At 64.6% G+C, this 43,582-nt stretch carries 41 protein-coding genes and 1 tRNA gene; 16 read left to right on the top strand and 26 right to left on the bottom strand.

Annotated elements, in window-relative coordinates; all coding sequences use genetic code 11:
• Positions 1-87: 87 nt before the first annotated feature.
• The 4 genes from panD to ACYVOC_RS16780 all read right to left on the bottom strand — a co-directional run bounded on the left by panD (position 88) and on the right by ACYVOC_RS16780 (position 3,405).
• Positions 88-468 carry an aspartate 1-decarboxylase gene (gene panD, locus ACYVOC_RS16795; protein WP_116006119.1) on the bottom strand — a complete coding sequence of 127 codons (381 nt, stop codon included), beginning with the start codon at positions 466-468 and terminating at the stop codon, positions 88-90.
• A 117-nt stretch (positions 469-585) separates the two neighbouring features.
• Positions 586-2,166: an L-aspartate oxidase gene (gene nadB / locus ACYVOC_RS16790; protein ID WP_461162535.1), complete on the bottom strand. Its 1,581-nt coding sequence runs from the start codon at positions 2,164-2,166 to the stop codon at positions 586-588.
• 76 nt (positions 2,167-2,242) lie between these two features.
• Positions 2,243-3,070 carry a segregation and condensation protein A gene (locus ACYVOC_RS16785; protein ID WP_116004633.1) on the bottom strand — a complete coding sequence of 276 codons (828 nt, stop codon included), beginning with the start codon at positions 3,068-3,070 and terminating at the stop codon, positions 2,243-2,245.
• 122 nt (positions 3,071-3,192) lie between these two features.
• On the bottom strand, positions 3,193-3,405 hold the full coding sequence (locus ACYVOC_RS16780) for a DUF3460 family protein (RefSeq protein ID WP_116004632.1): 213 nt from the start codon (positions 3,403-3,405) through the stop codon (positions 3,193-3,195).
• Positions 3,406-3,451: 46 nt separating this feature from the next.
• Here ACYVOC_RS16780 and bamE point away from each other — a divergent pair, with 46 nt between their 5' ends.
• Positions 3,452-3,964, top strand: a complete 513-nt coding sequence (gene bamE, locus ACYVOC_RS16775) for an outer membrane protein assembly factor BamE domain-containing protein (protein ID WP_461162534.1) — start codon at positions 3,452-3,454, stop codon at positions 3,962-3,964.
• 111 nt (positions 3,965-4,075) lie between these two features.
• Here the strand turns inward: bamE and ACYVOC_RS16770 are convergent, their stop codons facing one another.
• Positions 4,076-5,734 carry an acetolactate synthase large subunit gene (locus ACYVOC_RS16770; RefSeq protein WP_461162533.1) on the bottom strand — a complete coding sequence of 553 codons (1,659 nt, stop codon included), beginning with the start codon at positions 5,732-5,734 and terminating at the stop codon, positions 4,076-4,078.
• 22 nt (positions 5,735-5,756) lie between these two features.
• Positions 5,757-7,385 carry an FAD-dependent oxidoreductase gene (locus tag ACYVOC_RS16765; protein WP_461162532.1) on the bottom strand — a complete coding sequence of 543 codons (1,629 nt, stop codon included), beginning with the start codon at positions 7,383-7,385 and terminating at the stop codon, positions 5,757-5,759.
• A 72-nt stretch (positions 7,386-7,457) separates the two neighbouring features.
• Between ACYVOC_RS16765 and ACYVOC_RS16760 the strand changes: the two genes are divergently transcribed.
• Entirely contained in the window at positions 7,458-8,498 is a 1,041-nt protein-coding gene (locus ACYVOC_RS16760; protein WP_461162531.1) for an AraC family transcriptional regulator, read from the top strand.
• Here the strand turns inward: ACYVOC_RS16760 and ACYVOC_RS16755 are convergent.
• From ACYVOC_RS16755 to ACYVOC_RS16740, 4 genes are all read right to left on the bottom strand, one after another.
• Positions 8,401-10,107 (bottom strand): SulP family inorganic anion transporter, encoded by a 1,707-nt coding sequence (locus tag ACYVOC_RS16755; RefSeq protein WP_461162530.1) that lies wholly within the window; start codon positions 10,105-10,107, stop codon positions 8,401-8,403. The two genes, ACYVOC_RS16760 and ACYVOC_RS16755, sit on opposite strands and share 98 nt — an antisense overlap.
• Positions 10,108-10,317: 210 nt before the next feature.
• Complete coding sequence (metG, locus tag ACYVOC_RS16750) at positions 10,318-12,399, bottom strand: methionine--tRNA ligase (protein WP_461162529.1); 2,082 nt, start codon at positions 12,397-12,399, stop codon at positions 10,318-10,320.
• 31 nt (positions 12,400-12,430) lie between these two features.
• Positions 12,431-13,687 carry a patatin-like phospholipase family protein gene (locus ACYVOC_RS16745; RefSeq protein WP_461162528.1) on the bottom strand — a complete coding sequence of 419 codons (1,257 nt, stop codon included), beginning with the start codon at positions 13,685-13,687 and terminating at the stop codon, positions 12,431-12,433.
• Between the two features lie 62 nt (positions 13,688-13,749).
• Positions 13,750-14,310, bottom strand: a complete 561-nt coding sequence (locus ACYVOC_RS16740; protein ID WP_461162527.1) for a restriction endonuclease — start codon at positions 14,308-14,310, stop codon at positions 13,750-13,752.
• Positions 14,311-14,412: 102 nt separating this feature from the next.
• Between ACYVOC_RS16740 and apbC the strand changes: the two genes are divergently transcribed.
• Entirely contained in the window at positions 14,413-15,504 is a 1,092-nt protein-coding gene (apbC, locus tag ACYVOC_RS16735; protein WP_461162526.1) for an iron-sulfur cluster carrier protein ApbC, read from the top strand.
• Positions 15,505-15,518: 14 nt separating this feature from the next.
• On the opposite strand, the gene ACYVOC_RS16730 is transcribed toward apbC, so the two are convergent.
• Positions 15,519-17,564: a sensor domain-containing diguanylate cyclase gene (locus ACYVOC_RS16730; protein ID WP_461162525.1), complete on the bottom strand. Its 2,046-nt coding sequence runs from the start codon at positions 17,562-17,564 to the stop codon at positions 15,519-15,521.
• A 214-nt stretch (positions 17,565-17,778) separates the two neighbouring features.
• Here ACYVOC_RS16730 and ACYVOC_RS16725 point away from each other — a divergent pair, with 214 nt between their 5' ends.
• The 5 genes from ACYVOC_RS16725 (at position 17,779) to ACYVOC_RS16705 (ending at position 24,298) form a co-directional block, all read left to right on the top strand.
• Positions 17,779-19,239, top strand: coding sequence for an ABC transporter substrate-binding protein (locus ACYVOC_RS16725; RefSeq protein WP_461162524.1), 1,461 nt, complete (start codon positions 17,779-17,781; stop codon positions 19,237-19,239).
• A 90-nt stretch (positions 19,240-19,329) separates the two neighbouring features.
• Positions 19,330-21,849: an ABC transporter permease gene (locus ACYVOC_RS16720; RefSeq protein ID WP_116004617.1), complete on the top strand. Its 2,520-nt coding sequence runs from the start codon at positions 19,330-19,332 to the stop codon at positions 21,847-21,849.
• A 59-nt stretch (positions 21,850-21,908) separates the two neighbouring features.
• Complete coding sequence (locus ACYVOC_RS16715; protein WP_116004616.1) at positions 21,909-22,313, top strand: group II truncated hemoglobin; 405 nt, start codon at positions 21,909-21,911, stop codon at positions 22,311-22,313.
• A gap of 139 nt (positions 22,314-22,452) precedes the next feature.
• Positions 22,453-23,046 carry a LemA family protein gene (locus ACYVOC_RS16710; protein WP_461162523.1) on the top strand — a complete coding sequence of 198 codons (594 nt, stop codon included), beginning with the start codon at positions 22,453-22,455 and terminating at the stop codon, positions 23,044-23,046.
• Positions 23,047-23,179: 133 nt separating this feature from the next.
• Complete coding sequence (locus ACYVOC_RS16705; protein WP_461162522.1) at positions 23,180-24,298, top strand: M48 family metalloprotease; 1,119 nt, start codon at positions 23,180-23,182, stop codon at positions 24,296-24,298.
• Between the two features lie 189 nt (positions 24,299-24,487).
• Here the strand turns inward: ACYVOC_RS16705 and ACYVOC_RS16700 are convergent, their stop codons facing one another.
• From ACYVOC_RS16700 to ACYVOC_RS16685, 4 genes are read right to left on the bottom strand one after another with little or no spacing between them, the layout of a single operon-like run.
• Positions 24,488-25,225: a succinate dehydrogenase iron-sulfur subunit gene (locus tag ACYVOC_RS16700; RefSeq protein ID WP_116004613.1), complete on the bottom strand. Its 738-nt coding sequence runs from the start codon at positions 25,223-25,225 to the stop codon at positions 24,488-24,490.
• Positions 25,226-25,258: 33 nt separating this feature from the next.
• Positions 25,259-25,606: a succinate dehydrogenase, hydrophobic membrane anchor protein gene (gene sdhD, locus ACYVOC_RS16695; protein ID WP_116004612.1), complete on the bottom strand. Its 348-nt coding sequence runs from the start codon at positions 25,604-25,606 to the stop codon at positions 25,259-25,261.
• Positions 25,603-25,995: a succinate dehydrogenase, cytochrome b556 subunit gene (sdhC, locus tag ACYVOC_RS16690; RefSeq protein WP_461162521.1), complete on the bottom strand. Its 393-nt coding sequence runs from the start codon at positions 25,993-25,995 to the stop codon at positions 25,603-25,605. The genes sdhD and sdhC overlap by 4 nt, the downstream gene beginning before the upstream one ends.
• 39 nt (positions 25,996-26,034) lie before the next feature.
• The gene (locus tag ACYVOC_RS16685; RefSeq protein WP_461162520.1) at positions 26,035-26,487 is read right to left on the bottom strand and encodes a CBS domain-containing protein; all 453 of its coding nucleotides are present in this window, start codon (positions 26,485-26,487) and stop codon (positions 26,035-26,037) included.
• 218 nt (positions 26,488-26,705) lie between these two features.
• On the opposite strand from ACYVOC_RS16685, the gene ACYVOC_RS16680 reads away from it, so the two are divergent.
• Positions 26,706-27,044, top strand: a complete 339-nt coding sequence (locus tag ACYVOC_RS16680; protein WP_461162519.1) for a hypothetical protein — start codon at positions 26,706-26,708, stop codon at positions 27,042-27,044.
• A gap of 158 nt (positions 27,045-27,202) precedes the next feature.
• Here ACYVOC_RS16680 and ACYVOC_RS16675 read toward each other — a convergent pair whose 3' ends face one another.
• Positions 27,203-27,853 (bottom strand): Smr/MutS family protein, encoded by a 651-nt coding sequence (locus tag ACYVOC_RS16675; RefSeq protein ID WP_461162536.1) that lies wholly within the window; start codon positions 27,851-27,853, stop codon positions 27,203-27,205.
• 281 nt (positions 27,854-28,134) lie between these two features.
• Positions 28,135-28,836, bottom strand: coding sequence for a RadC family protein (radC, locus tag ACYVOC_RS16670; protein WP_461162518.1), 702 nt, complete (start codon positions 28,834-28,836; stop codon positions 28,135-28,137).
• A gap of 57 nt (positions 28,837-28,893) precedes the next feature.
• On the opposite strand from radC, the gene ACYVOC_RS16665 reads away from it, so the two are divergent.
• Positions 28,894-29,346, top strand: coding sequence for an FKBP-type peptidyl-prolyl cis-trans isomerase (locus tag ACYVOC_RS16665; RefSeq protein ID WP_116004608.1), 453 nt, complete (start codon positions 28,894-28,896; stop codon positions 29,344-29,346).
• Positions 29,347-29,512: 166 nt separating this feature from the next.
• On the top strand, positions 29,513-30,484 hold the full coding sequence (ispH, locus tag ACYVOC_RS16660) for a 4-hydroxy-3-methylbut-2-enyl diphosphate reductase (RefSeq protein WP_461162517.1): 972 nt from the start codon (positions 29,513-29,515) through the stop codon (positions 30,482-30,484).
• A 94-nt stretch (positions 30,485-30,578) separates the two neighbouring features.
• Here ispH and ACYVOC_RS16655 read toward each other — a convergent pair whose 3' ends face one another.
• Positions 30,579-31,256 carry a CBS domain-containing protein gene (locus tag ACYVOC_RS16655; RefSeq protein WP_461162516.1) on the bottom strand — a complete coding sequence of 226 codons (678 nt, stop codon included), beginning with the start codon at positions 31,254-31,256 and terminating at the stop codon, positions 30,579-30,581.
• Positions 31,257-31,426: 170 nt separating this feature from the next.
• Here ACYVOC_RS16655 and ACYVOC_RS16650 point away from each other — a divergent pair, with 170 nt between their 5' ends.
• Together ACYVOC_RS16650 and serS are read left to right on the top strand one after the other, a co-directional pair.
• Positions 31,427-32,368 (top strand): threonine/serine dehydratase, encoded by a 942-nt coding sequence (locus ACYVOC_RS16650; RefSeq protein WP_461162515.1) that lies wholly within the window; start codon positions 31,427-31,429, stop codon positions 32,366-32,368.
• 141 nt (positions 32,369-32,509) lie between these two features.
• The gene (gene serS, locus ACYVOC_RS16645; RefSeq protein ID WP_461162514.1) at positions 32,510-33,871 is read left to right on the top strand and encodes a serine--tRNA ligase; all 1,362 of its coding nucleotides are present in this window, start codon (positions 32,510-32,512) and stop codon (positions 33,869-33,871) included.
• 214 nt (positions 33,872-34,085) lie between these two features.
• Here the strand turns inward: serS and ACYVOC_RS16640 are convergent, their stop codons facing one another.
• From ACYVOC_RS16640 to ACYVOC_RS16630, 3 genes are all read right to left on the bottom strand, one after another.
• On the bottom strand, positions 34,086-35,528 hold the full coding sequence (locus tag ACYVOC_RS16640; RefSeq protein ID WP_461162513.1) for a tetratricopeptide repeat protein: 1,443 nt from the start codon (positions 35,526-35,528) through the stop codon (positions 34,086-34,088).
• Positions 35,525-35,953, bottom strand: coding sequence for a tripartite tricarboxylate transporter substrate-binding protein (locus tag ACYVOC_RS16635; protein ID WP_461162512.1), 429 nt, complete (start codon positions 35,951-35,953; stop codon positions 35,525-35,527). The genes ACYVOC_RS16640 and ACYVOC_RS16635 overlap by 4 nt, the downstream gene beginning before the upstream one ends.
• Positions 35,954-36,019: 66 nt before the next feature.
• Positions 36,020-37,387, bottom strand: coding sequence for a hypothetical protein (locus ACYVOC_RS16630; protein WP_461162511.1), 1,368 nt, complete (start codon positions 37,385-37,387; stop codon positions 36,020-36,022).
• 201 nt (positions 37,388-37,588) lie between these two features.
• Between ACYVOC_RS16630 and ACYVOC_RS16625 the strand changes: the two genes are divergently transcribed.
• Positions 37,589-37,673, top strand: a tRNA-Ser gene (locus ACYVOC_RS16625).
• A gap of 91 nt (positions 37,674-37,764) precedes the next feature.
• Here the strand turns inward: ACYVOC_RS16625 and ACYVOC_RS16620 are convergent.
• From ACYVOC_RS16620 to ACYVOC_RS16600, 5 genes are all read right to left on the bottom strand, one after another.
• Positions 37,765-38,055 (bottom strand): hypothetical protein, encoded by a 291-nt coding sequence (locus tag ACYVOC_RS16620; RefSeq protein WP_461162510.1) that lies wholly within the window; start codon positions 38,053-38,055, stop codon positions 37,765-37,767.
• On the bottom strand, positions 38,052-38,678 hold the full coding sequence (locus ACYVOC_RS16615) for a hypothetical protein (protein ID WP_291478350.1): 627 nt from the start codon (positions 38,676-38,678) through the stop codon (positions 38,052-38,054). The genes ACYVOC_RS16620 and ACYVOC_RS16615 overlap by 4 nt, the downstream gene beginning before the upstream one ends.
• A 12-nt stretch (positions 38,679-38,690) precedes the next feature.
• The gene (locus ACYVOC_RS16610; protein WP_461162509.1) at positions 38,691-39,992 is read right to left on the bottom strand and encodes a tyrosine-type recombinase/integrase; all 1,302 of its coding nucleotides are present in this window, start codon (positions 39,990-39,992) and stop codon (positions 38,691-38,693) included.
• Positions 39,989-40,246, bottom strand: a complete 258-nt coding sequence (locus ACYVOC_RS16605; protein WP_461162508.1) for a hypothetical protein — start codon at positions 40,244-40,246, stop codon at positions 39,989-39,991. Before ACYVOC_RS16605 ends, ACYVOC_RS16610 begins: the two co-directional genes overlap by 4 nt.
• 329 nt (positions 40,247-40,575) lie before the next feature.
• Entirely contained in the window at positions 40,576-41,073 is a 498-nt protein-coding gene (locus tag ACYVOC_RS16600) for a DUF1643 domain-containing protein (protein ID WP_461162507.1), read from the bottom strand.
• 121 nt (positions 41,074-41,194) lie between these two features.
• Here ACYVOC_RS16600 and ACYVOC_RS16595 point away from each other — a divergent pair, with 121 nt between their 5' ends.
• Entirely contained in the window at positions 41,195-41,440 is a 246-nt protein-coding gene (locus tag ACYVOC_RS16595; RefSeq protein ID WP_047349820.1) for a helix-turn-helix domain-containing protein, read from the top strand.
• 1,104 nt (positions 41,441-42,544) lie between these two features.
• The gene (locus ACYVOC_RS16590; RefSeq protein ID WP_461162506.1) at positions 42,545-43,516 is read left to right on the top strand and encodes a ParB N-terminal domain-containing protein; all 972 of its coding nucleotides are present in this window, start codon (positions 42,545-42,547) and stop codon (positions 43,514-43,516) included.
• Positions 43,517-43,582: the final 66 nt, after the last annotated feature.

Here is a 43,582-nt window from a genome sequence, read left to right as displayed (position 1 = left end):
ATGAAAAACCAGTATTGCTCGCCTGCCCAGCATCGTCAAGACCCTGCCTGAGACTCATTGCTAATCAAGTGTTTTTGATTTCTCTATTTACAGCGGCTGGGTTGGAACGTGGTCGCGCAGTTCGGTCTGGCGGTTGTTCGCGTCTACGAACACCAGCTGTGGGCGGTGCGTGGCGACCTTGTCTTCGGGAATCTGGGCAAAGGCGGCAATGATGAGCAGGTCGCCCACGCTGGCGCGGCGTGCCGCCGAGCCGTTGACCGAAATCATGCCGCTGCCGCGCTCGCCTTTGATGGCGTAGGTGATGAAGCGTTCGCCGTTGTTGATGTTCCAGATATGCACTTGCTCGTTCTCCACCATGTTGGCGGCTTCGAGCAGGTCTTCGTCGATGGCGCAGGAGCCTTCGTAGTGCAGTTCGCAGTGCGTGGCGGTGGCGCGGTGGATCTTGGATTTGAGCAGGGTGCGGTACATGGCGGTTTCCAGGGGGATCTTATTCTGTTTCCAAATCATTCGTGTCTAGGCGCGAAACCTACGATCAGTGCTGTGGCAAGGCGAAGCAACAACGACACGGATGGTTGAGAAATGGAATCAATGGGTGACGGGGGGAACGAGGATGGTGGGCGCGGCGGGCGCGGCCAACTGCGGGTAGTCGCGGCTGTAGTGCAGGCCCCGGCTTTCGCGCCGCAGCTGGGCTGATCGTACGATGAGTTCGGCCACCTGCACCAGGTTGCGCAGCTCCAGCAGGTCGCGCGTGATATGGAAGTGGGCGTAAAACTCATCGATCTCGGCCCAGAGCAGCGAGATGCGGTGCGCGGCGCGCTCCAGGCGCTTGTTGGTACGCACGATGCCCACGTAGTCCCACATGAAGCGGCGCAGCTCGTCCCAGTTGTGCGAAATCACCACCGACTCGTCGGCGTCGGTGACGCGGCTGTCGTCCCAGCGGGGCAATGCCGGAATCTGTACGCGCGGCGCGGCCGCGATGGTCTGCGCCGCCGCACGGGCGAACACCATGCATTCGAGCAGCGAATTGCTGGCCAGGCGGTTGGCGCCGTGCAGGCCGGTGCAGGCCACCTCGCCCACGGCGTACAGACCGGGCAGGTCGGTGCGGCCCGAAAGATCCGTTAGCACACCGCCGCAGGTGAAGTGGGCCGTGGGCACCACGGGAATCGGTTCTTGGGTGATATCGATGCCCAGATCGGCGCAGTGCGCCAGGATGTTGGGGAAATGTTCCTTCAGGAACTCCGGGCTCTGGTGCGAGATATCCAGGTGCACGCAATCCAGACCGTGTTTTTTCATCTCGTAGTCGATAGCGCGCGCCACCACGTCGCGCGGGGCCAGTTCGGCGCGGGGGTCATGCTCGGGCATGAAGCGTGTGCCATCGGGCAGCAGCAAGCGCCCGCCTTCACCGCGCACGGCCTCGCTGATGAGGAAGGACTTGGCGTGCGGGTGGTACAGCCCCGTGGGGTGGAACTGGATGAACTCCATGTTGCCCACGCGGCAACCGGCGCGCCAGGCCGCCGCTATGCCGTCGCCGGTGGCGGTGTCGGGGTTGGTGGTGTAGAGGTACACCTTGCCCGCGCCGCCCGTGGCCAGAATGGTTTGTGGTGCGCGGAAGGTCACGACTTCGTCGGTGGCCTTGTCCAGCGCATACAGGCCCAGGCAGCGCTGGCCGGCCAGGCCCAGCTTGCGGCTGGTGATCACGTCGACCAGTGTGTGGTGCTCGAACAGCGTGATGCCAGGCGTGGCGCGCACCACGTCGATCAGCGTTTTTTGCACAGCAGCGCCCGTGGCGTCGGTCACGTGGGCAATGCGGCGTGCACTGTGGCCGCCTTCGCGCGTGAGGTGCAGTTGCTCGCCCTCCTGCGTAAAGGGCACGCCGAGCTGGCGCAGCCAGCCGATGGCCTCGGGGGCGTTCTCCACCACAAAGCGCGTGGTGGCCAGGTCGCACAGCCCGGCGCCTGCGACCAGGGTGTCCTGGATGTGGGCCTCGAAAGTGTCGTCGTTGGCCAGCACGGCGGCAATGCCGCCCTGCGCCCAGCCGCTCGAACCATCCTGCATTTCTCGTTTGGTAATCACCGCGACGCGGTGCGTGGGCGCCAGGTGCAGCGCAGCCGACAGACCGGCCAGGCCGCTGCCCACAATCAGAACGTCAAAATCATGCGATGCCATGGTGTGTGGTGGGTTGGTGCATGGCGCTCGTCACCGGCCTTCGTGGTGGCCTGCTGCCATGCGGGCGTGGATCGGATCAGACGGGGGTATAGGCCAGTCTGACGTAAATGGGGGCAAAGGCCTCGGCCTGGGTGATCTCGATCAGCGTTTCCTTGGCCAGTTCCAGCAGGGCAATGAAGGTGACCACCAGCACGGTGCTGCCCTTGGCGGGGTCGAACAGGTGCTCGAACTCGACAAAGCGCCGCCCTTGCAATGCCTTGAGGACCTGGCTCATGTACTCGCGCACGCTCAGTTCCTCGCGGGTGATTTTGTGGTGCTGCACCAGCTTGGCACGTTTGAGAATGTCGCGCCAGGCGTCCTGCAGATCGACCAGGTCCACATCGGGGAAACGCGGCTGCAGGCTTTGCTCAATGTAGACCTGGGCCTTGAGAAAGTCGCGTCCGTACTGCGGCAGCTGGCCCAGTTGCTGGGCGGCCATTTTCATTTGCTCGTATTCAAGCAGGCGGCGCACCAGCTCGGCGCGCGGGTCTTCGGCTTCTTCGGCGCCCGCTTGCTTCTTGGGCGGGAGCAGCATGCGCGACTTGATCTCGATGAGCATGGCCGCCATCAGCAGGTACTCGGCCGCCAGTTCCAGATTGCGGTTGCGGATTTCGTCCACATACACCAGGTACTGGCGCGTCAGTCCGGCCATGGGGATGTCGAGAATATTGAAGTTCTGCTTGCGGATCAGGTAGAGCAGCAGGTCCAGCGGCCCTTCGAAGGCTTCGAGAAAAACCTCCAGCGCGTCGGGCGGGATGTACAGGTCGGTGGGCAAGGCGAACAGGGGTTCGCCGTACAGGCGCGCCAGCGCCACCTGGTCCACCACATCGGGCATGGCACTGGAAGGGGCCTCGATGCTATCCATGGATGCTTCTGAAATGATAGCTGTAGGCGCTTGATGGTAAAGCGCTAGGAGTTTTTTTGGCTGGGGTCGATTTGCAGCCGACGATTCCCAAGTCCGACAGGCTCCTAGAGGCCATTTTTGCCTTAAGGGTGTTTGGTTTCTGTCTGGTAGACGTAGGGTTGTTGCTGCACTTGGCCGGCGCGGTAGTCCTGCCACAGGGTGCGGTCGACCTTCTTGTCCCAGAGCAGTGCACGGCCGGCCTGCTGCTGGGCATCGAGCGCAGGCTTTTGCTGCTTGAGCTGCTCGATGAACTGGGTGGCGTCGGAGGTGTAGTGGGGGCGGGCAAAGATGGACATGGTATTGGGCTAAGCTGTATCCATGGATTTTACCGGGACTGTCACGATGCACCTCAAACACCTTGCCGCCACTGCTGCCATGGCACTGGCCTTGCTGGCCACCAGCGGTTGCGACCCGCAGCGCATCAGCGAACTGGAGCCGGGGCGCTCGACCGAGGTGGACGTGCGCGACCGCTTTGGCGTGCCCGACAACATCTGGGACGCAGGCGGTGGCTTGCGCACCTTTGAATACAACCGCCAGCCCGCCGGGCAGCGCAACTACATGATCGATATCGGTGCCGATGGCCGCCTGGTCGCCGTGCGCCAGGTGCTCACGCCCGAGAACTTTGCCCGCATCCAGCCCGGCATGGACATGGCAGAAGTGCGCCGCCTGCTGGGCAAACCGGCCAAGGTGACGCCTTTCGATCTGAAGAACGAAACCCACCATGACTGGCGCTACCTCGAAGCCCCGAACACGGCCATGCTGTTCACCGTGGTGACAGACCGCAGCCTGCGCGTGCTGCGCACCCAGTCGGGGCCTGATATGACGGCGCCCGAGAATGCGGGTGGAGGGCGTTGAGTTTTTGACGTTTTCGGGGGAGGGGGCTCCGCCCTCAGCCAAGGCACAGCGCAAACTATCAAAACAATAGCTGTCAGCGCATGCTAGATAAGCGCAAAGCCCCAAAAATACTCAAGGCGCAATCTTGCGCTTGAGCGCCCGTGCCACCGCCGGTGGCAAATGCGGCAGCGAGCGCAGCAACCAGGGCAGCACCTTGCGCTTGGCACCGCTAAGCGACTCGGGCACCAGCGCCTCGATCAAATGCGGCCCCGGTGTCGCCAGTGCGTATTCCAGCGCCTTGTTGAACCCCTCGGCCGTATCGGTACGCACGGCGTGCACGCCCATGCCTTGGGCCAGCAGCGCGAAGTTGAGTGTGGGCCCGCTCAGGTCGAGCTGCGATTGGGCCTTGGGGCCCACCTCGTCGGCGCCCACGCGTTCCAGCTCCACGTTGAGCACCGAGTACGACGCGTTGTTGAACACGATGGACACCACATGCAGCTTCTCGCGCGCCATGGTCCAGAGCGCCTGAAAGGTGTACATGGCGGTGCCGTCGCCAATCAGCGCAATCACGGGGCGGTCCGGGCAGGCAATGGCCGCGCCGACGGCGTTGGGCAGCCCCTGGCCGATGGCGCCGCCGGTGAGGGTGATGAGGTCGTGGCGCGGCGCGCCTGCCGTCATGGTGGAGAGCATCAGCCCCGAGGTGATGGCTTCATCGATCAGGATGGCGTTGTCCGGCAGCAGGTGGCCCACGGCCTTGCACACCTTGGGCGCGGTGAGCTTGCCGCGCGGGCGGCCTGGGCGCTGTGCAGCCTGCAGGGCGGGCGCGGTCTGCGTGGCGCCCAGTGCGCTGGCGAGCTGCACCAGGCTGGCAGCTGCGTCTTGGGCTGGGGTGGAGAGCGTATGCACGGTGCAGCTGTCGGGCACCAGCTCACTCTTTTTGCCGGGGTAGGCGAAGAACGACACCGGCGCTTTGGCGTCGACCAGCACCAGGTGTTCGATCTCGGCCAGTTGCACGCCCGCCATTTCGGCCAGGTAGGCAATGCGCTCGACATGGGGCAGCCCGGCGCCCCGCTCCATGCGGGTGGGGAACACTTCGGCCAGCAGCTGCACGCCGCTGTGGGCGGCAATGCGTGCGGCCGCCAGCAGCGCGGGCTCGCGCAGGGCGTGTCCGCCCAGTAGCAAGGCAGTTTTTTTGCCCGAGCGCAGTACCTCGGCAATGGCTTGCACCACCGCAGCATCCGCGGCCTGGGGTGCGGGCTGTGCGGGCGGCGGGCAGGGCTCGGCGCCCTCGCCCCAAGACACGTCGGCCGGCAGGATCAGCGTCGCCACTTGCCCCGGCAGGCCGCGCGCGGCGGTGATGGCGTCGGTGGCGTCTTGGCACAACTGGGCGGTGCTGGTAGACGTGCGCACAAAACCGGGCGACACATTGCGCGCCACGGTTTCAATGTCGGACTGCAGCTGCGCGTCGAGTCGCGTGTGGTAGGTAGCGTGGTCGCCCACGATGTTGACGATGGGCACCTTGCCCTTGCGCGCGTTATGCAGGTTGGCCAGGCCATTGCCCAGGCCGCAGCCCAGGTGCAAGAGCGTGGCCGCGGGCTTGCCGGCCATGCGGGCATAGCCGTCGGCCGCACCGGTGGCGACGCCCTCAAACAGCGCCAGCACGGCGCGCATGCGCGGTTCGCTGTCCAGCGCCGCGACAAAGTGCATTTCGCTGGTGCCGGGGTTGGAGAAGCAAACTTCGATGCCGGCATCGACCAGCGTTTTCATCAGGGCTTGTGCGCCGTTGGGCATGGAATGTCTCCTGGGGGGAAGGTCAAAGGCCGTGGCCGGTGGTGATGGAGCGCGCCGCAGCCCGCCCCGTGAGAATGCAGCCGGGCAAAAAGGTGCCTTCGAGCGAGCGCTTGCCGCTGGCGCCGCCGCCGCCAAAGCCGGCCGCCTCGCCCACACAGTACAGGCCGCCAATGGGCTGGCCCGCGCCGTCCAGCACCCGGCTTTGCAAATCGGTCTGCAGGCCGCCCAGGCTTTTGCGGGTGATGAGCTGCATCTGGATGGCGATGTAGGGGCCGGCACCGGCTTTCTGCAGCGGTGCCGGGGCGCAGGTGCGCAGCTTGTCGGGGCCCCACTGGCGCGCATGCAGGATGCGGCGAATCTGGTCGTCGTTGTGCAGCTTGGCACCGTTGGTAAAGTTGGCGTCAAACGTGTCCGCCGTGGCTTGCAGCACCGCGGGGTCCATGTCGTGCGAGCAGGTGAGCGCATTCATTTTGGCGGCCAGGCCAGCGAGGGTGTCGTCCACCAGAAAGTGGCGGCTCTCGCTTTGCATCTGGCGCACCAGGCGGTGGTTGCCGAGCAGGGTTTCCTTCAAGAAGGCGGGGAACTGCTTGTCGCGGATGCGCTGGTTGTGCTCGGCACCCGAAATCGCGAATTCCTTGATGGCGATGCGCCAGTTCAGCAAGTGCCAGGTCCAGGGCTTTTCCTGGGCGGCGACGCGCTGGCACAGCCAGTGGGTGTCAAAGCCCGTGACCAGCGGCTCGGGGCCAATGCGCTCGCCCCGGTGGTTCAGCCACAGCGCCGATTTGCAGGGGATGGTGGACAGGCCATGGCCCTCAAAGTGCGGAAACGGGTGCGGAAAGCCCGCGGCGTAGTTCCACATCTCACCGGCGTGGGTGATTTGCCCTTTCATCGTGTCGGCCACCCAGTGGTGCATCTTGCCGTCGGCAAAGGGGTGTGCGCCATTGAGCATGCTGGCAGGGCAGGGGCGGTGCTTGGGCCAGTTGGCGCGCGCCTCTTCGTGGTTGCCGTTGATGCCGCCCATGGCCAGGACGACGACAGGGGCGGTGAGGCGCACTTGCGCACCGGTTTCCTCATCCACCGCCACGGCGCCTGAGACTTGACCGCTGCTGTGCTCCAGCGCGATCACGCGGTGGCGGTGCAGCAGGGTGAGGCGTCCGGCACCTTTACCTGTGGTGGCGGCTTCGCGCAGCGCGGCAATCATGCGGAGCGTAAGTTCGCGCGCGGTGCCCCAGACCACGTGGTAACGCGGTACGCTGTTGCCGTCACCGTTCATTCCGCGCTCGACCCAGTTCACGGTCGGCATGAACTTCACGCCTTCGGCCAGCAGCCAGTCGTACACCTGGCGGCCCGAATGCTGCACGTAGTGCTCGGCCCATTCGCGGGGGCGTACATCGCTCTCGTCCAGCTCGGCAAAACGCAGCCAGTCGCGCAGGGCCAATTCCGGGGTGTCGGGGATTTTCATGCGCGCCTGCAGCGCGGTACCCACCAGCGCCATGCCGCCAAAGGCCCACAAGGCCAGGCCGCCAAAGCGCTCGGGGGTGTCGCGGTCGACCAGCGCGACGGATTGGCCTGCGCGCAGGCATTCCAGCGCGGTGACGATACCGGCCAGCCCCCCGCCGACCACCACCACCTCATGCGGCTGTGATTGCATCGCTTGTCTCCTTTTTTATGGCTGAACCATAGACCCTTATCATGGAATCTTTCTTGACCTTGGAGCCACTGCATGTTGACTTCAGCGCCCAGCGTCTCTCTGAGTTGGGTCAACACCGTCATTGCTGCCGCCGAGCGCCAGGGCGTGCCCTGCGCCGACCTGCTGGCGCGCGCCGGGGTGGTGCACGAACGTCTGGGCGGGCTGCGCTGGCCGGTGGACGACATCACCCGCCTCTGGCGCGCCGCCGCTGAACTGACGGGTGACGCCGCCTTTGGCCTCAATACCGGGCGCCAGGTGGGGCCGGGCAGCTTCAATGTGGTCAGCTTTATCCTGCTGTCGTCGGCCACGCTGCGCAGTGCCATCGGCCAGTTGCAGGAGTACCAGCGCCTCATCAGCGACGGCGGTCGTTTTCAAATGTTGACCGGGGTGCAGCACAGCTGGCTCATCTACCACCCGCAGCAGGGTAGCCTTGCGTTCAGCCCGCACCAGGTGGAGTCGGTGCTGGCTGCAGCCGTGTGCTTTAGCCGCTGGGTGACCGGCCAGCCGCTAAAACCCGTGCGCGTGCAGTTCAGCCATGGGCAGATCGGGCCTTTGTCGGCCTATATGCAAGCCCTGGCGGCCGAGGTGCAGTTCGAGCAGGCTTTCAACGGCCTGCTGCTGGACAACACCGTGCTGGATGCCCCCTTGCCCCAGGCCGATGCTGAACTGGCGCAACTGCACCGCGCCCATGCGGCGGCGCAGCTGGCTGCGTTGTCGGCGCCCGTGTTGCTGCGCACCCGGGTCGAGCAATGGCTGACCGGCGCGCTCGACGGCAGCGTGCCGGGCCGCGCGCAGGCGGCGTGCCAGTTTGGACTGGGGGAGCGGGCGTTTGCGCGCCGGCTGCAGGACGAAGACGTGCGCTACGTCGACCTGGTCGATGGCGTGCGCCATGCGCTGGCTTGCCAGGCCGTGGCCGGTGGGGCTGAGCCGTTTGTGCATATTGCGCGGCGGCTGGGATTTTCGGAGGCCAGTGCCTTCAACCGGGCGTTTCGCCGCTGGACGGGCTGTGCCCCGGGGGACTGGCAGCAGCAGAGGGCTGCGGCGCCGCAGACTGTGCCGCCAGACGGGCGTTGAAACCCGATCGTTCCAGGAGCGATGCGGGCTGTTCTTGTGCGCCACAAAGCGTCAGCCGTCCGCCGCGTTCCGCCACTGCCTTGAGGATCTGCTCCAGACCTTCAAGGCCCGTGGTGTCCAGGGCGAACAGGTCACTGGCGTCCAGCCGCACCTGCACGCCCAGGGGGGCCGCTTCGATGGCCTCCACCAGCGGGTCCACCTTGCTGGCAGCGCCAAAGAACAGCACGCCGTGCAGGCGCCAGGCCAGGGTCGGTACGCCCGCCTGCACCGGAGTTTCGGGCTCTGCGCGAAAGAGCTCGCTCATGCGCCTGACAAACAATGCGCAAGCCAGCACCAGACCCACCTGCACGGCCACGGTAAGGTCAAACACCACCGTGAGGAAAAACGTCCCCAGCAACAGCAAGCGGTAGTGGTTGGAAAAGTGCTTGAGGCGCGCAAACTCGTGCCATTCGCCCATGTTCCAGGCCACGTGCAGCAGGATGCCCGCCAGCACCGCCAGCGGAATGTGCAGCGCCAGCGGGGCCGCCACCAACACGATGGCGGCCAATGTGGCGGCATGCACGATGCCTGCAACCGGGGACGTTGCCCCGGCGCGCAGATTGGTCACTGTGCGCGCAATGGTGCCGGTGACCGGCATGCCGCCGAAAAACGGAACCACGAAATTGGCGACGCCCTGGGCCATCAGTTCCTGGTTGGGGTCGTGTTTGCGAATGTGCGGGCTGTCGGCAAGCTGGTCGGCAACACGTGCGCACAGGAGCGATTCGATAGCGCCCAGCAAGGCAATGGTGATGGTGGGGGCCACCAGCAGGCGCACCGTGTCCCAGGAAAACTCGGGCAGCGCAAACACCGGCAGGCTTTGCGGTATGCCGCCAAAGCGGGTGCCCAGCGTCTCTACCGGGTAGCCCATGCCGTGTGACAGGGCCGTGAGCGTGATGAGCGCGACCACCGGCGCGGGGATGCGCACAAAGGAGCGCACCGTATGGCCACCCGGCATGCGCAGTACCGGTGAATCGTGCATGAAGAGGCGCGGCCACAGAAACAGGCCTGCCAGGCAGGCTGCGCCCAGGCCCAGCGCGTAGGGATTCACGGTGCCCACGTGCAGCGCCATGACGTGCACTTGCGAGAAGAAATTGCCCGGCATCTTGTCGATGGCCAGACCCAGAAAATCCTTGAGCTGCGAAACGGCAATCAGCACCGCAATGCCGTTGGTGAAACCGATGACGATGCTGACCGGCACAAAGCGCACCAGGCTGCCCAGACGCAGCAGCCCCAAGGCAAACAGCAGCACGCCGGCGCAGGCGGTGGAAATGAGCAGGTTGGCGACGCCGTAGCGCTCGACGATGCCGTAGACGATGACGATGAAGGCGCCCGCTGGCCCGCCAATCTGCACATTCGTGCCGCCCAGCAATGCCACCAGGAAACCACCGATGATGGCCGTCCACAGCCCCGCTTGCGGCGGCAGTCCGCTGGCGATGGCAAATGCCATGGCCAGCGGCAGCGCCACCACGCCGACCGTGGCACCGGCCCCCAGGTCGGCCAATGCGCGGCTGTGGTTGTAGCCGCGCAGGGCGTCAACGATGCGGGGACGAAAGGTGAATGAAAAAGACATGCAGGCAACTCCGGGAAGTGAGTGTCACATCGACGGAGGGCTGCCGCACGGCCGCAGACTGCGCGGAGAGGGCTTGCGGAGGGGCGTGCTGCGATTCATGGGGCGTACCAGTGTAAGTGCGCCCCATCGGCGCGCAACTGCCGACAACCCGTAGCAAAAACACCGCCTGCTGTCAGGCCCGGGAAAGACCCTTGTGCTGAGGTCGCCGTCTCAGCGCACGCGCATACCCGGCGTGGCACCCGGCCAGGGGCTGAGCACGTGGATGCCGGGGTTCTGCTTCTCGTCGCCATGGCTGGCGGCCAGCACCATGCCTTCGGACACGCCAAACTTCATCTTGCGCGGGGCCAGATTGGCCACCATCACGGTGAGCTTGCCCACCAGCTCCTGGGGCTGGTAGCTGCTGGCGATGCCGCTGAACACGTTGCGCGTGCGGCCTTCGCCCACATCCAGTGTCAGGCGCAGCAGCTTGGTCGAGCCTTCCACAGGCTCGCAGTTCACGATCAGCGCGATGCGCAGGTCAATCTTGGAAAAATCGTCGATGGTGATGGTGGGGGCCAGCTCCTCGCCGCCGGGTACTACTGTATTTGTAGCTGCTTGCGCTTTCTCCGCTTGGGCTGGAGGCTCAAACAATGCTTCAAGTTGCTTGGCGTCCACGCGCTGCATCAGGTGCTTGTAGTCACCAATCACATGGCCCTGGCCCAGCATGGTCTGCGTGCTGGCAAAGTCGAAGGGCGCTACCTTCAGGAAGGCTTCCACCTGCGCAGCCAGGAGCGGTAGCACGGGCTTGAGCAGGATGGTGAGCAGGCGGAACGCTTCGATGCAGGTAGTGCACACGTCCTGCAGGCGCTCTTCCATGCCGTCCTGCTTGGCCAGCTCCCAGGGCTTGTTCTGGTCGACGTAGGCGTTGACCCGGTCGGCCAGCAGCATGGTCTCGCGCAGGGCCTTGCCATATTCGCGCTCGGCCAGCAGTTCGATGATGGAGGGCGCCACCGTGCGCAGGTGCTCCAGCAGCGCGTCGCCATCGGCCGAGACTTCGCCCAGGGCTCCGCCAAAACGTTTGGCGATGAAACCGGCCGCGCGCGATGCGATGTTGATGTACTTGCCGATCAGGTCGCTGTTGACGCGGGCCATGAAGTCGTCGGCGTTGAAGTCGATGTCTTCGTTGCGGCTGCTCAGCTTGGTGGCCAGGTAGTAGCGCAGCCATTCGGCGTTCATGCCCAGGCCCAGGTACTTGAGAGGGTCCAGGCCCGTGCCCCGGCTCTTGCTCATCTTTTCGCCGTTGTTCACGGTGAGAAAGCCGTGTACGAACACCGCATCGGGCACCTTGCGGCCACTGAACTTGAGCGTGGCCGGCCAGAACAGGGTGTGGAAGGTGACGATGTCCTTGCCAATGAAGTGGTACTGCTCCAGGGCCGGATCGGCCATGTAGGCGTCGTAGTCTTCACCACGCTTGTCGAGCAGGTTTTTCAGCGAAGCCAGGTAGCCAATGGGGGCATCGAGCCAGACGTAAAAGTACTTGCCCGGCGCATCGGGGATCTCGATGCCAAAGTAGGGCGCATCGCGCGAGATGTCCCAGTCACCCAGGCCCTCGCTGGTGCTGCCGTCGGGGTTGGTGCGCACGGTGAACCATTCGCGCACCTTGTTGGCCACCTCGGGCTGCAGGCGGCCGTCTTGCGTCCAGTCTTCCAGGAAGGCCACGCAGCGCGGGTCGGAGAGCTTGAAGAAAAAATGCTCCGAGCTCTTGAGCACGGGCTTGGCGCCCGACAGTGCGGAATAGGGGTTGATCAGATCGGTGGGCGCATACACCGCGCCGCAGACCTCGCAGTTGTCGCCGTATTGGTCCTTGGCGTGGCATTTGGGGCACTCGCCCTTGATGAAGCGGTCGGGCAGAAACATGTTCTTCTCGGGGTCGAAGAACTGCTCGATGGTGCGCGTTTCAATCAGGCCATTGGCCTTGAGGTCGCGGTAAATGTCCTGTGCGAGCTGGTGGTTTTCGGGGGCGTCCGTGCTGTGCCAGTTGTCGAATGCGATGTGAAAGCCATCGAGGTACTGCTTGCGCCCGGCGGCGATGTCGGCCACGAACTGCTGGGGAGTCTTGCCCGCCTTTTCGGCAGCAATCATGATGGGGGCACCGTGCGTGTCGTCGGCCCCGACAAAATTCACCGCGTTGCCCAGCATGCGCTGGGTGCGTACCCAGATGTCGGCCTGGATGTATTCCATGATGTGGCCGATGTGGAAATGGCCGTTGGCATACGGCAGGGCGGTGGTAACGAAGAGTTTGCGTGCGGGCATCGGTAGCGGCTTTCTGGCGGAACCCGCGATTTTAGGCTTTTGCCTCCCCGACCGGTGTCGGCAGGGGTGCTCCCGTATCGTTCCAGCCAAAGAAGCGGCATACGGCGGCGCGCTGGGTCAGGGTGTCGGCGCGGCCCAGGGCCATCAGGTCGCGTGTGTAGCCTTGCTCAAACAGCAGGTAGCTGGCCAGCGCCGCGCCGCGCACATCCTGCATGTTGGCGGTAACGCCCAGGGCGCCCAGCATGGTGCGCACCGGCGCGGGCAGGTCGGCCACGTGGCGCGCGGCCACGGCGTCCAGACGCTGGGACGGTGCGATCACCAGCAGCTCGATGGGCCGCAGCGCGCTGTTGTTGCGTGCCTCGGGCGGGATGAGTGCAATGGTCTGGTTGATGCGCTGCATGCGCTCGACATCGACCGACAGCGCATCCAGAAAGATGTTGGACAGCGCATGCCCCGCGATTTGTGCCAGCGAAGGGTAACCATTGGACAGCAGGGGCGCGCCCTCGGTTTTAGGCTCGTGCATGCGGCCCGCGCCCACCACCAGAATGCGCTCGGCGCCCAGGTGGATGGCCGCTGCGATAGGTGCGGACTGGCGCATGGAACCATCGCCAAAATATTCGGTGCGGTCTTCGACGTCGATCGCCGTGGCCGGAAAGACGAACGGAATGGCAGACGAGGCCAGCAGATGCTCGTGCGTAATGCGGTCGCGCACGGCGCGGCGCTGCGAGCGCACCCAGGGGTCCAGCCGCTCGCCCGCTTCAAAAAAAGTCACATGGTCGCCCGTGCTATAGCTCGAGGCCGTGACCGCCAGCGCCTGCAGATGGCCTTGGCGTATCAGGCGCGGCAAACGCACCAGCGGCACCATCTTGATCAGTAGCTTGGCCAGCGGTGCGTTGTCCAGCAGCGAGCGCGGCCGCATGCGGCGCCATTTCGCCAGCACCCAGCCCAGCGACAGCAGTGTGAGCCAGCGCGCACCGCTGCGCGCCACGCTGAGGGAGTCGGCGCGGTACACCTGCTGCGCATGAAAGTTGCTCCACACCCGCACGATGCGCCGCACGACCCGGTCGAACTGGTCGGCACCGCAGGCCAGCGCCGCGGCGTTGATGGCGCCCGCCGAGGTGCCGGTGATGATGGGAAAGGGGTTGGGCTCCTTGCCCGCACCGCAGGCCAGGCGCAAGTCCGCAATGGCTTCGAGCACACCGACCTGGTAGGCCGCTCGTGCGCCGCCGCCGGTCAGCAGCAGGCCGGTGCGGGGTGTGGTGGAAGGCGGTGCTTCAGGCTGGGGCATGCCTGCAAGTGTGCCGCCGCACCAGTGCGCTACAGCCTTGGGAAAACCCGCAAAGGAGCGGGTCAGTGCAACAGCAGTTGCGCCAGCGCATCGCCTTGCACGATGGTCAGGCCATGGTCACGGGCAAACAGGCGTGCGTTCTCGCTCAACTGGCCCTGGCCCAGCAGGTACAGCCCCGTTGTGGAATCACGTTGCTGCAAGGCAGCGTGCAGTTCTCGCAGCGGCTCCACGCCATGGTGGGCCGCCTTCCAGCGCCGTGCGCTGGCCAGCTGGGTTTGCCCGTTCCGCGTCAGTGCGAAATCCGCCGCGCCACCGGAGGGCAGGCGCACCACCTGGTAGCCCTGTGCCACCCAGGCGGCCTCCAATGCCTCGGCCAGCGTGCGCCAGGGCATGGCCTGCAATTGTGCGTGTTGGGCGTTGATGCGTGCGGCGCTGGGAGCATGCCACTGGCGCCACGCGGCGATGCAGCCCACGGCAAAAAACGGAAACGTGCCCAGCACCCCGGCCAGAGCGTAGTCGCGCGGCAGCAGTGCAACCGCGGCCAGCGAGAACAATCCCATCAGGGCAAAGCTGACCCACCACGGCGAGCGCAGCAGGACAGCAAACAGCGAGTTGGGGGACATTTTGAATTTCACGTGACTCCTTGGTGGCGGGTGGCATTGTCCTGCAGTCAGTGGGGTCTGGGCGCTTCGATAGACTCACCACTCCCCACAGGAGAGATTGGAATGGCTATCACCGAACAAAGCCTCATGGCGGCCCTTAGCACCGTGCTGGATCCGCTTACCGGCCAGGATTTTGTCAGCACCCGGGCACTGCGCAACCTGCAGATCGTCAACGCTGCTGTGGTTTTTGACGTGGAGCTGGGGTACTCGGCCAGAAGCCAGGAGCCCGCCTTGCGCGAGCGCCTGGAGGCGGCGGCCCGCACCGTGCCTGGTGTGCAGAGCGTGCGCGTGAACCTCACCACCAAAGTGGTGGCCCATGCCGTGCAGCGCGGCGTGCAGTTGCTGCCCGGTGTGAAGAACATTGTGGCCGTGGCCTCGGGCAAGGGCGGCGTGGGCAAAAGCACCACGGCAGCCAACCTGGCGCTGGCGCTGGCGGCCGAGGGTGCGCGCGTGGGCCTGCTGGATGCCGACATTTACGGCCCCAGCCAGCCCATGATGATGGGCATTGACCGCAAGCCCGAAAGCCTGGACGGCAAGACCATGGAGCCGCTTGTGAACCACGGCGTGCAGGTCATGTCCATCGGCTTCTTGGTCGACCAGGACCAGGCAATGATTTGGCGCGGCCCCATGGCCACGCAGGCGCTTGAACAATTGCTGCGCCAGACGAACTGGAAAGACCTGGACTATCTCATCGTGGACATGCCGCCCGGCACCGGCGACATCCAGCTCACGCTGAGCCAGCGCGTGCCCATCACCGGCGCCGTTATCGTGACCACGCCGCAGGACATCGCCCTGCTTGATGCGAAGAAAGGCATCAAGATGTTCGAGAAGGTGGGCGTTCCCATCCTGGGCATCGTCGAAAACATGGCGGTGCATGTGTGCTCGAACTGTGGCCACGCTGAACATATTTTTGGTGAAGGCGGCGGGCGCCGGATGGCGCAGGACTACGGCATGGACTACCTGGGCGCGCTGCCGCTGGACATCAAGATCCGTCTGCAGGCAGACAGCGGCCAGCCCACCGTGGTGGCCGATCCTGCAGGCGAGATTGCGCAAATTTACGGCCAGGTGGCGCGCGGCGTAGCGGCAAAAATCGCGCAGCAGTCCAAGGATTTTTCGTCGAAGTTTCCCACCATCTCGGTCAGCAAAAGTACCTGACCCGACCCCGTGCCTCAACCGGGCGCGGGCGCGGGCGCCTGCAGGCCGTTGGGTTCGAACGAGGCGACTTGGTCGCGCCCCGACTGCTTGGCGCGGTAAAGAGCCGCGTCGGCCTGCTCGAACAGGTGCCGCGCGGCATCGCGGGCCGATGCCGGATGGCTGGTGTGCGGCATGCCCGGCACAGCGGTGAAGGCGGGTAGGGCGCTGGCCGAACCGATGCTGACGGTGACCTGCGGCCGCCCCTGCGCGGCAAGGTGCTCGATGTTCATGGCCCGCACGGCATCGCACAGGCGTTGGCCGATAGCGGTGGCCTGGGTGCCATCGGTGTCAGGCAGCAGCACGGCAAACTCCTCACCGCCATAACGTGCCACCAGATCCCCTACGCGGCCGATGGACTGTGACAACGCCTGCGCCACCCGCTGCAGACACAGGTCGCCCGCCACATGGCCGTAATGGTCGTTGTAGGCCTTGAAATGGTCCACGTCGATCATCAACAGGGACAGCGGTGCCCCACTGCGCAAGGCGCGATTCCATTCCATTGCCACGGCTTCGTCCAGCGCCAGCCGGTTGGCGATATGGGTGAGCGGGTCTTGACGTACCTGGGCCTCCAGGGCCGCGCGGTAGGTGGCGAGTTTTTCCTCCCCCTGCCTGCGCTCGGTGACGTCCTGTACGGTACCGGTCATGCGTGCGACAGGCTTCTGGCCAGCATCGCTTTCATATTCAGCCCAGACCTGGACCCATCGGACATGCCGGTCGCTGGCCCGGCGGATGCGGTACTGGGTGCGCAGGCCGGTGCGTTCGGTCATGGCGCGGGCATGCTCTTCCAGCGTCTTTTTGCGATCATCGGGGTGTATCAGGCCGATCCACTGGCGCCGTGACATGGCGCTGCCCAGCGACAGCCCAAAGATGGTGCAGGCCATGCCCGACATGAAAAAGGAATGCTGGGTTGCATCGTAGGAGAAGTAGCCGACCTCGGCTGCTTTTTGCGCACTTTCCAGCCAGCGCATATTGCGCTGCAGATCCTTCTTGAGAGCGCGCTCGCGTTGCCAGGCGCGCCGTTGCCAGAATACGGCAAACGATCCTGCGATCAGCAGCCCCAGGCTGATGGGGAGGCTCAAAGCCAGCCATTCGCGCACGCGCATGTCCGTAAAGGCTTCGGCGACATCAATCTTTGACACCATGAACCACGGTGAGTCGGGGACAGCGCTCACCATTGCTAGCACCTCCTCACCCCGGTAGTCACGTCCATAGATGATGCCGCGTACCCCGGTGACCGCTTGTACCGCCGGATCTTCGCTGTGCGAGATCGGAAGGCGCAGGGATTGCGGCGCGTTGTTGTAGTGCCGCAGTGGGCTGACAAAACGCACCTCGTTGCCGTCGCGCTGCACGATAGCGGACTCTGCTGACCTGCTTGGCGTGGGCCAGAGTTCCAGCAGTGGGTAGAGCGAGGTGCGGACATCGCTCACCAGCCAGATGGCGCCCAAGGGCTCGATGCCGTCGAAAATGGGGGCCATCAAACCGGAAAAAGGGAAAGCAAAAAAATTGCTCTGGCGCGGCTCCAGCATGACTGGTTGGGCCTGTGCCAAGGCGCTGTGCAGCGCCAGCAACTCGGGGTCGGGCAGGCGACCCTGCACGCTGTCGGCTGGTGTGAGCCGCAGCATGCCTTGCGTGTCCACCAGGTACACGGCGGTATAGCGGGCGCGCTCCTGCAAAATGCGCAGACGGGCCACGATGTCTGCGCTCGGTGCGCTTCCTGGCGATGCCAACCAAGCTGCGACCGCGTGGGCCAACAGGCTGTCATCGCTCAGCGCCATGGCGTCGGACATTCTCCGGTCGCGCCAGTCGGCCACGCTGCGGGCCTGCAACTGGCTGATGGCCTGCAGTTCGCGTTCGATTTGGTGGCGCTGGCGTTGCTCGCGCTCCTGGTAGAGGACGTTCGCGCCCCACAGAATCAAACCCAGTGCCAGAAAGGCCAGCAGGGCCGAGGACACCCCCAGCGGTGCGGCCGTCCACAACCGCCGTCCGGCAGTGCGTGGGGTCTGGGCGTGGGATGAGGGCATGGCTACCGGTGACGCAAGGCAGGATTCAAAAGAGCGAATGGAGTGGCAGGCAAGTCCTGCCGTGGGTGTTTGAATCGCGTCAGGATACTATGTCACACTTTGTTTCTCTCTCGTGGGGCTGCCCTGGCGCCTTTCACGCGGGATTTTATTGCTTGACACGAACGGAGACCCAGTGCAGCTCACACGGCGAACCCTGGCTTGTGCCGGGGCCTCCATGGCCGGATTGGCCCTGGCCGGTGCCAGCGGGCAAGCGCTGGCCCAATCTGCGCCGCGCGCTCTGGTCATCAACATCTCGCTGGAGCCTGACGGCCTGGACCCCACCAGCGCAGCCGCCGCTTCCATTGGCGAGGTGGTGCACTACAACGTACTCGAAGGTCTGACACGGATCGAGGAAAGTGGCGCCACATCGCCCCTGCTGGCGCAGGCGTGGGAGATGTCCGCCGACGGTAAAACCTACACTTTCCACTTGCAGCCGGGCGTGCGCTTCCATGACGGTGCTGCCTTTGATGCCGCCGCCGTGCTGTTCACCTTTGAGCGTGCCAAGGCGCCGGATTCTCGCAACAAGGCGCGCAAGGCCCTGTTCGACAATATGGCCAGCGTCACCGCGCCTGATCCGCTCACCGTGGTGCTGCAATTGCACCGCGCCGATGGCAATACGCTGTTCCGCCTGGGCGAGAGCACCGCCGTCATCCTGCACCCGGCCAGTGCCGCGCAGGCGGCGCGCCACCCCGTGGGAACGGGGCCTTACCGGCTGGAACATTGGGACAAGGGCAGCAGCATCACCCTGACCAAACACGAGGCGTACCGCCGTGCAGCGCAGGTGCGGGTCGAAAAAGCGGTGTTCCGTTTCGTCAACGGCCCGGATGACCAAGTGGGCATGGTCCAGTCGGGCGAAGTGGATGTGCTGTTCAACTTTGCCACGCAAAACGTTGGCCGCCTGGAGGTGTACAAGCACTACCAGGTGCTGATCGGGGCATCCAGCGGTAAAGGCATGCTGGCCCTGAACCACCGGCGCAAACCCCTGGGCGATGTGCGCATGCGCCGCGCCATCAGCCACGCCATCGACCGCGAGTCATTCATCCGTGCGGTGCTCGACGGGCGAGGCAAGGCCATTGGCAGCCATTTTTCGCCGACCGATGCCGGCTATGTGCACTTGGCAGGCATGTACCCCTACGATCCCAGCCGTAGCCGGGCTTTAATGAAAGAAGCGGGTGTCCAGACCCCCTTGAAAATGACGTTGACCCTGCCGCCCACACCCTACGCCCGTGCGGGCGGACCGGTGCTGGCGGCCAGCCTGGCCAAGGTAGGTATCGTGCTCAAGCTGGAGCAGGTGGAGTGGCCGCAGTGGCTGGCCGGCGCCTTCAAGGGCCAGTTCGACATGACGCTCATCAACCATGTCGAGCCGCTGGACTACCAGATCTACACCGACCCGGCGTACTACTTTGGCTACGACAGCCAACCTTTCCGGGACTTGGTTGAACGCCACGCCGCCAGCGTCAATGCCCGCGAGCGCCAGATCCTCTTTGTGGAAATCCAGCGCTACCTGGCAATGGACGCCGTAAATGCCTGGATCTTTGCGCCCCAGGTCAGCACCGTGGTGCGCAAGGGTATCAAGGGCGTGTGGATGAACTACCCGATCTTTGCCCACGACATTGCCGCCATGCGCTGGGAGTAAAAGCGGGCTCCAGGCCCGCGCCTGTCGCCTAGGCACGCAAAGCCCCGCGCCGTCACCGTGCGGGGGTATTTGCGCTAAGGTAAGCGCCCTATGAATCTGATGACTGTCCAACTGGGCTGGCGCACGCTGCTGCGCGATCTGCGCGCGGGTGAATTGCGCCTTTTGGCCGTGGCCGTGACGCTGGCCGTGGCTGCGTTGACCTCGGTGGCCTTTTTTGCCGACCGGCTGCAGGGCGGGCTGCAGCGTGATGCCTTGCAGATCCTGGGCGGCGATGCCGTGGTGGCCAGTGACAACCCCACGCCCGAGGCCTTTGTGCAGCGCGCCCGGGCCCTGGGCTTGCAGACGGTAACCACCATGGGTTTCCCCACCATGGGGCGCGCTGGCGACGCCCAGGGTGGCGCCAGCCGCCTGGTGGCTTTCAAGAGCGTGCAGAGCGGTTACCCGCTGCGCGGCAGCCTGACCGTGGCCCTGGCGCCCGGTGGCCCAGAGCAGGTCACGCGCGACATTCCTGCGCCGGGCGAGGTGTGGGTGGATGCGCCGTTGCTCGACGCACTCGGTCTGGCGGTGGGCGATGCCCTGCTGCTGGGCGATGCGCAATTGCGCATTGCGCGCATCATCGTGATCGAGCCCGATCGGGGCGCCGGCTTCATGTCCTTTGCGCCGCGCGTCATGGTGAACGAAGCCGATGTGCCTGCCACCGGCCTGGTGCAGCCCGCAAGCCGCCTCACCTACCGCTTCGCAGTGGCTGGCGAGCCAGGGCCTGTGCGTGCGTTCATGCAGTGGGCGGAAAAAGAAGTCACCCAACCCGGCGTGCACGGCGTACGCCTCGAATCCCTGGAGTCGGGCCGCCCCGAGATGAAACAGACGCTGGACCGCGCCCAGAAATTCCTCAGCCTGGTGGCCCTGCTGGCCGCGCTGCTGTCGGCCGTGGCCGTGGCGCTGGCCGCGCGGGGGTTTGCGGCGGGCCATCTTGACGCCTCGGCCATGCTGCGCGTGCTGGGGCAAAGCCAGCGCATCATCGCCTGGAGCTACGCCATCGAATTCATTCTGGTGGGCCTGGCGGCCAGCGTGCTGGGCGTGCTGCTGGGCTTTGCCGTGCACCATGTGTTTGTGCTGCTGCTGGCGGGGCTGGTCGAATCGGCCCTGCCGTCGGCCAGCGCCTGGCCTGCTGCGCTGGGTTTGGGCGTGGGCCTGACGCTGCTGCTGGCCTTTGGCCTGCCGCCCGTGCTGCAGCTGGCCCAGGTGCCACCGCTGCGCGTGATCCGGCGCGACATGGGCGCGCTGCGCCCCGCATCGCTGGTGGTGCTGGGCCTGGGGGTGGCCGGTTTTGCCGCGCTGTTGCTGGTGGTCAGCAGTGACATCCGGCTGGGTCTGATCGCCGTGGGGGGCTTTGCCGTGGCGGTGGCGGTGTTTGCCCTGCTGAGCTGGCTGGCCGTGCTGCTGCTGCGCCGCAGCGTGAACGAGGCCACGGCGCCGCGCTGGCTGGTTTTGGCCACGCGGCAGATATCCGCCCGCCCGGCCTATGCGGTGGTGCAGGTCAGCAGCCTGGCTGTGGGCCTGCTGGCGCTGGTGCTGCTGGTGCTGCTGCGCACCGACCTGATCGACAGCTGGCGCCAGGCCACACCGCCCGATGCACCCAATCGCTTCGTCATCAACATCCAGCCCGACCAGGAGCGCGCCTTTCAGCAAACCCTGCAGGAAGCGGGCGTGCGCCGGTACGACTGGTATCCCATGATCCGCGGCCGTCTGGTGGCGGTCAACGGCCAGTCCATCGGGCCCGAAAGCTATACCGAAGACCGTGCCCAGCGCCTGGTCGAGCGGGAATTCAATCTGTCGAACGCCGCCGAGCAGCCCCCGCACAACGAAGTGATCGCCGGCCGCTGGACGCCGGGCGAACAAGGTGCCGCGAGTGTGGAGGAGGGCCTGGCCAAAACCCTGGGCCTCAAGCTGGGCGATACCCTGCGCTTTGACATGGCGGGCGTGCTGCACGAGGTGCGCATCACCTCGCTGCGCAAGGTGGACTGGGGCTCGATGCACGCCAACTTCTTCGTCATGTTCCCGGTGGACCACTTGGAAAACGTGGCAGTGACCTACCTTGCCGCGTATCGCGCTCCGACGACGGCGGGTTTTGACAACGCCCTGGTGCGCCAGTACCCCAACGTCACCAACGTGGACATGGCGGCCACGCTGGCACAGGTGCAGCGCGTGCTGGACCAGGTGGTGCGTGCAGTGGAATTTTTGTTCGGCTTCACCCTGGCTGCTGGTCTGGTGGTGCTGTTTGCTGCGGTGACGGCTACACGCGAAGAGCGGGCGCGCGAGTACGCCATCATGCGGGCCCTGGGCGCGCGCGCCAGCCTGTTGCGCGACGTGCAACGCGCCGAACTGGCGGGCGTGGGCCTGCTGGCCGGTGTGCTAGCCAGTGGCGTGGCGGTGGTCGTCGGCTGGGCGCTGGCGCGCTTCGTGTTCGAATTCACCTGGACCGCTTCGCCGCTGGTGCCTTTGGCCGGTGGCCTGGCCGGTGCCGTGTTGGCCCTGCTCGCGGGCTGGTGGGGGTTGCGCGAAGTGCTGCAGCGCCCCGTGATGGACACCCTGCGCCGCGCGGCCGAGTGATTGGTATTGTTTTTATAGCTTCTGGCGCTTGATGGTATTGGGCTAGAGCCTGTTTTGATATGAATTCTGAAGACGTTGTTTCTGAATCCACACCGTTCGAGCGCATTGGTGGCGAGGCCCCCGTGCGTGCCGTGGTCGATCGCTTCTACGATCTGATGGACCTGGAGCCCGGCTACGCCGAACTGCGCGCCACCCACGGCAGCACGCTCGATGATGCGCGCGACAAGCTGTTCTGGTTTCTGTGCGGCTGGCTGGGCGGGCCCGACCACTACCAGGAGCGCTTTGGCCACCCGCGCCTGCGTGCAAGGCACCTGCCGTTTGCCATTGGCGTGAAAGAGCGCGACCAGTGGGTGGCCTGCATGGACCAGGCCATGGGCGAATGCGCCACTCCCGAAGCCCTGCGCCAGCGCCTGCGCGAGAGTTTTTTCAAGACTGCTGACTGGATGCGCAACAAGGGCCTCTGACGCCGAAGCAGCTGATTGCTATTGTTAATGTAGCTATTGGCGCTTGATGGTAGGCCGCTGGAGGCAAAAAACTATCAAATTTTCTGCCGAAGCGAACAGGTTCTAAGATAGGGCACCAAAAAATTCAAGGAGGTGGAGCATGTCTGTCGCTGCGTGGATCGTGCTGGGTCTGGTGGTCGTTGTGGCGCTGTGGGCTGTCTCGGCCTACAACCGGCTGGTGGAATTGCGCAACCGCATCGCCAACGCCTTTGGCCAGATCGATGTGCAGCTCAAGCGCCGTTACGACCTGATTCCCAACCTGGTGGAAGTGGCGCGCGGTTACCTGCAGCACGAGGCCTCCACGCTCGAAGCCGTCATCCAGGCCCGGGGCCAGGCGCAGGGCGCGGCCGCCGCAGCCCGCGTGGCGCCCACCAACGCCGGTGCGGTGGGCGCGCTGGCCGTGGCCGAAAGCGCTTTGGGCGCCAGCCTGGGGCGGCTGATGGTGGTGTCCGAACGCTACCCGGATCTCAAGGCCGATGCCACCATGCAGTCACTCAGCGAAGAGCTGGCCAGCACCGAAAACCGCGTGGGTTTCGCCCGCCAGGCGTTCAACGACCAGGTGCTGGACTTCAACAACGCCGCCCAGCAGTTCCCCGCGCTCATTGTTGCGCGGCTGGCGGGTTTTGCGCCCGCTTCCATGCTCGAATCCACCCGCAGCGAGGAAGAGCGCAGCGCCCCCCAGGTGAAGTTCTGATTTCATTTCCAAATCACCCGTGTCGTTGTTGCTTGGCCTTGTCGTGCTGCAGCACTGCCTGCGGTTTTGCGCCTAGACACGAATAATTTGGAAGCGAAATGAACGACCTTGCCTCCCAGCATCCATCCCGCCCATGAAGTTCTGGGACCAACAGCACAGCGCCCGCAGCGAAACACGCCGCCTGCTACTGGCCTTCGCGCTGGCCGTGGCCGTGCTGGTGCTGGCGGTGCATGGCGCGCTGGTGCTGGCCTGGTGGATCATGTCGGCCCTGCTGCCCGTGCACCTGCCTTTTCCGGCGGGTTTTTTGGCGGCCAATGTGGGCGTGTCTTTCATGCTGGTGCTGGGCGGCTGGTGGGTCGAGACGTCCAACCTGCGCGCCGGTGGCGTGAAACTGGCGCAGCGCGTGGGGGCGCGCGAGCTGCGCCCCTCGGTCACCCATGCCGAGCAGCGTCTGGCCAATGTGGTCGATGAGCTGTGCATTGCCGCCCACATGCCGCGTCCCCAGGTCATGGTGCTGCCCCGCACCGACGCCATCAACGCCTTTGCCGCCGGTTGGGATGAAGCCGATGCGGTGGTCGCCGTCACCCAGGGCGCGCTCGACCACCTTACCCGCGAGGAACTGCAGGGCATGGTGGCGCACGAGCTTTCCCACCTGCATGAGGGCGACACGCGCCTGAAGATGCGCTTGGCCGGCATGGTGTTCGGGCTGGAGCTGGTCTACAACTTTGGCGAGGAGATGCGCGAGCGCGGTGGCCTGGCCTGGTGGTTTGGCTCGGCCATCATGCTGGCGGGCCTCGCCGGCTGGCTGACGGGCCAGATCCTCAAGGCGGCGGTGTCGCGTCAGCGCGAATACCTGGCCGACGCCCGCGCCGTGCAGTGGACGCGCAGCAAGGACGGCCTGGGCGGTGTGCTGCGCAAGGTGCTGGGCCAGCGCCAGGCAGTCCAGCGTGCGGGACAGCAAGAGCCGCGCCGCAATGCCCTGGCGCACCCCAGCGTGCAGCACATGCTGCTCGTAGACGTGGAAACCACCGGGCGCTGGAGTGAAGGCATGGCCGCGCGCCTTGCCGGTCGGCTCGATTCCCACCCCAGCCTCGAAGACCGTGTGCAGCGCGTCTATGGTCGGCGCATGGCGCCACTGCCGCTGACTCCGGTGAATGAGCCGCCCGAGCGCGCGCATCCATCGTCTGGCGCTGAGATTCAGGCGGGTCAGCCTTCGCTGGCTTCATTGGTGGATCCTTTTGCACGTCTGTGACCCAGCCTGCTCTGGTCTCATGAAAGAGACGCTCTGCGCCAGCAGGTCTGTTGTTTGTGACGGGCACCAGAGGGGGGATCGGTATTCGTTTCACCGCAGGCAACTTTCAGCCACGCGCCAGTGCGATGCTTCGGTCGACCTCCGATTGCATGCCCGATGAATCCATCCAGGAACCGCAGACGGAGACCGTCAGGTGGCGGGGCGCACCGGATGCGTAGGCAGCGCGCCGCTGTCTCCGGTGTCTTTGATCATCTTTAACCGGATCATCTCAATGGCGTGCGACGGTTCCAGTCCTTTGGGGCAGACCTCGGAGCAGTTCATGATGGTGCGGCAGCGAAACAGACGGTAGGCATCGTTCAGGTCGTCCAGCCGATCTTTGGTTGTGGTGTCGCGGCTGTCGAAGATAAAGCGGTAGGCCTGTATCAAACCCGCAGGCCCGACGAACTTGTCCGGGTTCCACCAGAACGAAGGGCATTGGCTGCTGCAGCAGGCGCACAAAATGCACTCATACGCGCCGTTGAGTTTTTCCCGATCTGCGGGCGACTGCAGGCGCTCTTTTTCAGGGGGCGGCTGGTCGTTGACGAGGTAGGGCTTGATGGAGTGGTACTGTTTGAAGAAGTGGGTCATGTCCACGATCAGGTCGCGCACGATCGGAAAACTCGGCAAGGGCCGCAGCACCACCGGTTCTTTCAGGTCACGCACCCGGGTGATGCAGGCCAGGCCGTTGCGGCCGTTGATGTTCATGGCGTCCGATCCGCACACGCCTTCGCGGCAGGATTTGCGCATCGACAGGGTGGGGTCTTGCTCTTTGATGCGCAGCAGCACATCGAGCAGCATCCGGTCGCTGGGCAGGATGTCCATTGCATAGTCTTGCAGGTACGGTTTTTCATCCTTGTCAGGGTTGTAGCGTGAGATGGAGAATTTCATGACAGCCTCCGGCCATGTTGGTGGCCACGTTGCTCAAACATGCTGCAGTGCCAGCAGCCAGGCCATGCTTGCCGCGCCGGCGCACAAGCCCAGCGCCACCAGTACCAACAATGCACGGCGCAAGCCCGCGGGGCGCGCATAGTCCAGCAGCACGTCGCGCAGCCCTACCCACATGTGCGCCAGCAGCGCGGCAAAAAACAGCGCCAGCGCCAGCGAGATGGCAGGGTGGCCCACCCAGCGCTTCCATTCGGCATAAGAGTGCAGCGGGTGCCACCCGAAGAACGCCAGCAGAGCCACCAGAAACAGCAGCATGTACACCGCACTGGTGCGTTGCACCAGCCAGGCCGGCAGACCGGTGGGGCCCGTGTGGTGGGGCGTCATGGCAAAACCCCCAGCGCCAGCAAAGCCAGCGCTGCGGCGGTCAGGTTCACGGCCCAGGCGCTGCGCCGCGCCTTGTGCAAGGTCGAGCCGATGTTGATGTCGGTCAGCATGTGGCGTACCCCGGCCAGCACATGGTGGGCCAAGGCCCACACCAGCACGGCCACCACCGCCTGGACGGCGCGGTGGTGCAGCAGCCCCATCACCTGCGCAAAACCCTCTTCACCGCCGAGCGAGCGCCACAGCAGAAACATGCCCAGCGGCACCCCCGCTGCCAGCACAACGCCGGACAGGCGGTGCAGGATGGAGGTGATGGCGCCGACCGGCATCTGGATCTGCAGCAGATTCAGAAACAGGGGCCGTGGCAGAGGGCGTGCGTGCGGTTTTTCCATGATCAATCCCATCCTGTCAAAAGGTCAGAAGGGCGTGGGTTAGTGGTAGCCCACGCCCATCACGTAATCGAACAGCAGCGACTGCTCATATTCCCCCTCGGCCACCAGGGCGCGCAGGGCGTCGCGTGCGTTGACAACGCCCAATGGGCGTTTGTGGGGGTCGAGCACCGGCACATGAACCAGGCCGTGCTCCTGCATCCTGGTGAGCACGTCCGACAACAATGCGGTGGGCTCGCAGCAAATGACATCCGTCGTCATGAGTGCGCTGGCCAGCGTGTGGCAGGCGCTGCCCATGCAATGGCCGATCTGCCGCACGATGTCGCTTTTGCTGATGACCCCTGCCATCGCACCATCCGGGTGGCACACCACCACCAGGCCGATGTGCGTCTCCGACAGCCGCTGCGCTGCTTGCAGCAGCGGCGTCTGCAGCGTGACCGTGGCGAGCCGTGAATGCATGACGGCATTGAGATGGGTGACCCGCAAGGTGTGCATCGGATGAATCTCCAGTCTGCTCTGCTTTCGGACGGTGCGCCCCGCGATTTGGTAGGCCGCCGCTCATTGTTCCGCACGCAAAGGCCCCTCAACGTAGGCATTGGCCGCGTCCTTGTCAAATGCAGCAATGCGGTTGTGGGTATTCAATGGCGCTTGGAAAGTATCTGAAAGAGCGGAACACTGTCTCTGTTGGCCCTGTCATTTTTGAAAGCAAGCCTATGCCACATCCTGCATCGAAAAACCTGGAAAACGCACGGCACCGACCAGGGGCGCCGTCGCCATGGGAGAACGATCGCCCGGGTGGGGATGGCGACGCCGGGGGCACAAGCGGCGGCGTGCCTCCACTCAGTAACGCAGAGCTGGTGCAGTTGCAGATTCGGGTGATTGCACTGGAAAACCTGGTGGTCGCCCTGCTGGCCCGTGCACCCGGCGAGCAGCTGGAGCTGGTGCGCGACATTGCCGCGTCCATCTTTCCGCGGCCTGGTGTGGAGCACCGTTTGACGATGCATGCCACCGCGCAAATGGAGCATCTGGCGCAGCGCTCTCTGCGTTTATAAGGCCGTTGCCTGCCACGGCTGCACGGTATAGAGAAGTTGCCGTTCACCAAAATGAATAGCTGTAAGCGCTTTGCTGGCGGGCGTTGGATGCCTATTTGGCTATAAATCCAGGAGACGCAGATTTCATCGGAGGGATGGGGCGCGGGTGGGGTTGTGCGTCAAGCGCGGTGCGGCCCTGCAGGCACCAGCAGCACCACCAGCGCACCGGCGCCGCCCTCGGCCGGGCGCGCCTGCACAAAGGCCAGCACCTCGCGTTTTTGCACCAGCCAGCGCTGCACCCGGCCCTTGAGCACAGGCGTGCGACCCGGCGAGCCCAATCCCTTGCCATGCACCACGCGCACGCAGCGCAGGCCGCTCTTGTGGGCATAACGGATGAACTGGCCCAGCGCCTCGCGCGCCTCATCGGTGCGCAGGCCGTGCAGGTCGAGCTGGCGTTGAATGCTCCAGTGCCCGGCGCGCAGGCGCTGCGTGACTTCCACCCCGATGCCGGGGCGGCGAAAACTGAGCTGGTCGTCGGTGTCGAGCAGGGTGCTGACATCAAAGTCGTCGCTGATCGACTCTTGCAGCACCTGTTCTTCGTCCAGCCAGTGCTGCACTGGCAGCGGCGGCGTGGGTTTAAGTGCCATGGCGGCGAGGTTGGGGTGGCGCAGCGGCGTGACGGCGCCCACGCTGCGGCTGAACAGTTGGCGCTCGGCCTGCAGCCGGGCTGCAGCTTCGTGCTCTGCCTTGGCCTGTGCGGCAGCACGCTCTTGCTCCCGGCGCAAGTGCTGTGCCACGCTGGCCAGGTCTTGCCAATCGTCCAGGCGCAGGCTGGCGCGCCGTGCAGCGGGTGCGCTGCGCCGGATTTTGGCGGGCGAAGGGGGGCTTGGTGGTGGTGTTGTGCGTGGCCCCAGTGTGCGGCGCGTCTGCTGCGCAGCGTAGCGCGTGGCAGCGGCGGCGCGCCGCAGCGCCCGGGGTGTTTCTGGAGCCGCTGGCGGCGGTGGCAGAGGTGTCGCTGGGGTGGTGCCGGTGTACGCCGGTTGTTGGGCGGCCGCGCGCAGCAGCGCGGCGGCCAGTGCCCCCGACGCTGTGTGCGGTGGCTGTGGCGGCGTCACACCAGCCCTTTCTCGGCCATGGAAAGCGCCTGTCCCGGGGCCACGATGACGTGGTCGAGCACGCGCACATCCACCAGCGCCAGTGTGCTTTTCAGGGTTTGCGTCAGTGCCTCGTCGGCGCGGCTGGGCTGCACGCTGCCACTGGGGTGGTTGTGTGCCAGCACCACGGCAGCGGCCTGGTGGTGCAGGGCGCGCAGAACCACCTCGCGCGGGTACACGCTGGTCTGCGTGAGGGTGCCCCGGAACAACTCTTCCAGGGCCAGCAGGCGGTGCTGGCTGTCCAGAAACAGCACGGCGAATACCTCGTGCTCCTTGTGCGCCAAATGCAGCTGCAGGTAGTGCTTGACGGCGTCGGGCGAGTCAAAGGCTTCGCGCTCGCGCAGTTGCTGGGCCAGGGCGCGGCGCGCCAGTTCCAGTACGGCCACCAGTTCGGCGCGCTTGGCCGGCCCCAGGCCCTTGATGCGGGCCAGGTCGGCCAGGCTGGTGTGCAAGAGCCCGGCGATGCCGCCAAAACCGCCGGATGCACCATTCTTGCCAGGGGGCTCCAGCAGCTCCTGCGCCATCTGCAGCACGCCCTTGCCCGCGATGCCGGTGCGCAGCAGCAGGGCCAGCAGCTCGGCGTCCGACAGCGCGGCGGGGCCGCGTGCCAGGAGCTTTTCGCGGGGCTGCGCGTCGAGGGGAAGGTCTTTCAGGGGCATGGCGGAGGGGTCGGTGTGGGGGCAACCGTAAAATGCTGCCAGTTTATCGAGGCACTCATGGCAACAGTTCAACCGGGTTCTTTCCTGACCCTGCATTACCGTCTGGCGGGTCCCGCCGGCGACGTCATCAACACCTTCGCCGACAAGCCGGCCACGCTCACGCTGGGCAACAGCGAGCTCTCGCCCGCCATGGAGCAGCGCCTGATGGGCTTGGCCGAGGGCGCACGCGCCACGTTCGAGCTGGCCCAGGGCGAGGCTTTTGGCGAGCGCAACCCCGACATGCAGCAGTGGGTGGGGCGCAAGCTGCTCGACGAAATGGGCGACCCCGACGAGCAGTACCACGTGGGCGAGGTGGTGGAATTTGCTACGCCCGACGGCATGGGCACCTACGCCGGGGTGGTGGTGCAGGTGGGCAATGCCGACAGTGCGCAGGCCCTGTTGATCGATTTCAACCACCCGCTGGCCGGGCAGCCTGTGACTTTTGAAGTGCACGTGATCGGCGTTTTGTGAAGCATCACCCCGTGCGGCTGCGCCGCTTCCTCCTTCTCTCGCTGCTTTCGCGCGGGAAGGGGGGACACCGCCAGCGCGGCGGGGCGGCCCTTGCGCGGCAGTCGCTGGCATGGACCCTGCCGGTTTCACAAGTTTGGGTCGGTGCGAAGTGCAATGGGATACTGAAATGAATACTCCCCAGGAAATTTTGCTGGCCGAACCGCGCGGTTTTTGCGCGGGGGTGGACCGGGCCATTGAAATCGTAGAGCGGGCACTGACCAAGTTTGGCGCGCCCATCTACGTGCGCCACGAGATCGTGCACAACACCTATGTGGTCAACGACCTCAAGGCCAAGGGCGCGATTTTTATCGAGGAGCTGTCGGACGTGCCGCCCGGCGCCACGTTGATCTTCAGCGCCCATGGTGTGAGCAAGGCCGTGCAGGAAGAGGCCAAGGCGCGCGGCTTTCACATCTTTGACGCCACCTGCCCGCTGGTGACCAAGGTGCATGTCGAGGTGGCCAAGCTGGCACAAGAGGGCTACGAGTTCATCATGATCGGCCACAAGGGTCACCCCGAGGTCGAGGGCACGCTGGGCCAGCTCGACGGCGGCATCCACCTGGTGGAAGACGTGCAGGACGTGGCGCGTGTGCAGCCCGCACAGACGGAAAAACTTGCCGTGGTCACGCAAACCACGCTGAGCGTGGACGACGCTGCCGAAATCACCGCTGCCGTGCGCGCGCGCTTTCCCACGGTGCGCGAACCCAAGCAGCAGGACATCTGCTATGCCACGCAGAACCGCCAGGACGCCGTCAAGCTCATGAGTCCGCAGGTCGACCTGGTCATTGTGGTGGGCAGCCCCACCAGCTCCAACAGCAACCGCCTGCGCGAACTAGCGCAGCGCATGGATACCACCAGCTACATGGTCGACAGCGCAGACGAACTGCGCCCCGAGTGGTTCGACGGCATCGCCCGCGTGGGTCTGACGGCTGGCGCATCGGCCCCCGAGGTGCTGGTCAAGCAAGTGATCGAGCGCATCAAGGCGCTGGGTGCAGTGTCGGTGCGCAAGCTCAGCGGCATTGAAGAAACCATCAAGTTCCCATTGCCCAAGGGGCTCAAGATCGATGGTGCCGGGCCCGCGGGCGCGGAAGAAGGCGAATGAGTCGCTCTGCAGGTTAGTTGCAATTTTATTGATAGCTGATTGCGCTTATAGAACGGGCCTTTGAGCCCGTTTTCCCTGTATTTTTGCGCTGAACTCAGCTCCACAGGTCCAGGGGCGGGTCGGCCGCCACCGCACGCAGAATGTCGGTGCGCGAGATAAATCCCACCAGGCTGCCGTATTCATCCGTCACGGGCAGACCGGGCAGGCCCGTGTCCAGCAGCACCGAGGCCACACGGCGCAGATCGGTATCGGGTGATACGGTGGGTATCGGGCTCACCATCACCTCTGACACGGTGCGCCGCGCCAGTGCAATCGCCGCCTGGATGTGGCCGGGCTCGGGCAACAATTCAAGCGGTGCCATGTCGGCGCGCAGCAGCAAACCCACTACGCGCCCCTGGGCGCCCACCACCGGGGCTTGTGACACGCCGTGCTCGGCCAGCGTTTGCCAGGCATGGTTGACCACTGCATCGGGCTGCACGGTCAGCGCGCCCTTGGTCATCACATCGCGCACATGCGACAGGGGCTGGCGGGCCAGCGCAGGGCCTTGCTCCGCCTGTGTATAGGCCGTGACCGCATCCTGGGCGCGCAGGCTGGTGCCCACGGCGGGCTGTTCGGGCGGGGGCGGCGGGGTTTGGACCGAGAAGGGAGGCACGTCGGCCCCCCGGGTGCGCAAAGCCTGGGGGCGCTGCACGCGCCGCACCGGTGAAATCTGCGACAAATTCTCAGGGCCACCCCGGTACATCTGTCCAGATGGGCCAAAAACGAAGAACATGCTTGCACCTCCAGCTGGCAGGCCTGCAAAGTGTGTTTGCATGGGCGACTGCACTGGCCATGTTATCGGCAGTTGCATCGCACACCTGCAATGCACCGTGTATCCGTGTGTTGCCCGTGCATTGGGCGGCGTGCTTCTACACTGCCCCTTTTGTCTCTCGGAGCACCCGCATGATCGACCGCGCCGCCATTACTGCCGCCCGCCGCCAACTGGCCACCCAGCCCGACTTCTTGCGCACCACACCGTTGATGCGTTTGTCTGGCCAATCGCTGGGCGTGGAGTGCGGTGAGATCTGGCTCAAGCTCGAACACCTGCAGGTGGGCGGCAGCTTCAAGGCGCGCGGCATGCTTTATCGCCTGCTGGCCAACCCCGTGCCCGACAGCGGCGTGATCATTGCCTCGGGCGGCAACGCAGGTATCGCCGTGGCAGTAGCCGCCCGCGCCTTGGGCGTGCGCTGCGAGGTCTTTGTGCCCGAAGTCTCGCCCGAGGCCAAACGTGCACGCCTGCGCGCCCTGGGCGCCGAGGTGGTCGTCATGGGCGCGGCGTATTCCGAAGCCTTGGAGGCCTGTGTGGCGCGCCAGAAGCGCACCGGGGCATTGCAGGCCCACGCCTACGACCAGCCCGAGGTGGTGGCAGGAGCAGGCACGCTGGCGCTGGAGATCGAAGAACAGGGCGCCCGCCCGCCGGACAGCGTACTGGTCAGCGTGGGCGGCGGCGGCCTCATCGGCGGCGTGGCCGCCTGGTTTGAAAGCCGTGCCCATGTGGTGGCGCTGGAGCCCGAACGCGCGCCCACCCTGCATGCTGCGCGGGCCGCAGGCCACCCGGTAGATGTTGAAGTGGGGGGTGTGGCCGCCGATTCGCTGGGCGCGCGCCGCATCGGTGCGTTGTGCTGGGAGATCAGCCAGCGCCATGTGCACGACGCGCTGCTGTTGCCCGACGATGCCATCCGCGCTGCGCAGCTGTGGCTGTGGAAGGAGCTCAAGCTGGCGGTCGAACCCGCTGCCGCCCTGGGCCTGGCCGCACTGCAAACGGGCGCGTACAAGCCCCAACCCCAGGAAACCGTGGCCCTCATCCTGTGCGGTGCTAATTTCGACCCTGCAAGTCTTGGATGAGCCCCTGCGACGCCCTCGTTGCGGGGCTGCCCTTGCGCGTCGGCAGCTGGCCTCGGGCGCGCCAGTGGCAAAAGTTGCTCAAATCGTTCGGCGCTGTCGCCCCCCGCTTCGGCTTTTCCTTCGGCCCTCTAAAATCACAGCATGCTAGACATTCTTCTCCTTCGCAAAGACCTCGACACCGCTATCTCTCGCCTGGAAACCCGCAAAAAACCCCAGGCCTTCCTGGACGTTTCCGCGTTTAAGGCACTGGAGTCTGAACGCAAGACGCTGCAGACTCAATCAGAGGAACTGCAAGCTCGGCGTAACCAGTTGTCCAAACAAATTGGTGTATTGATGGGGCAAATTGCTCGTCTTAATGCGACGGAGGAGTTTGATCAGGCCGATTTCAACAAGCAGCAAGCTGAAGCTTTGAAGCTGGAAGTGGCTCAAATCAATCCTGAGCGCGAAACAATCGATGCCCGTCTGGCGCAAATCCAGTCCGAGCTGCAAGCCCTGCTTTTGGCCGTGCCCAATCTCCCGCACGAGAGCGTGCCGGTGGGCGCCGACGAGCACGGCAACGTGGAAGTGCGCCGCTGGGGCGCCCCCGCTACCTTTGCCTTCGAGGCAAAAGACCATGTCGATGTCGGTGCCCCGCTGGGCCTGGATTTCGATATGGGCGTCAAGCTCTCGGGCTCGCGTTTCACCGTGATGAAGGGCCCCCTGGCGCGCCTGCACCGCGCCTTGAGCCAGTTCATGCTCGACGTGCAGACCCAGGAGCATGGCTATATCGAGTGTTACGTGCCCTACGCTGTCAATGCCGATTCGCTCAAAGGCACAGGCCAGTTGCCCAAGTTCGAAGGCGACCTGTTTGCCGCCAAGAAGGGTGGCCAGGACGGCGAACCCGTGCCCGATAACGCAGCGCTCTACCTCATCCCCACCAGCGAAGTACCGCTCACCAACTTTGTGCGCGACGTGGTGGTGCCCGAATCCGAGCTGCCCATCAAGCTTACGGCCCACACGCCGTGCTTCCGCTCCGAAGCCGGCAGCTACGGCCGCGACACGCGCGGCATGATCCGCCAGCACCAATTCGACAAGGTCGAAATGGTGCAGATCGTGCACCCCGACCAGAGTTACGAAGCACTGGAAGAAATGACCCGCCACGCCGAAGCCGTGCTGCAAAAGCTGGGCCTGCCCTACCGCGTGATGAGCCTGTGCACCGGCGACATGGGCTTTGGCGCCGCCAAAACCTATGACCTCGAAGTGTGGCTGCCCGGCCAGAACAATTACCGCGAGATCAGCTCCATCAGCAACTGCGAAGCCTTTCAGTCCCGTCGCCTGCAGGCCCGCTTCAAGAACGCCCAGGGCAAAAACGAACTCGTACACACCCTCAATGGCTCGGGCTTGGCGGTGGGCCGCACGCTGGTGGCCGTGCTGGAAAACTATCAGCGTGCGGACGGAACCGTCGAGGTTCCGGCCGTTCTCCGCCCATACATGGGCGGAGTGTCGGAGCTTGCTCCGACCTGAGCGGATAGTTTCTGTGTAGGCTCACTTTCGCAGCGCGAAAGTTAAGCGAAGCGTGCCGGAACTACAACTACCAGCAGGCCGACGGCAGCGTGGTGGTGCCCGAAGCGCTGCGCCCCTACATGGGCGGGCAGGCGGTGCTGGCGCCTTGATGCGCATGGCGCGGGGTGGAGGCATCACCTCCCCGCGCTCAAGGCTTGCGCCGTGCGCGCGTTGCTCACTGGCGCGCGAGGTGCTCCAGCTGCTTCGTCGCTGCCGCATCGCCCAAAGCCGCCGCCTTGCGGTACCAGTCCAGCGCCAAGGCCGGGTCGCGGGCGGCGCCTGCCAGGCCCGTCTGGTGCAGGTTGCCCAGCATGGTCATGGCCGCAGGCTCACCCAGCTCTGCCGACCGGCGAAAGAAAGCCAGGGACTGGGGCAGGTTCACAGCCGTGCCCTGGCCTTGCTGGTGCATGCTGCCCAGCAGCAGCAGGGCCTGCGGGTTCTGGCTGTCGGCGGCCTGGGTCAATTCGGTCAGGGCCCGCACAGGATCGCGCGGCACGCCCTCGCCTAACAAATAGGCACGACCCAGCAGGAAGCGCGCGGCAGGCCATGCATCGGCCACGCTCGCGAACAGCTGCACCGCGCGGGCCTGGTCCTGCGCCACGCCGTTGCCGTCGCGCAGGCGCTGCCCGCTGTGCACGATGGCGCGGGGCTCGCCCTTGGCAACCGCTTTTCCCAGCCATTGTTCGAACGCTGCTGGATCGGGCGTGAGCCCCGCGCGGCCGGTGCGGTGGAACGTGGCCAGGCCGAACATGCTGCGGCCGTCTTCCCGTTCGGCGCCTTTTTGCAGCCAGCCGAGTGCCACCGCGTCGTCCCGCGGCGTACCCCAGCCATTGGCATGCATGGCAGCCAGGCCGCCCATGGCGGCGGCATTCCCACCGGCCGCGGCCTTGGCGTACAGCTCAAGGGCGCGGGCGGGGTTGCGCCCACGGTGTGCAGAGCCTTCTTCCAGCGCCTGCGCCACGGCAACCATGGCGGGCAGGTGGCCCTGCGCGGTCGCCTGGTCTTCGAGCGCAATGGCCTGCCGCGCCAGCGACTGGATTTCCGCTGGGTCGCGTCCCTCCATCCGCGCATGCAGCTGGATCAGGCTGCGGCTGCCCTGCGCGGCTTGCAGGGCCGCCGCGCCGTCGCCCGCCTCGGCGCGCTTCTTCAATGTCTGCAAGTCGGCCAGGTGCTGGCGCCAGCGGACATCTTGTGCACGCAGGAAGTCGCGGCTGGTCTGCGGCGCGCCCAATTCCACGTCAAAGCGCCGCGCGGTGTTGGCGGTCATGCGAAATTCCTGCTGGTAGGCGCGTTCGAGCCGTTCGTCCACGCGCTTGACCACGCGCAGCTCGATGGCTCCCGCCGCCACCGACACGTCCAGAGGGCAGTCGCCGCGAAACTCCCCATTGATGTACACCGCCGCGTTGGCTGCCTCACCTTCGCAGCCTACACGCACGGCGGCATTGGCTGGTGCGACCGGCGGCGCTGCAGCAGGGGCCGCCGCCGCAGCGGAAGGCCGGACAGGTTCCAGCCGCCGCGGTCCCGACTGCGCTTCGGCTGGCAGGGTCTGGGCGCCAACACTGGCCACCACCAGCCAGGCAGCCGCCTGGCGCCGTCCCAACCAAAAGCACGGGGTCATAGCATGTCCTTCGGAATATCCGTCTGTTTTTCCAGCGTCTGCACGGGCAGAACCCGCAATGCGCCTGAGCCCAGTTGCGCCTCGGCTGCGGAAAGGGTGACCATGGCCGCATGCACCTGCCCGGCGCCCAGGTCGGCCAGGGCAAAACCAGAGCTCCGGTACGGCACCAGGATCCATCGCACGCCGGCCCCCACACCCATCTGCTGGACCTTGGCAGAGGCTGCCGGGTTGGCCGACCCCACGACGACGCTGTCGGGCTTTTTGCGCGCCGCCGCAGTAAGGTCGTCCACGGAGCGGTACGGAGACTGCTGCGGCACCACCAGAACCATCGGCAAGGCGTCAAGATGGGGCGGCACCTGGGCGAGAGCGGTGGAAGCCCACGCCAGGGCCGTGAAGGCGGCGGCAAGTGTTTTGCGTCTTTTCATAGGGGGAGTCAGGTGCTGGGGCGGAGATACAAGAGCATCGCGGCAAAACTGGCGCTGTACCGCGGGTCAGCGCTTGTCCAGGGTTGAGTCGCCCGCACGGAAGCCATTCATGCGCCCACTGCATACCCAGTCCATGGAAGCTTTTGTTGAGCCAACAATGCGCGCGTAGCCCTTGCCAGAACCCGAGGGGGTGGACCAGGTGTGGGTGGCGCCCGCAGCCACCCCCGTGGCACCCGAATCGGCGCTGCCGTCGGCACGGCCATTGATGAAGGTGCCGTACACGCGGAAGGGGCAGGTGTTCTTGAAGCGCAGGAACGTGGTGGTGCCACGCTGCTCCATGGACGGCGCGGAAGAGCACCATCCGATGGCATCGATGCAGCCGTCCTCGTCCGGCTCGCGCGGATCGGCTGGTTTAGGCGCTGTACCGCCCGGCCCGCCGCCGGCCGGTGAAGCAGAGCCTGATTGTGTGGGCTGCGCAGGCACCGGTGGCGAGGTGGGGCGCTGCATTTGCGACAAAGTCGGCGCGCGTGCCATGCCAGGCATCGCAATCTGCACCGTCGGCGCCGATGGGGCTGCGCTACCTTTGCCGCCCCTCGAGTCCACATCCGCCAAATTGACATTGGCCGCACGGGCACCGATCTGGACCAAGGTGGCGTGATCCACGCTTTCCAGTCCCCGCACCGTGCTGGTAGAGGGGGCCGTCACCCCCGCCGCCGCCTGGCCTGTTGAAGGGCGAGGCACCGGCACGGACGGTGGCTGCTGAGGAATGCGCGTGGCTTGCGCTGCGCTGGCGACAGGCGAGCCGGAGGCCGCAGCAGGCGCGCGGCGCAGGGCGGCGCGTTGGGTTTCGATTTGCGCGCGCTCCTGCGCAAACCGCCGCTGCTGCCTGGCCACATCCGCGGCGACCTGGTCGTTCATCGCCTGGAAGTTGCGGGCATTGCGCGCCTCCGCTGCGCGGACGGTGGCCTGGTTTTGCAGAGACTGCGACAGGAGGCTGCCAAACAAAGCCACCGCTTGCCCGGTGCCCATGCTGTCGTCTTCCCGGGCCTCGGCACGGCGCCGGGCCTGCGCTTCCTCTTCCATCAGGCGCTCTTCGGCCAGCCGAAGCTCGCGCTCACGCTCGGCCAATGCGCGCTCCTCTTCTTCCACCCGACGCTTTTCCGCAGCCAGTTGGGCCTGTGCCGCAGCCAGGTCTGCCTTGTCGCGAGCGGAGTGCGCGAGCTTGAGTGCATTGCGCAAAGTAGTCTCTGCGCAGGAGAAGTTGCGTTCGCTGGTGCAGCGCTGGGTCTTGCCCAGGCTGTCTTGCAAATCCAATTGGTCTAGGCGATCGAGCTGGTCCGACATGCGCAGCAGATCGTCGGTATTCGCGTGGGCACTGACCAAAGACATGGCGATCACCAGCGCAAGCGCGCTGCAGGAGTGTGAGATGCGCATGGGCGGGCACGCTCAGCGCGCCTAAGAATGTAAGTGACTGTGCGGATGATATTTCAGCCAGGCAGCTCTGTATAGAGCCGCTGTGCAGGCGGCTCAGGCAGTAGGCGTATGTGTCTGTGTATGACGGATCCGCGCGACGACCACGCTGGGCCCATGGAATCGCCCGAAAAAAGACTGCTAGAATCGCAGGCTTCGAGTCGCGGAGAGGTGGCAGAGTGGTCGAATGTACCTGACTCGAAATCAGGCGTAGTGGCAACACTACCGTGGGTTCGAATCCCACCCTCCACTGCAAGTATTCATATCAGACGGGCCCGAGTGGCCCGTTTTGCATTTCTACCTTCTGCTTTATCTATCGCTGGGCATGGTGCAGGGGCTGTCTATCGCGTCCGAGCCAGACACGCCTTGCGGCTGTCCTGGTCTTTGATGGCGTAGCAGCGATCCCGCGATCCTTTGATTTCCGCCAGACACTGGCTGCGGTTGTCACCATCCTTGATGCGGTAGCAATTTCCAGGGTCCCGCTTGACTTGCGCCAGACAGTACGCCCGCTTATCCGCATCCTTGATCGCGTAGCACTCCGAGGTGCCCGCCATCGCCTCCCCCATCCAGACTCCTACGATCGTGCAGAGCGGCACGAGGAGGTGGCTTCTTGCTATGTTGCTGATGGTCATGCTGCCACCTTGGGGATATCCGAGCCGCAATGTTTGCAGCGCGTGGCCTCCCGCTTGATCGTTTCCGCGCAGTATGGACAGGTCGTTGTATCGGACTCGTCGATGATCGCCAGCCCCCGTCCTTCGATGTACCCGGCAGTGGTCATGGTGTGATCTTTCTGGTCGTAGCGCACGTTGATCACCGCATTGCCGCCGAGGGCCATTGCCTTTTCCCGGAGGCGTTGATCCACGTCTTCGCGGGTGTATTTCCTCTCCATAGGAGACCAGCGCGTCAGCTTCACCGCTACCTCCGACAGTGGACGATAGTTGCCTTGTGGTGGCTCGGTCAGTATCCGCACATCCATGCTGCGCGCTCCCGAGGGATTGGAGACCACCGCCTCTCCCTCCTTGATCTCAGTCCATCCCAGCTTGGCGTAGTGGGTACGCAAGATCCATTTGATGCCCAGCGGATAGAACAGCACCCAGGACAGGAATCCCGTGATTGGAGCGAGCACCGCCGACAGCACCGCCTGCAGCCACATCTGCTTGTACGCAAAATAGATCGGACCGCCGACCAGCACCCACAGCCACGTGGCCTCACCAAATTCCTCGATATGCCCATTGGCCGGATTCTGGAATCGCATTTTTGTTCTCCTTCAGTTCACATCACGTGTTGATACAGCGCCACCAGCGCTATGACCGCCGGTCATATTTCCTGCGCGGCGACCGAGTGCGTAGTCCGCCCAGTCCTGCATGAGCTGTTGCCGTTTAGCGAGGAGGTCACCACGCCGGTACGCTGCCTCCACCTTGTTGCCCACCGTATGGGCGAGCGCCATTTCCGCGACCTCGTTGGGGTAGTCGGTCTGCTCTGCGCACCAGTCACGGAACGTAGAGCGGAATCCATGGGGCACTGCCTCCAGTTTCAGGCGGCGGAGTACCGCCGTGAGCGTCATATCTGAGAGCGCACTACCCAGTTCAGGATCACGGCTGTTGGGACTCGGGAATACATACGCCTTGCCCGAGTTGCGTCCTGCTGCCTGGGCGAGTGCTTTCATTTCTTGCAGGAGTGCAATGGCCGCATCCGACAGCGGCACCCGATGGGCCTTGCTGGCCTTCATGCGTTCGGCGGGGATCGTCCACACCCGCGCAGCCAGATCGATTTCTTCCCAGGTGGCGCCTCGAACTTCTCCGGATCGAGCAGCTGTCAGGATCACGAATAGGAGGGCCTTGGCACCCATGCCTTCCTGGCCCAGCAGTTGCCCCATGAATGGCGGCATTTGGGAATAGGGCAGCGCCTGGAAATGCGTGGTCTTGCTCACCTTGCCCGGAGCAGGCAACAGCTTGTCCAGCAGCCCCTTCCAGCGCGCAGGATTGGAGTCCGTGCGGTAGCCCCGCGCAATGGCCCAGTCGATGATGGATTCGATGCGACCGCGCAGGCGGGTAGCCGTCTCCGTCTTGCTGGACCAGATCGGCTCCAGCACCTTGAGCACCATCGCCAGCGAGATGTCCCGCACAGGCAACTTGCCCAGCACAGGGGTGGCGTACATATCCAGCGACCGCTGCCACTGCTGCGCATGCTTGGCGTTCTTCCAGCCTTTCTCATGCGAGGCGATATACCGTTTGGCCGCTTCACCGAATGTCATGCTGGTGTGGATTTCCGCGACCAGACGGGCCCGCGCTCTGCGTGCATCCTCGATAGGGTCGATGCCCTGCGCCAATTTGGCACGGGCTGCCCGAGCCGCCTCCCGTGCATCCGCCAACGTGACGGACGGATACGAGCCCAGGCCCAGGTCACGCCGCTTGCCTGCCACCTGATAGCGCAGCACCCAGCTGCGCGAGCCGTACATCGTGACGTTGAGGATCAGGCCACGCACGCCGCCGACATGGTTGGTGCCACGGCGCCAGAGGGCGGCGACCTGCGCCGCACCCAGTTCCTTGCGCGGTTCGCGGGGCATCATGGCTGCACCTCCGCTGATGCAGGACACGGATAGCCAGGGGGCTCATAGATCAGTACCTGCCACTCGCACACCGAGGCACGAGAGAGGGCTGGAGCAGGGTCACCCCCATCCATGGCGATCAGCTCACTCTCGACGGTGCGAGTTCGGCCCTCGGAGAGCCATTCGGCCCAGGCACGGTAGCGGGCGATCATCCCGGCGTCGGGCTGGTGGAGATAGACAGCCTGCAGTGGCGCAGGCGGGTTCGGTGCAGTCAATCGAGTTTCCTCCTTGACCGCCACTCTGGAGAATTTGGAGGGCTTGTAGGAAATTTCGATTTCATCGTCCCGGAACCCGCATGGGGCAAGGCGATGCTCTCCTCTCCCCAATTTTATTGGGCTTGTTGCTATCAATTTCATATCAATGACTCCTATGTCATTGATTTTCAATAGCTTTTTTCAGCGGCGGAGAGGGGGTGTCTGGAGCGCGCACGCTGTCTTCAGGGACGAGACAGAGGACGCGTTTTCTTGCCGTGCGAGACACGGATGTTCCCCGGCGATGGGGAGTATTGAGGGGAGGGCAGCGGGTAGAGCTACCCGCCATTTGCTCAGGTAAATTCGTAGGGTTCGAGCGTCCAGCTGTAGCTCAGAGTCGCTGGATGGCGCGGATGACCATTGGCGGTCAGCTCACCGAATCGGCGCCACTGAGGGTTGTACTTCTCCAGCCGCTGGAATAGCTCGTCCCTGGTGCGGTAGAGGTACGGGCGGTTCATTACCAGCTCACCCCAGGCTGCCCAGATGGTGGGGGTGGGGTACTGAGCGATGATCTTCTCGATTTCTTCCAGATTGCGCTCGCAGGCCATGGGCGCGGGCTTGGACGGCAGGTCCTGGGGATCGGTGGCACGCACCGGGTAGAGGTTCAGCATGACGAAGCTATCGAATCCGCATTGCTGGGCTACTTTCTCCACCTTGGTGACCGTGTTGTCCAGCTTCACTTGGGTGGCCGTGCTGGGGTTGACTCCGATGGTGATCAGTGGACGCTTGCCGATGGTGCCCAGGGTGTAGCGCCATTGATCGTCGTGCTCGGAGTGATAGATATCGTACATAGTGTCTTTCAGATGCATGTGTTTCATGGCACCCGTGACGGCGTGGTCTGTGATGCCAAATAAATCGTACATCCATTTAGTCGCATTAAGACTATTCCGAATGTGACTAGACGATTTGGGGATGTCCACGTCCCTTTATCATGCTGATTACGAAGCAGTAAGGGAATCGTTGCGCGCTATGCGCGTCAAGGCCAATCTGACTCAGACCGCAATTGCGGAGCAATTGGGCGTGGGCCAGTCCTACGTGTCCAAGCTTGAGCGTGGCGAGAATTACGTGGATGTGCTGATCTTTGCGCGGTGGTGTGTGACGTGCGGTGTTCGGCCAGGACTGGCTCTTGATAGGCTATTGAGAGAGCCGCCGACTTGAGCATTGGGACGGGGGGCTTCAGCCGAGATGGCTGCATGAGCCATCTCCCAGGTCGATAGAGCCTGTTTCGATTCCTGCCTTACCCGGCGCCCCACCCGGCAGTCCCGAGTTTCGGGCGGGAGTGCTTCATGATCTGCCTGACCTGATCTGAGGCCGTTTGCGCATTGTTCCGCGAGTCCACTCTCCCTATACCCCAGCCCCCGCCCGCCCCGCCGTCCCGTAGGGACGGGCGGGCGGGGGCGGGTATGGGGAGGCGGGATATGGTTTCCGAGGGGCTCGATATGAGTCGCCACGCTGATATCTGTTGCCCTCGGACTCCTTGGGATCAAAGTGGTACTTACGCGCGTTTCGTGGGGGCTGTGACTATGGGGGTAGCGGGCAGGCTCTTCGTGCAGCTCTTTGGTATTTCTCCGTGCGACTTCGGCACCATCGCGTGGTAGTCGCTCGCCTGCTCTGTCTTCAGTTTGACGTCTTGGTATCTGTTGCCGTCATTCGCCCGGGAATTCTCATCCCGGGTTGATTCGCCTGTGCGCTGCCCAGTAGCCTCCACCCCAGCCCGACTCCCCCCCGCCCCCCCTTTCAGGGGGGAGCGGGCGGGGGGGAGTTGGGCGGTGGAGATTGGGATGTGCTCGGATGCCTGTTCTGAGATTCGGCTGGAGGTGGTCGCTTGGACTGCATGGCTGCAGTTCCGGGGTGCTGTAGGGACATACCTTCTTCCGTCTCGTGCAGTCCACCACCACGGGGGGCATGGGTAGGTGTCTCTGGCCTCGCCGTGGGTCCAGGAGATATGCAGTCGGCGTGATCCACTTTCCCTGGATGTGATTGGATTTCGACTGCCCACCCCGCCCTCCTGCGCCTACGGGGCCGGGCGGGGTGGGCAACCGCCAACCAGCCAAGTGCACGTGCCCCGCGTTGTGTACCTGAGAACTGCATCGGGCTTAGCTAAGACGTTTGGCCGGAATCGGTGAATGCCTCAGTCGCAGCAAGCGGCTATCGGGGCGTTGCAACCTGACTGACCGATATAAGCTGGAATCAGGGCGGTGAGTTCCTCGTTCTGCGCCGGAAGCATGACTCCATGTGCCGCGATAATCACAGGAAACGGAAGTGCCTTTCAACGGGATATCAATAGCCACCACAGGGAGCAAGATGGCCACTCGAAAGCAGACGCCCCAAGACGCCGCCCCAGTCCAGCAATTTGCCTCGAACGTTCCAGGCGAGTATCGAGTCATTGATATCAAGCGCCTACACCTGAATCCAGAGAATCCGCGCCACTCTCCGCTGGAACAACAGCCAGAAATCATCAAGGCGCTGTACTCCAGTGAGGAGGTACAGGCGTTGGCACGAGATATCGCCAACCGAGGCGCCCTGAGCCCCTTGGATGTGCTCGGGGTCTACGAAATGCCTGATCATCCTGGTCATTACGTCACGTTGGAGGGCAACAGGCGAACCTGCGCGCTCATTCTGCTGGCTGATCCTGCGCGGGCGCCGACGTCCGATGCGCGGACTTATTTGGAGAGTGCAGCGCGAGGACAGTCTGTCCCGATGCAGGTGCCTGCTTTCGTGTTTCCTACCAAAGAGGCAGCAGATCAGTGGATTGACCTGAGACACATGGGGGCACAAGGTGGTGTCGGTATCCGATCTTGGAGTGCTGACCAGCAGGCCAATGCCCTGGCTCGACGCAACGGTGGTGGCCCAGCCTCGGCGGCGGCTCGGCAAAATTTGTTGGCCCATGCTGTTCTGATGCGGCTGAAAGACATAGGCCTAATCTCCCCAGAACAGCATCAGGCGGTCAGCCTGACCACGATTGCGCGGTATCTCACGACTCCCGCTGTGCGGGCGCTGTTGGGTTTGGCTCACCACGAACGCCTGGAGTACACACATGATCCAGCCGAGGTGGACCGCGCACTCCAACGCTTGGTACTCGATAGCCTAGAGACGCGTTCCGGCGAAGATCATCTGAGGGTAACTTCTCGCTCCAATGCCGATGGTCGGCGCGCTTATGCCCAGGGCCTTGCGGCAGAGGGAGTTGCACCCACTTCCCTGCTCTCTTCGCCTGTAGCACCGCCAGCAATCTGAATCGCCCCGGGTTTTGAGGAGGCTCTTTTCTCTGAGAGGATTGAGCCATGAAGAAGTCAAACAAGT

Source organism: Simplicispira piscis (genome assembly GCF_054783455.1).
The sequence above is the reverse complement of the archived record's forward strand: the minus strand, read 5'-3'. Positions and strand labels throughout refer to the sequence as shown.

Excerpts from the sequence above, each read along its gene's own strand:
- panD (WP_116006119.1), bottom strand. The coding sequence starts at position 468 with ATGTACCGCACCCTGCTCAAATCCAAGATCCACCGCGCCACCGCCACG.
- nadB (WP_461162535.1), bottom strand. The coding sequence starts at position 2,166 with ATGGCATCGCATGATTTTGACGTTCTGATTGTGGGCAGCGGCCTGGCC.
- ACYVOC_RS16785 (WP_116004633.1), bottom strand. The coding sequence starts at position 3,070 with ATGGATAGCATCGAGGCCCCTTCCAGTGCCATGCCCGATGTGGTGGAC.
- ACYVOC_RS16780 (WP_116004632.1), bottom strand. The coding sequence starts at position 3,405 with ATGTCCATCTTTGCCCGCCCCCACTACACCTCCGACGCCACCCAGTTC.
- bamE (WP_461162534.1), top strand. The coding sequence starts at position 3,452 with ATGCACCTCAAACACCTTGCCGCCACTGCTGCCATGGCACTGGCCTTG.
- ACYVOC_RS16770 (WP_461162533.1), bottom strand. The coding sequence starts at position 5,734 with ATGCCCAACGGCGCACAAGCCCTGATGAAAACGCTGGTCGATGCCGGC.
- ACYVOC_RS16765 (WP_461162532.1), bottom strand. The coding sequence starts at position 7,385 with ATGCAATCACAGCCGCATGAGGTGGTGGTGGTCGGCGGGGGGCTGGCC.
- ACYVOC_RS16760 (WP_461162531.1), top strand. The coding sequence starts at position 7,458 with ATGTTGACTTCAGCGCCCAGCGTCTCTCTGAGTTGGGTCAACACCGTC.
- ACYVOC_RS16755 (WP_461162530.1), bottom strand. The coding sequence starts at position 10,107 with ATGTCTTTTTCATTCACCTTTCGTCCCCGCATCGTTGACGCCCTGCGC.
- metG (WP_461162529.1), bottom strand. The coding sequence starts at position 12,399 with ATGCCCGCACGCAAACTCTTCGTTACCACCGCCCTGCCGTATGCCAAC.
- ACYVOC_RS16745 (WP_461162528.1), bottom strand. The coding sequence starts at position 13,687 with ATGCCCCAGCCTGAAGCACCGCCTTCCACCACACCCCGCACCGGCCTG.
- ACYVOC_RS16740 (WP_461162527.1), bottom strand. The coding sequence starts at position 14,310 with ATGTCCCCCAACTCGCTGTTTGCTGTCCTGCTGCGCTCGCCGTGGTGG.
- apbC (WP_461162526.1), top strand. The coding sequence starts at position 14,413 with ATGGCTATCACCGAACAAAGCCTCATGGCGGCCCTTAGCACCGTGCTG.
- ACYVOC_RS16730 (WP_461162525.1), bottom strand. The coding sequence starts at position 17,564 with ATGCCCTCATCCCACGCCCAGACCCCACGCACTGCCGGACGGCGGTTG.
- ACYVOC_RS16725 (WP_461162524.1), top strand. The coding sequence starts at position 17,779 with ATGGCCGGATTGGCCCTGGCCGGTGCCAGCGGGCAAGCGCTGGCCCAA.
- ACYVOC_RS16720 (WP_116004617.1), top strand. The coding sequence starts at position 19,330 with ATGAATCTGATGACTGTCCAACTGGGCTGGCGCACGCTGCTGCGCGAT.
- ACYVOC_RS16715 (WP_116004616.1), top strand. The coding sequence starts at position 21,909 with ATGAATTCTGAAGACGTTGTTTCTGAATCCACACCGTTCGAGCGCATT.
- ACYVOC_RS16710 (WP_461162523.1), top strand. The coding sequence starts at position 22,453 with ATGTCTGTCGCTGCGTGGATCGTGCTGGGTCTGGTGGTCGTTGTGGCG.
- ACYVOC_RS16705 (WP_461162522.1), top strand. The coding sequence starts at position 23,180 with ATGAAGTTCTGGGACCAACAGCACAGCGCCCGCAGCGAAACACGCCGC.
- ACYVOC_RS16700 (WP_116004613.1), bottom strand. The coding sequence starts at position 25,225 with ATGAAATTCTCCATCTCACGCTACAACCCTGACAAGGATGAAAAACCG.
- sdhD (WP_116004612.1), bottom strand. The coding sequence starts at position 25,606 with ATGACGCCCCACCACACGGGCCCCACCGGTCTGCCGGCCTGGCTGGTG.
- sdhC (WP_461162521.1), bottom strand. The coding sequence starts at position 25,995 with ATGGAAAAACCGCACGCACGCCCTCTGCCACGGCCCCTGTTTCTGAAT.
- ACYVOC_RS16685 (WP_461162520.1), bottom strand. The coding sequence starts at position 26,487 with ATGCACACCTTGCGGGTCACCCATCTCAATGCCGTCATGCATTCACGG.
- ACYVOC_RS16680 (WP_461162519.1), top strand. The coding sequence starts at position 26,706 with ATGCCACATCCTGCATCGAAAAACCTGGAAAACGCACGGCACCGACCA.
- radC (WP_461162518.1), bottom strand. The coding sequence starts at position 28,836 with ATGCCCCTGAAAGACCTTCCCCTCGACGCGCAGCCCCGCGAAAAGCTC.
- ACYVOC_RS16665 (WP_116004608.1), top strand. The coding sequence starts at position 28,894 with ATGGCAACAGTTCAACCGGGTTCTTTCCTGACCCTGCATTACCGTCTG.
- ispH (WP_461162517.1), top strand. The coding sequence starts at position 29,513 with ATGAATACTCCCCAGGAAATTTTGCTGGCCGAACCGCGCGGTTTTTGC.
- ACYVOC_RS16655 (WP_461162516.1), bottom strand. The coding sequence starts at position 31,256 with ATGTTCTTCGTTTTTGGCCCATCTGGACAGATGTACCGGGGTGGCCCT.
- ACYVOC_RS16650 (WP_461162515.1), top strand. The coding sequence starts at position 31,427 with ATGATCGACCGCGCCGCCATTACTGCCGCCCGCCGCCAACTGGCCACC.
- serS (WP_461162514.1), top strand. The coding sequence starts at position 32,510 with ATGCTAGACATTCTTCTCCTTCGCAAAGACCTCGACACCGCTATCTCT.
- ACYVOC_RS16640 (WP_461162513.1), bottom strand. The coding sequence starts at position 35,528 with ATGACCCCGTGCTTTTGGTTGGGACGGCGCCAGGCGGCTGCCTGGCTG.
- ACYVOC_RS16635 (WP_461162512.1), bottom strand. The coding sequence starts at position 35,953 with ATGAAAAGACGCAAAACACTTGCCGCCGCCTTCACGGCCCTGGCGTGG.
- ACYVOC_RS16630 (WP_461162511.1), bottom strand. The coding sequence starts at position 37,387 with ATGCGCATCTCACACTCCTGCAGCGCGCTTGCGCTGGTGATCGCCATG.
- ACYVOC_RS16620 (WP_461162510.1), bottom strand. The coding sequence starts at position 38,055 with ATGACCATCAGCAACATAGCAAGAAGCCACCTCCTCGTGCCGCTCTGC.
- ACYVOC_RS16615 (WP_291478350.1), bottom strand. The coding sequence starts at position 38,678 with ATGCGATTCCAGAATCCGGCCAATGGGCATATCGAGGAATTTGGTGAG.
- ACYVOC_RS16610 (WP_461162509.1), bottom strand. The coding sequence starts at position 39,992 with ATGATGCCCCGCGAACCGCGCAAGGAACTGGGTGCGGCGCAGGTCGCC.
- ACYVOC_RS16600 (WP_461162507.1), bottom strand. The coding sequence starts at position 41,073 with ATGTACGATATCTATCACTCCGAGCACGACGATCAATGGCGCTACACC.
- ACYVOC_RS16595 (WP_047349820.1), top strand. The coding sequence starts at position 41,195 with ATGTCCACGTCCCTTTATCATGCTGATTACGAAGCAGTAAGGGAATCG.